Annotated in this window: 50 protein-coding genes and 1 pseudogene (1 of these 51 running past the window's edge); 26 read left to right on the top strand and 25 right to left on the bottom strand. The window is 67.4% G+C overall.

The window, feature by feature from the left end:
• A protein-coding gene (locus tag BM060_RS26025; RefSeq protein ID WP_074984507.1) for an ABC transporter substrate-binding protein crosses the window boundary here: on the top strand, positions 1–161 show its end. Its footprint begins 874 nt before the window's first position; 161 of the gene's 1035 nt are visible here — the last part of the coding sequence; its start codon lies beyond the left edge, outside the window; it ends in the stop codon at positions 159–161.
• 766 nt (positions 162–927) lie between these two features.
• On the opposite strand, the gene BM060_RS26020 is transcribed toward BM060_RS26025, so the two are convergent.
• The 12 genes from BM060_RS26020 to BM060_RS25965 form a co-directional block, all read right to left on the bottom strand.
• Positions 928–1869 (bottom strand): choline ABC transporter substrate-binding protein, encoded by a 942-nt coding sequence (locus BM060_RS26020; RefSeq protein WP_069865355.1) that lies wholly within the window; start codon positions 1867–1869, stop codon positions 928–930.
• A 63-nt stretch (positions 1870–1932) separates the two neighbouring features.
• Complete coding sequence (locus tag BM060_RS26015; protein WP_043273825.1) at positions 1933–2394, bottom strand: thioesterase family protein; 462 nt, start codon at positions 2392–2394, stop codon at positions 1933–1935.
• A gap of 28 nt (positions 2395–2422) precedes the next feature.
• Positions 2423–3376 carry a PDR/VanB family oxidoreductase gene (locus tag BM060_RS26010; protein ID WP_074984505.1) on the bottom strand — a complete coding sequence of 318 codons (954 nt, stop codon included), beginning with the start codon at positions 3374–3376 and terminating at the stop codon, positions 2423–2425.
• A gap of 79 nt (positions 3377–3455) precedes the next feature.
• A complete protein-coding gene (locus tag BM060_RS26005; protein WP_074984503.1) occupies positions 3456–4391 on the bottom strand; it encodes a 3-hydroxyacyl-CoA dehydrogenase NAD-binding domain-containing protein in 936 nt (311 codons plus the stop codon).
• Positions 4391–5140 (bottom strand): SDR family NAD(P)-dependent oxidoreductase, encoded by a 750-nt coding sequence (locus BM060_RS26000; protein ID WP_074984501.1) that lies wholly within the window; start codon positions 5138–5140, stop codon positions 4391–4393. The genes BM060_RS26005 and BM060_RS26000 overlap by 1 nt, the downstream gene beginning before the upstream one ends.
• 5 nt (positions 5141–5145) lie before the next feature.
• Positions 5146–6567: an aminobutyraldehyde dehydrogenase gene (locus tag BM060_RS25995; protein ID WP_074984499.1), complete on the bottom strand. Its 1422-nt coding sequence runs from the start codon at positions 6565–6567 to the stop codon at positions 5146–5148.
• Between the two features lie 14 nt (positions 6568–6581).
• A complete protein-coding gene (gene kce / locus BM060_RS25990) occupies positions 6582–7511 on the bottom strand; it encodes a 3,5-dioxohexanoate:acetyl-CoA acetone transferase (RefSeq protein WP_074984497.1) in 930 nt (309 codons plus the stop codon).
• An 8-nt stretch (positions 7512–7519) separates the two neighbouring features.
• Positions 7520–8275 carry an SDR family NAD(P)-dependent oxidoreductase gene (locus tag BM060_RS25985; RefSeq protein ID WP_074984494.1) on the bottom strand — a complete coding sequence of 252 codons (756 nt, stop codon included), beginning with the start codon at positions 8273–8275 and terminating at the stop codon, positions 7520–7522.
• Positions 8272–9414: an aromatic ring-hydroxylating oxygenase subunit alpha gene (locus tag BM060_RS25980; protein WP_074984491.1), complete on the bottom strand. Its 1143-nt coding sequence runs from the start codon at positions 9412–9414 to the stop codon at positions 8272–8274. Before BM060_RS25980 ends, BM060_RS25985 begins: the two co-directional genes overlap by 4 nt.
• A 237-nt stretch (positions 9415–9651) precedes the next feature.
• A complete protein-coding gene (locus BM060_RS25975; RefSeq protein ID WP_074984488.1) occupies positions 9652–10662 on the bottom strand; it encodes a GlxA family transcriptional regulator in 1011 nt (336 codons plus the stop codon).
• A 143-nt stretch (positions 10663–10805) separates the two neighbouring features.
• Entirely contained in the window at positions 10806–11564 is a 759-nt protein-coding gene (locus tag BM060_RS25970; RefSeq protein ID WP_174672456.1) for an SDR family NAD(P)-dependent oxidoreductase, read from the bottom strand.
• A gap of 10 nt (positions 11565–11574) precedes the next feature.
• Positions 11575–12342, bottom strand: a complete 768-nt coding sequence (locus BM060_RS25965) for an SDR family NAD(P)-dependent oxidoreductase (RefSeq protein ID WP_074984485.1) — start codon at positions 12340–12342, stop codon at positions 11575–11577.
• 198 nt (positions 12343–12540) lie between these two features.
• On the opposite strand from BM060_RS25965, the gene BM060_RS25960 reads away from it, so the two are divergent.
• Positions 12541–13479 (top strand): LysR substrate-binding domain-containing protein, encoded by a 939-nt coding sequence (locus BM060_RS25960; protein ID WP_074984482.1) that lies wholly within the window; start codon positions 12541–12543, stop codon positions 13477–13479.
• A gap of 84 nt (positions 13480–13563) precedes the next feature.
• On the opposite strand, the gene BM060_RS25955 is transcribed toward BM060_RS25960, so the two are convergent.
• The 6 genes from BM060_RS25955 to BM060_RS25930 all read right to left on the bottom strand — a co-directional run bounded on the left by BM060_RS25955 (position 13564) and on the right by BM060_RS25930 (position 21645).
• On the bottom strand, positions 13564–14913 hold the full coding sequence (locus BM060_RS25955; protein WP_074984480.1) for an MmgE/PrpD family protein: 1350 nt from the start codon (positions 14911–14913) through the stop codon (positions 13564–13566).
• 68 nt (positions 14914–14981) lie between these two features.
• Positions 14982–15953, bottom strand: a complete 972-nt coding sequence (gene proX, locus BM060_RS25950; RefSeq protein WP_370686648.1) for a glycine betaine/L-proline ABC transporter substrate-binding protein ProX — start codon at positions 15951–15953, stop codon at positions 14982–14984.
• Positions 15954–16077: 124 nt separating this feature from the next.
• Complete coding sequence (gene proW / locus BM060_RS25945; RefSeq protein WP_069865375.1) at positions 16078–17025, bottom strand: glycine betaine/L-proline ABC transporter permease ProW; 948 nt, start codon at positions 17023–17025, stop codon at positions 16078–16080.
• A 53-nt stretch (positions 17026–17078) separates the two neighbouring features.
• Entirely contained in the window at positions 17079–18245 is a 1167-nt protein-coding gene (locus BM060_RS25940) for a quaternary amine ABC transporter ATP-binding protein (protein ID WP_074984474.1), read from the bottom strand.
• Positions 18246–19427: 1182 nt separating this feature from the next.
• A complete protein-coding gene (locus BM060_RS25935; RefSeq protein WP_245323034.1) occupies positions 19428–20309 on the bottom strand; it encodes a DMT family transporter in 882 nt (293 codons plus the stop codon).
• A 124-nt stretch (positions 20310–20433) separates the two neighbouring features.
• Positions 20434–21645, bottom strand: coding sequence for an aromatic ring-hydroxylating oxygenase subunit alpha (locus BM060_RS25930; RefSeq protein ID WP_074984469.1), 1212 nt, complete (start codon positions 21643–21645; stop codon positions 20434–20436).
• 242 nt (positions 21646–21887) lie between these two features.
• On the opposite strand from BM060_RS25930, the gene BM060_RS25925 reads away from it, so the two are divergent.
• The gene (locus BM060_RS25925; RefSeq protein ID WP_074984467.1) at positions 21888–22838 is read left to right on the top strand and encodes a LysR substrate-binding domain-containing protein; all 951 of its coding nucleotides are present in this window, start codon (positions 21888–21890) and stop codon (positions 22836–22838) included.
• Between the two features lie 14 nt (positions 22839–22852).
• Here BM060_RS25925 and souR read toward each other — a convergent pair whose 3' ends face one another.
• Positions 22853–23881, bottom strand: a complete 1029-nt coding sequence (gene souR / locus BM060_RS25920; protein ID WP_245323035.1) for a GlxA family transcriptional regulator — start codon at positions 23879–23881, stop codon at positions 22853–22855.
• A gap of 709 nt (positions 23882–24590) precedes the next feature.
• Between souR and BM060_RS25915 the strand changes: the two genes are divergently transcribed.
• From BM060_RS25915 to BM060_RS25880, 8 genes are all read left to right on the top strand, one after another.
• Positions 24591–25910 carry an NAD(P)/FAD-dependent oxidoreductase gene (locus BM060_RS25915; protein WP_074984461.1) on the top strand — a complete coding sequence of 440 codons (1320 nt, stop codon included), beginning with the start codon at positions 24591–24593 and terminating at the stop codon, positions 25908–25910.
• A gap of 165 nt (positions 25911–26075) precedes the next feature.
• Positions 26076–27404: an MFS transporter gene (locus tag BM060_RS25910; RefSeq protein ID WP_074984458.1), complete on the top strand. Its 1329-nt coding sequence runs from the start codon at positions 26076–26078 to the stop codon at positions 27402–27404.
• 63 nt (positions 27405–27467) lie between these two features.
• Positions 27468–28379, top strand: coding sequence for a dihydrodipicolinate synthase family protein (locus BM060_RS25905; protein WP_074984456.1), 912 nt, complete (start codon positions 27468–27470; stop codon positions 28377–28379).
• Positions 28372–29862, top strand: coding sequence for an aldehyde dehydrogenase (locus tag BM060_RS25900; protein ID WP_074984453.1), 1491 nt, complete (start codon positions 28372–28374; stop codon positions 29860–29862). Before BM060_RS25905 ends, BM060_RS25900 begins: the two co-directional genes overlap by 8 nt.
• A 294-nt stretch (positions 29863–30156) precedes the next feature.
• Positions 30157–30921, top strand: coding sequence for an SDR family NAD(P)-dependent oxidoreductase (locus tag BM060_RS25895; RefSeq protein WP_074984451.1), 765 nt, complete (start codon positions 30157–30159; stop codon positions 30919–30921).
• A gap of 99 nt (positions 30922–31020) precedes the next feature.
• Positions 31021–32253 (top strand): ethanolamine utilization protein EutH, encoded by a 1233-nt coding sequence (gene eutH, locus BM060_RS25890; RefSeq protein ID WP_009620098.1) that lies wholly within the window; start codon positions 31021–31023, stop codon positions 32251–32253.
• A 105-nt stretch (positions 32254–32358) separates the two neighbouring features.
• A complete protein-coding gene (locus BM060_RS25885; RefSeq protein WP_074984448.1) occupies positions 32359–33165 on the top strand; it encodes a helix-turn-helix transcriptional regulator in 807 nt (268 codons plus the stop codon).
• A gap of 650 nt (positions 33166–33815) precedes the next feature.
• On the top strand, positions 33816–35264 hold the full coding sequence (locus BM060_RS25880) for a PucR family transcriptional regulator (protein ID WP_074984446.1): 1449 nt from the start codon (positions 33816–33818) through the stop codon (positions 35262–35264).
• Between the two features lie 57 nt (positions 35265–35321).
• Here the strand turns inward: BM060_RS25880 and BM060_RS25875 are convergent, their stop codons facing one another.
• From BM060_RS25875 to BM060_RS25860, 4 genes are read right to left on the bottom strand one after another with little or no spacing between them, the layout of a single operon-like run.
• On the bottom strand, positions 35322–36833 hold the full coding sequence (locus BM060_RS25875) for a CoA-acylating methylmalonate-semialdehyde dehydrogenase (protein WP_074984443.1): 1512 nt from the start codon (positions 36831–36833) through the stop codon (positions 35322–35324).
• Between the two features lie 56 nt (positions 36834–36889).
• The gene (locus BM060_RS25870) at positions 36890–37240 is read right to left on the bottom strand and encodes a cupin domain-containing protein (protein ID WP_074984441.1); all 351 of its coding nucleotides are present in this window, start codon (positions 37238–37240) and stop codon (positions 36890–36892) included.
• Between the two features lie 12 nt (positions 37241–37252).
• On the bottom strand, positions 37253–38635 hold the full coding sequence (locus tag BM060_RS25865; protein WP_074984438.1) for an NAD(P)/FAD-dependent oxidoreductase: 1383 nt from the start codon (positions 38633–38635) through the stop codon (positions 37253–37255).
• A gap of 35 nt (positions 38636–38670) precedes the next feature.
• Positions 38671–40065 carry an amino acid permease gene (locus BM060_RS25860; RefSeq protein ID WP_074984435.1) on the bottom strand — a complete coding sequence of 465 codons (1395 nt, stop codon included), beginning with the start codon at positions 40063–40065 and terminating at the stop codon, positions 38671–38673.
• A gap of 765 nt (positions 40066–40830) precedes the next feature.
• On the opposite strand from BM060_RS25860, the gene BM060_RS25855 reads away from it, so the two are divergent.
• The 3 genes from BM060_RS25855 to BM060_RS25845 are packed head-to-tail and all read left to right on the top strand — an operon-like array spanning position 40831 to position 43687.
• The gene (locus tag BM060_RS25855; protein ID WP_074984433.1) at positions 40831–41658 is read left to right on the top strand and encodes an HTD2 family dehydratase; all 828 of its coding nucleotides are present in this window, start codon (positions 40831–40833) and stop codon (positions 41656–41658) included.
• A gap of 45 nt (positions 41659–41703) precedes the next feature.
• Entirely contained in the window at positions 41704–42867 is a 1164-nt protein-coding gene (locus BM060_RS25850) for an acyl-CoA dehydrogenase family protein (protein ID WP_074984430.1), read from the top strand.
• A 10-nt stretch (positions 42868–42877) separates the two neighbouring features.
• Positions 42878–43687, top strand: coding sequence for an HpcH/HpaI aldolase/citrate lyase family protein (locus BM060_RS25845; RefSeq protein WP_074984428.1), 810 nt, complete (start codon positions 42878–42880; stop codon positions 43685–43687).
• Positions 43688–43920: 233 nt separating this feature from the next.
• Here the strand turns inward: BM060_RS25845 and BM060_RS25840 are convergent, their stop codons facing one another.
• Positions 43921–45159, bottom strand: a complete 1239-nt coding sequence (locus BM060_RS25840; RefSeq protein WP_074984426.1) for an OprD family porin — start codon at positions 45157–45159, stop codon at positions 43921–43923.
• Between the two features lie 271 nt (positions 45160–45430).
• On the opposite strand from BM060_RS25840, the gene BM060_RS25835 reads away from it, so the two are divergent.
• From BM060_RS25835 to BM060_RS25780, 12 genes are all read left to right on the top strand, one after another.
• On the top strand, positions 45431–46627 hold the full coding sequence (locus BM060_RS25835) for an acetyl-CoA C-acetyltransferase (protein ID WP_074984424.1): 1197 nt from the start codon (positions 45431–45433) through the stop codon (positions 46625–46627).
• Positions 46628–46635: 8 nt separating this feature from the next.
• Positions 46636–47505, top strand: a complete 870-nt coding sequence (locus tag BM060_RS25830; protein ID WP_074984422.1) for an alpha/beta fold hydrolase — start codon at positions 46636–46638, stop codon at positions 47503–47505.
• Positions 47506–47550: 45 nt separating this feature from the next.
• Positions 47551–48441, top strand: a complete 891-nt coding sequence (locus tag BM060_RS25825; protein WP_074984419.1) for an MBL fold metallo-hydrolase — start codon at positions 47551–47553, stop codon at positions 48439–48441.
• A gap of 127 nt (positions 48442–48568) precedes the next feature.
• The gene (locus BM060_RS25820) at positions 48569–49471 is read left to right on the top strand and encodes a LysR family transcriptional regulator (protein WP_074984416.1); all 903 of its coding nucleotides are present in this window, start codon (positions 48569–48571) and stop codon (positions 49469–49471) included.
• A gap of 124 nt (positions 49472–49595) precedes the next feature.
• Positions 49596–50648 carry a cyclase family protein gene (locus tag BM060_RS25815; protein ID WP_074984413.1) on the top strand — a complete coding sequence of 351 codons (1053 nt, stop codon included), beginning with the start codon at positions 49596–49598 and terminating at the stop codon, positions 50646–50648.
• A 12-nt stretch (positions 50649–50660) separates the two neighbouring features.
• Entirely contained in the window at positions 50661–51362 is a 702-nt protein-coding gene (locus tag BM060_RS25810) for an SDR family oxidoreductase (protein ID WP_074984411.1), read from the top strand.
• A 184-nt stretch (positions 51363–51546) separates the two neighbouring features.
• A complete protein-coding gene (locus tag BM060_RS25805) occupies positions 51547–52236 on the top strand; it encodes a 3-oxoacid CoA-transferase subunit A (RefSeq protein WP_074984409.1) in 690 nt (229 codons plus the stop codon).
• Between the two features lie 2 nt (positions 52237–52238).
• Complete coding sequence (locus BM060_RS25800) at positions 52239–52943, top strand: 3-oxoacid CoA-transferase subunit B (protein ID WP_074984407.1); 705 nt, start codon at positions 52239–52241, stop codon at positions 52941–52943.
• Positions 52944–52953: 10 nt separating this feature from the next.
• Positions 52954–53841, top strand: coding sequence for an acyl-CoA thioesterase (locus BM060_RS25795; RefSeq protein ID WP_074984404.1), 888 nt, complete (start codon positions 52954–52956; stop codon positions 53839–53841).
• A 171-nt stretch (positions 53842–54012) separates the two neighbouring features.
• A complete protein-coding gene (locus BM060_RS25790) occupies positions 54013–55353 on the top strand; it encodes an MFS transporter (protein WP_074984401.1) in 1341 nt (446 codons plus the stop codon).
• Positions 55354–55369: 16 nt separating this feature from the next.
• Positions 55370–55648 carry a muconolactone Delta-isomerase gene (catC, locus tag BM060_RS25785; protein ID WP_074984398.1) on the top strand — a complete coding sequence of 93 codons (279 nt, stop codon included), beginning with the start codon at positions 55370–55372 and terminating at the stop codon, positions 55646–55648.
• Between the two features lie 66 nt (positions 55649–55714).
• Positions 55715–56983, top strand: coding sequence for an acetyl-CoA hydrolase/transferase family protein (locus BM060_RS25780; RefSeq protein WP_074984395.1), 1269 nt, complete (start codon positions 55715–55717; stop codon positions 56981–56983).
• Between the two features lie 27 nt (positions 56984–57010).
• Here BM060_RS25780 and BM060_RS25775 read toward each other — a convergent pair.
• A pseudogene (locus BM060_RS25775) lies at positions 57011–57359 on the bottom strand (IS4 family transposase); the annotation flags it as partial.

Below are 57359 nucleotides of genomic sequence, written 5' to 3'. Positions count from 1 at the left end.
CGGTGAACCTCGAGGCTGCGGCGCAGATAGAGCCTGCGCAGAGCCGGGACCTTCCCAGCGCGCCGGATAACCTGGGCAAGCAGTTGGCGATGGATGCGGCGTTCTGGGCGGATCATGGGGAGCAGCTGCAGCAGCGGTTCAATGCCTGGGCGGCGCGCTGATCGTTTGGTGTGTTGGTTTGGCGGGGGTGTTTACATCCTGGCCTTGGCTCCCTCTCCCCAGCCCTCTCCCTGAAGGGAGAGGGGGCCGTCCTGAGCGACGTGTCGGTCAGGCGCCATCCTCCCACCCCTAACCTCACCCCGTCATTCCCGCGAAGGCGGGAACCCAGAGACGTCTTGTTTGGGTGTAGCGCGCCGCACCGAGTGTTCGGAGATTTTTTGTTTCGCCCCCTCGGGCGAGTCCCTTTTGTCAAACGGTGGAAGGCCACCCCCGCAAAAAGGAACCAAAAAGGCTTGCCCCGCATACGGGCCCGATGAAGCCGGGCTACCCTCACGAATTCCCCCGCCACGGAGGCCCGAACTAGGCGTCCCCCCCCGAGCGTACGTCCCTGTAGCCCGCGAGGCTCTCGCGACATCCATGTCGCATGACCTCCTGAGCGCCGGTTTCGCTCGGCCTTCTGAAGGGGCGTTTCGGTGCGCTCGGAGGCTTCTCTGGAAGTCCCAAGAGCCAAAGCCAGAGCTGAGCCGCTTTTGCTCTTCGTAGGAGCGAGCTTGCTCGCGAACCCCGCAGCCACTGGGTTATTCCCCTTCGGGCCAGCGCAAGCGCTGTTCGCGATGGAGCCGCGTCCCGCGTTCGCGGGAATGACGGGGTGGGGTTAGGCGCTTCAGGATGACGCAGGATTCGCCCCCCCACTCAGGACAGCCCCCTCTCCCGCTTGCGGGAGAGGGTTGGGGAGAGGGCGCTCTTCGGGCACAACACCACTTCCCCCTACAAACTCCCCCTGACCGCCTCCAACCCCGGCCTCCCATCGACGGTCGCCACATCCTTCAACCACGGCTCCAGCACCTGCGGGTTCTTCTTCAGCCAGGCTTTCGCCGCGTCCTCGGGTTCCATCTTGTCGTCCAGAATGGAGCCCATGATGGTGTTCTCCATGTCCAGCGTGAAGCTGAGGTTCTTCAGCAACTGCCCCACGTTCGGGCATTCGTCCACGTAGCCCTTGCGGGTGCTGGTGTAGACGGTGGCGTCGCCGAAGTCCGGGCCGAAGAAGGCGTCGCCGCCGGTGAGGAAGCGGATCCTGAAGCGGGTGTTCATCGGGTGCGGTTCCCAGCCCAGGAAGAGGATCGCGTTCTTCCTGCGGATGGCCCGGTCGACCTGGGACAGCATGCCCGACTCGCTGGACGCCACCACGTTGAAGCCGGCGTCCTTCAAGCCGAAGGCGTTCTGCTCGATGGCCTTGAGCACGGCATTGTTGCCGCCGTCGCCCGGCTCCAGGCCGTAGATCTTGCCGTTGAGCTCGTCCTTGAATTTCGGGATGTCCGCGAAGTCCTTCAGCCCGCGGTTCCAGAGCTCCTCCGGTACCGCCAGGGTGTACTTGGCGTGCTTGAGGTTGACGCGGACGATGTCGATCCTGCCGGCGTCGCGGTAGGGCTTGAGGTCCGGCTCCATGGTCGGGATCCAGGTGCCGAGGAACACGTCCATGTTCTTGCCTTCGGCCAGCGCCTTGTAGGTCAGCGGCACCCCCAGCAGGGTCACCTTGGTCTTGTAGCCCAGGCCCTTGAGCAGGGTGTTGGCGATGGCGGTGGTGGACTGGATGTCGGTCCAGCCGGGGTCGGACATCCTGACCAGTTGGCACTGCGCGGGCTCGGCGGCCTGCGCCGCGACGGGGAGAACGGCCAGGGCGCCCAGGAACAGCAGGGATGCAGCTTTCATCGGGAGAATCCTCAAGGCAAGGTTTTGTTTTTGTGGGTTGCGCCTGCGCAGGGCAGGCCCGCCTCAGCGGCGTATGCCGATGGTCTTCCCGCAATAGCCGGGGTGCCGGGCCCCCTGGAACTGCCGGAAAAGCTCGGAAATCCGCGAATCCACCGCCCCGGCGAAGGCGCTGGACCTGCCGGTTCGGCTGTCGATGTTCATCAGCATCTGCTCGCTGACGGCCAGGGGCTCGGCCGCGCCCTCGCGGTAGAGGTTGTGCACGATGTGCAGGCGCTTGAGGTCGCGGTCGATGAACGACGTGCGCACTTCCAGCGCCTCGTGCAGCTTCGCCTGGGCCAGGTAGTTGATGTGCGCTTCGAGGGTGAACAGAGTGTGCCCGGTGTCGGCCCGGCCCGCCGCGTCCAGGCCGATGCGCGCCATCAGCGCATCGGTGGCGTAGCTGAAGATGAGGAAGTAGAAAGCGTCGCGCAGGTGCTCGTTGTAGTCGATCCATTCGCGCAGCACGGGCGTTCGATAGGTCAGCATGGCGTGTCCTGCTCTGGGGGGAGTTGGCTTACAGGTCCAGTTCCAGCGTCGCGGAAAGCGCGCGGGACACGCAGACCATCAGGGTACGGTTGGCCTTGCGCTCCGCCTCGCTCAGCACGCTGTCGCGGTGGTCGGGGATGCCGGCCAGCACCCGGGTCTCGCAGGCGCCGCAGGTGCCCTCGCGGCAGGAGTTCTCGACGCAGACGCCGTTGGCCTCCAGCACCTGCAGGATGCTCTGCTCGGCCGGCACCTCCAGGCACTTGCCGCTGCGCGCGAGCTTGAGGGTGAAGGGCACGTCGGCCCCGGCCTTCTCCACCTGCCGCGGCGAGAACCATTCGAAGTGCACCTGCTCGACGGGGAAGGCCCTGGCCGCCGCCTCCACCGCCAGCATCAAGGGCGTGGGGCCGCAGGTGTAGAGGTGCGCCCGCGCCGGCAGGCGGGCCAGGTTGCCGGCGATGTCGAACAGCCCGCCGGCCTCTTCGTCGGCATGCAGGGTCACGCGGCTGCCGTAGGCCGCGAGCTGGTCGAGGAAGGCCGCGCGCTCGCGGCTGCGCACCAGGTAGAACAGCCGCCAGGGGCGCCGGTTCGCCTCGCACCAGTGGATCATCGAGAGAATCGGCGTGATGCCGATGCCGCCGGCGAAGAAGACGAACTCGGCGGCGTCCTCGAACAGCGGGAAGTGGTTGCGCGGCGGCGTGACGCTGAGCAGGTCGCCGACGCGCAACTGCTGGTGGATGTAGCGCGAACCGCCGCGGCTGGCCGGCGCCAGGCCGACGCCGACGCGGTAGGCGTCGCGCTGCCGGGCATCGCCGCATAGCGAATACTGGCGCACCAGGCCGCCGGGCAGGTGCAGTTCGATGTGCGCGCCGGGGGTGAAGGCCGGCAGCTCGCCGCCGGCGGGATCGCGCAGCTCGATGACCAGCGCGTCCCGGGCGGCGCTGGCGATCTCCGCCACCCGCAGTGTCAGACGTTGGACCGACATGATGACCTCTGCTCCTGGATCGGGGACTACGGCCGGCGGAGCGCTTGCGCCCCGCCAACCTGCGAACGACTTCGACGGCTTACTTGCGCCGCAGGTTCGCGGTGGTCTTGAGCATCGCAGTGATCAGCTCGTCGCGGGCCCGGGAAAGCTCCGCCTGGGTGCCGTCGGCGGACTCGGCGGCCACGCCCTGGACCAGCAGCGCCGCGGTCTCGGCATCCAGCCGCGGGTCGCCCAGGTCGTCCCACCAGCGGTGGAAGCTCTCGGCGTACTTCTGGCAGAAGGACTCCAGGCCGCCGGGCCCGCCGCCCAGGTGGAACAGCAGCGTCGGCCCCATGGCCGCCCAGCGCAGGCCGGGCCCGGCCCACATGGCGGTGTCGACGTCCTCGACGCTGGCCGCGCCGATCTTCACCAGGTGGATGGCCTCGCGCCAGAGCGCGGCCTGCAGGCGGTTGGCGACGTGGCCGGGGACTTCGCGATGGACGCGGATGGTCACCTTGCCGACCTGCTCGTAGAAGCGCTCCGCGCCCTCCACCGCATCCTGCGCGGTGCGCTGGTTGCCCATGACCTCCACCAGCGGGATCAGGTGCGGCGGGTTGAACGGGTGGCCGAGGACGAAGCGCGACGGGTCCCGCCAGCCGGCCTGCATCTCGCTCAGCGGCAGGCCCGAGGCGGACGACGCGACGATGGCGCCGGCCTTCAGCAGCGGTTCGATTTCGGCATAGAGCGCATGCTTGATCCGGATGCGCTCGGGCACGCTTTCCTGGATGAAGTCGGCGTGCTTCACCGCGTCGGCCGCGTTGCGGTGGAAGCTCAGCTCGCCCGGCGCGCCCTCCTTCACCAGCCCCAGTTCCACCAGGGTGGGCCAGGCGTTCTTCACGTACTCGCGCACCTCGTCCTCCATCCCCTCGGCAGGGTCGAAGACCGCCACGTCACGGCCGGAGGCCAGGAACAACGCCGCCCAGCTGGCACCGATGACACCGGCGCCCAATACCGCCACATTCTGGAATTCACGCATCAGAAGAACCTCGGTTGGAGTGGAGAGGCGGCGGTCAGGCCGCCGTCGATGACATAGCACTGGCCGGTGACGAAACCGGCCTGTTCACTGGCGAGCCAGGCCACCAGTTCAGCGACGTCCCGAGGCCGGCCGAAGCGCCCGGCGGGGTGCCGGGCCAGGGCGTCGGCCTTGGCTTTCCCGGGGTCGCGGGCCTGGGCGAAACCGTCCTCGGCCATGGCCGTCATGATCCAGCCCGGGCACACCGCGTTACAGCGCACGCGCGGGCCGTGGTCGATGGCGATGGAGCGCGTCAGGCCATGCACGAAGGCCTTGGAGGCGTTGTACAGGGCCATGGACGGATCGGCGTTCAACCCGGAAATCGAACCGAGGTTGACGATGCTGCCGCCCCGCTCCGCCATGACCGGCAGCACGGCGCGGCAGAGGTTGAAGGTGCCCTTGGCGTTGATGCCCATGACCTGCTCCCAGTCCTCGTCGGTGGTCGCGTCGAGGGTCTTCTCCACCTGCACGCCGGCGTTGTTGACCAGCACGGTGGGCGCGCCGAAGTGTTCGAGGGTTCGCTTCACCACGCGACCGGCATCGGCGCTGCGCGAGACGTCGGCCTGTACCCACAGCACCGCTTCGTCCAGGTCGGCCGGGCGCTCTCCCCGACCGCAGGTCGCGACCTGCGCGCCCTGGGCGAGGAACCGGTCGACGATGGCCTGGCCGATGCCGCGCCCGCCGCCCGTCACTATCACGATGTCCTTGTCCATGGCCTTCACCCGTGCGCGAACATGACGTGGCGGACGGCGGTGTAGGCTTCGAGGGCGAACACCGACATGTCGCAGCCGTGCCCCGAACCCTTCATGGCCGCCCAGGGCATTTCCGGCGTGGCCACGCCGTGGGTGTTCACCCAGGTGAAGCCGTAGCGCAGGCGGCTGCTGGCGGCCATGGCCCGCGCGCTGTCCCGCGTCCACACCGAGGAGGCCAGGCCGTAGCGGCCGGCGTTGGCGATGGCTATGGGGTCGTCCCCGGCGCCGAAGCGCGACACCGTGACGACCGGCCCGAAGATTTCAGAGGTGGCGATCTCCGCATCGTTGTCGACGTTGGCCACCACCGTGGGGCGGTAGAAGAAGCCGGGACGCTCCTCGGCGAAGCCGCCGGCCACCACTTCGGCCCGCCCGCGGGCGCGCTCGACGAAGCCGGCCACGCGCTGGCGGTGCGCCTGGCTGATCAGCGGGCCCATCTCGGTGCCCGCCTCGCGCGGGCCGCCGGTGCGTATCGAACCCACCGCGTCGGCCAGTGCGGCGACGACCCGCTCGTAGACCGCGTCGGCCACCAGCAGGCGGCAGGGTTGCGCGCAATCCTGGCCGGCGTTGAAGAACGCGGTGCCGCGCAGGGTGGCGACCAGCTTGTCGACGTCGGCATCGGCGTAGACGATCACCGGCGCCTTGCCACCCAGTTCCAGATGCACCTGGCGCAGTTGCTGCGCCGCCGCGCGCATGGCCGCGGCGCCCGTGGCGGGCGATCCGGTAATGCTGACGCCTTCCATCCCAGCAGCATTGATAAGACGATCACCGATGCTCGCTCCTCTGCCATTGATCACGTTGACCACGCCCTTGGGCACCACGTCCTGCAGCAGCTCGGCCAGGCGCAGGGTCGACAGCGGCGTCAGCTCCGAGGGCTTGAGCACCACCGTGCAGCCGGCCGCCAGCGGCGCGGCCAGCTTCCAGGCGGCCATCATCAGCGGGTAGTTCCAGGGCGCGATGGCCGCCACCGGGCCCAGCGGGTCGCGGCGGATCAGGCTGGTGTGTTCCGCCACGTATTCACCGGCGGCGACGCCCGCCAGGGTGCGCGCCGCACCGGCGAAGAAGCGGAAGCTGTCGAGGGTCAGCGGCATCTCGTCGTCCAGCGCCGACGGCCAGGGCTTGCCGACGTTGGCGCTTTCCAGCGCGGCCAGCTCCGGCGCGTGGGCCTCGATGACGTCGGCGATGTCCAGCAACAGGGCGGAACGTTCGGCGGGCGTGCTGCGGCCGTAACGGTGGAAGGCTTCCTCCGCCGCGCGGGCGGCGGCGTCCACCTGTTGCGGGCTGGCCTCGTGGACCTGGGCGATGCGCTCGCCGCTGGCGGGGTCGATCACCGCCAGGGCCTCGCCCTCGCCCGCCACCAGTTCGCCGTCGATCAGCATTCGGGTCTGCATGAGCTTCTCCCCTCTCAGAACTCGACCTTGTCGCCGCCCTTGAGCCCCAGGCGCGCGCGGGCCTCGGCCGGCGTGGCGACCTTGAGGCCGAGGCTTTCGACGATCGAACGGATCTTGCGCACCTGCTCGGCGTTGCTTCTGGCCTTCTCGCCCGGCGCGATGTAGAGGCTGTCTTCCAGGCCGACGCGCAGGTTGCCGCCCAGCAGCGCGGCCTGGGTGGCGAAGTGCATCTGGTTCTTGCCGGCGGCCAGCACCGACCACTCGTAGTCCTTGCCGAACAGCTTCTGGGCGATGCTGTGCATGTGCATCAGGTTGTCCAGGTCGGCGCCGACGCCGCCCAGCACGCCGAACACCATCTGTACGAAGAACGGCGGCTTGATCCAGCCCTGGTCGATGACCCAGGCCAGGTTGTAGAGGTGGCCCAGGTCGTAGCACTCGAACTCGAAGCGCGTGCCATGGCCCTCGCCCAGCTCCTTCACGATGTACTCGATGTCGGCGAAGGTGTTGCGGAAGATGAAGTCGCGGGTGCTGTCGAGGAAGGCCGGCTCCCAGTCGTGTTTCCAGCTCGGGTATCTGGCCTTCATCGGGAAGATGCCGAAGTTCATCGAGCCGACGTTCAGCGAGGCCATTTCCGGGCTCAGGCTCACCGCGGCGCGCAGGCGCTCCTCGCGGCTCATGCCCAGGCCGCCGCCGGTGGAGACGTTGAGCACGGCGTCGCTGGCGCCCTTGATCTGCCCCATGAAGTCGCGGAACAGCTCGGGGCGCGGGTCGGGCTTGCCGGTCTCGGGGTGGCGGGCATGCAGGTGGATGATCGAGGCGCCCGCCTCGGCCGCCTCGATGGACGAGCGGGCGATCTCGTCCGGGGTGATCGGCAGGTATTCGGACATGGTCGGCGTGTGCACGCCGCCGGTGGTGGCGCAGGTGATGATGACGGACTTGGGCATGGTCGCTCTCACAGTTTCATTTGTTGGACTTGGGCGGTCAGCCCGCCATCGAGCACCCACAGCTGCCCGGAGGCGTAGCGGGCTTCGTCGCCGGCGAGCCAGTTCACCAGGTTGGCGACGTCCTCCGGGGTGCCGTAGCGGCGCAGTGGGTGCACGTCGCGCACGGCCGCTTCCAGGCTCTGGATGTCGCCGTGGTCGCGGAAGAAGCTGCGCAGCATCGGCGTGTCCACGTAGCCGGGGCAGACGGCGTTGACGCGGATGCCCTCGGGGCCGTGGTCGCAGGCCATGGCGCGGGTCAGCGCATGCACCGCGCCCTTGGTGGCGCAGTAGGCGGCCAGCCCCGGGTCGGCGATGAAGCCGTCGTAGGAGCCGAAGTTGACGATGCTCGCCGCGCCGCTGTCGCGCAGCAGCGGCAGGGCGAATTTCGAGACCAGGAAGGTGCCGGTGACGTTCACCGCGAAGATGCGGTTCCAGTCTTCCAGGCTGGTCTGCTCGATGGTCTTCTCGATCTCGATGCCGGCGGCGTTGACCAGGACGTCGAGCTTGCCGGCCCGCGCCTGCACCGTCGCCATGGCCTGGCGCACGCTCTCCTCCGAGCGGACGTCGAGCGGGACGAAGGTCGTGCCCGGCGCGGCCGCGGACTCCTTCAGGTCGGCGGCGAACACCGTGGCGCCTTCCCTGACGAAGCGCGCGCAGATGGCGCGGCCGATCCCGCCCAGGCCGCCGGTGACGAAGGCGACCTTCCCTTGCAGCGCGCCGCTCATGCCTCGACTCCCTGTTCATACGCGCCCAGCACCAGGCCATGGAAGTGGTGCAGCGCGTGCTCGGACTTGCCCGAGCCGTTGGGGTCGGTGACGATGCGCCCCTGCTCGAAGGCCGGCGTGCGCATGCCGCGCTGGACGTTCTCCACCAGGGCGATGTCCTCCACCTGCAGCACTTCGTCGAGGTAGCGGATGGCTTCCTTCTCCATCTCGTTCGCCTCGGGCGTTTCGAGGAAGAAGTCGTAGGTCTCGTAGGTCAGGTCGGGGCCGGCCGGGATGATGTGCAGCACGATCATCGAGCTGCGCCCCGGGTAGCGCATCAGGCAGGTGTTGGGCCACAGCCACCACACCGCGTGGGTGCGCACCTTGGCCTGGGAGGTGTCGTAGGCGCTGTTCTGGCCCTGGCCGGCCTCGGCCATGTGGCTGGAATAGATGCCATGGGTGCGCACCTTGTAGGTGCTCATGTCCACCAGGGTGCAGAAGTCCTTGTGCGCCGTCGGGCAGTGGTAGCACTCCAGGAAGTTGTCGACGACGTTCTTCCAGTTGGACTTGATGGCGTAGGTCAGGCGGTGGCCGAAGGTCAGGTTGGCGATGTCCGGCGCCCAGTGCAGGATCTCCTCCTGCAACTCGCCGGACTGCTCGCGCAGCGACCGCGCGGCGGGGTCTAGGTTGACGAAGATGAAGCCGCAGAACTCCTCGACCTGCACGGGGCTCAGGTGGATCTCGCCCTTGTCGAACTCCTTCAGGCCACCGACGTGGGGCGCGCCGCTGAGCTGGCCGTCCAGGCCGTAGCACCAGGAGTGGTAGGGGCAGATGATGCGGTTGACCTTGCCCTCGCCGCTGAGCACCGGGTGCGCGCGGTGCTTGCAGACGTTGTAGAAGGCCCGCAGCTTGCCGTCGTGGTCGCGCACCACGGCGATGGGGTTGCCAGCGATTTCCGCAGTGGTGTAGGTGCCCGGCTCGCGGACCTTCTCCACGTGGCAGACCCATTGCCAGGACTTGGCGATGATCTGCTGCTGGTCCAGGCGGAACCATTGCGGGTCGACGTAGGCGTCCGCGCGCAGCGACTGGGAGATCAGCGGGTCCGGGTGGTAGCCCCGGGCGATGTTCTGGAGTTGTACTTTGGAGATGACTTCAGACATATCAGCGGCCTTCCGGTACAGGAATTTCCTGGGTTTGTGTTCTTGTCTCGGAGCCGATAGTGGTCGTCGCGGGGCGGGCAAAATGTGCAGGATTCGCCGCGTTTTTTTCGTTTTTGGCCATGGTCGCTTTTGGATATGAGCGTCCCGTTTGCGACCGCCCTGGGGCGGGCGCGCAGGCTCCCGCCGCCCGCGCGGGGCGGGTTGCAGGGTGTCAGCAGCGGCTTTGGGGGAAAGGCGTCAGGGCGTGACCTGGTGCATCGGCCAGGCCCGGAACTCGAAGGGAATGCGGCCGTCGAGACGGTCGCGGCGCGGCGTCAGGCCGAAGCGCTCGCGGTAGATGCGGCTGAAGTGCGACTGGTTGGCGAAGCCCGAGGCCACGGCGATCTCCATCAGCGACATGTCGGTCTGGGTCACCAGGCAACGCGCGCGGTCCAGGCGGATGTCGCGGTAGTACAACGCCGGGCTCTTCTGCACGATCTGATTGAACAGGCGGTCGAGCTGGCGCTGGGAGATGCCGATGCGCTCGCAGATGTCCGGGATCGGCACGGCCTCCTCCAGGTTCTGCTCCATGATGCGGATGGCCTGCTTGACCAGGTCCGGCACGGTGTTGCCCAGCGGCTGCGGCGTCTCCGGGTTCTGCTGCGTGCCCAGGGGGCGCAGACGCTCATGGAACAGGTAGCGCGCGGTCTCGTTGGCCAGGGTGTCGCCGTGCAGCGAACGGATGACGTGCAGCGCGCAGTCGGTGGACGCGGCGCCGCCGCAGCAGGTGATGCGCTTGCCGTCCATCACCAGCATGTCTTCGCAGATATCCACCTCCGGGTACAGTTCCTTCAGCGAATCGATGTGCTCGTAGTGCCCGGTGGCGCGCTTGCCGTTGAGCAGCCCGGCCTCGGCCAGCAGGTAGACGCCGGTGTCCAGCGCGCCGAGCACCACCCCTTCCCTCGCCCACAGTCGCAGCGCCGCGCTCAGCGCCGGGCTGTGCAGCGTCTCCGGGTTCCAGCTGGAAGACAGCATCACCAGGTCGGGCACGCCCTGCACCTCGGCCAGCGCCCGGGTGTCGGTGCTCATGGCATTGCTCGCCACCACCGGCCCGCCGTTCATCGACACCACTTCCCAGTGGAAATGGGTATGGCCGCTCAGGTAGTTGGCGGCGCGGAACGGGTCGATGAAGGCCGTGGTGGCCGCCAGGTTGTAGTGCGGGAACACCAGGACGAGGATCGAGAACGGCGCGGCGGCTTCGGCGGGCATGGGGGTCTCCGTGGCGGCCCGGAGGGCGGGACTGCCGGGGAGAAATAGCACAGATCGCCGGGGCCCGCGCGGTCGAAACGCCCTTGCACGACGCCATGAAAAAAGCCCACCGCCAAGGTGGGCTTCCCGGCGCCGCTCGCGCCTCAGAAAGGCAGCGGCAGCTTGGCCGTGCGGCCGCCGTCCACGACTATCACCTGGCCGGTGATGAAGGCCGCCGCGTCGCTGGCCAGGAACACGGCGACGCCGCCGATGTCCCCGGGCTCGCCGGTGCGGCCCACCGGGTGCAGCTTCAGCAGGCCGGCGCGGGCCAGCTCGGGTTGTGGCTGGGCGTCGATGTAGGCGTCGCTCAGTTCCGAGTTGATCCACCCCGGGGCGATGGCGTTGCAACGGATGCCGTCGCGCCCCAGGTCGACGGCCATGGCCCGGGTGAAGCCATGCACGCCGGCCTTGGAGCCGCAGTAGGCGGCGTGCCAGGGGTTGGCGCCGATGCCCTCGATGGAGCCGATGTTGACGATGCTGCCGCCACCGCGCCGGCGCATCTGCGGCAGCAGCGCCTTGACCAGGAACACCGGGGCGCGCAGGTTGACGGCCATCATGCGATCCCAATCGTCCTCGTGCATGTCGTCGAGGGATTTCTCGAACATGAAGCCGGCATTGTTGACCAGGATGTCGGCGCCGCCGAAATGCGCCTCGACGGCGCGGGCGATGGCATAGGGCGCCTCGCGCTCGCCCAGGTCGGCCTCACACCATGCCACCCGGGGGTTGGCGCTCAGGTCTTCATCCAGCGGCTGGCGCTGGGCGACCAGCACGCGGGCGCCGGCCTCCAGCAGCTTGTCGGTGATCCCGCGGCCGATGCCGCGCCCGCCGCCGGTCACGACGGCTACCTTGTCATTGAGCAGCATGCTGGCCTCCTCAGCCCGAAACCGGTTTGGCGCCGGTGACTTCGAGCGTTTCCGCGGCAATGTAGCGCGCCTGGTCGGAGGCCAGGAAGGCGATCACGTCGGCGATGTCCTCCGGCTCGGCGATGCGGCCCAGCGGCACGGTCCTGTTCAGTTCCTCGATGGCCTTTTGCGGGTCCAGCCCACGGCGTTCGAAGCCGCTGCGGATCATCGGCGTGTTGATCTCGTGCGGGCACACGGCATTGACGCGGATGCCGAAGGGCGCGGCGTCCCGGCCCAGGTTCTTGGTCAGCGCGGCCACCGCGCCCTTGCTGGTGCAGTAGGCGACGTGCCCGGGGCCGGGGTAGACGCCCCAGACCGACGAGGTGTTGACGATGGCCCCGCCGCCGCGGCGCTTCATGTGCGGTATCGCCGCGCGGCAGAGGAAGAACACGGCGTTCAGGTTGACGTCCATCGCCGTGAACCACATGTCGTCGGTGGTTTCCTCGACGGTGCCGCGGGGAATGATGCCGGCATTGTTGAGCAGGATGTCGACGCCGCCGAAGCGCTCGACCGCCCGGGCGATGATCGCCTCGCAGTATTCCTTCTCGCGCAGGTTGCCGGCCAGGCACTCGGCCTCGGCGCCCAGGGCGCGCGCCTCGTCGACCATGGCCTGGCAGCCCTCGGCGTTGATGTCCGAGATCATCAGCCGGGCCCCTTCGGCGGCGAACAGCCGTACCAGCGCCTGGCCCACGCCGCCGGCGCCACCGGTAATCACGACAATCCTGTTTTCGAATCGCATGGCCTTGCACCTCAGTGGGATGTGTGAGGCCGATGATCGACAGGCCGGGGGCCGGCGACAAACGACTTCTTCGCTGCATTCGATTAACTTTTGGTTAATCGAAACGCTTGGGCATTGGAGAAAATCTATAAAGCACTGCCCTGCACGCTTGAGTTTTGCTTAACTGCCCAGGCGTCTTTCCATAGCGGGTGAGCCCCCATGAGCAACCTCCGGCATTCGCTGCCGCCACTGAATGCGCTACGGACTTTCGAGGCCGCCGCCCGCCACGGCAGTTTCAAGATGGCGGCGGAGGAACTCTACGTGACCCAGGCGGCGGTCAGCCGCCAGATCCAGGTGCTGGAGGACTTCTACGGGCTCAAGCTGTTCCTGCGCGGCAACCGCAAGGTCGAGCTGACCGACGACGGGCATGCGTTGTACCTGGCCGCGTCGTCGGCCCTGCACCACATCGCCAATGCCTCCAGCGACCTGTTGCGGCGCAACGGCCAGGATCATCTCGCCCTGATCACCACCACGGCCTTCGCCCAGCTGTGGCTGATGCCGTGGCTGAAGCAGCTGCGCGCGCAATATCCCGAACTGCAGCTGCACCTGATCAGCACCGAAGGCAACCCCGACTACCAGGAGAACTTCACGGCGGCGGTGACTCTGGGACTGGAGGAGCATCCGCGCTACGTGGCCGAGTACCTGTTTTCCGAGGAGGTGTTCCCGGTCTGCACCCCGGGCTTTCTCGAACAGCATCCCCAGGTCGCGACATTGCCCGGGCTACTGGACGCCACCCTGCTCAACCTCAGCGCGAGCCACTGGAAGGCCAGGCTGTGGGCGCCCATCGACTGGGCGTTCTGGCTGCGGCAGTTCGGCCTGGACGTTTCCGGAAGCCGGGAGGCCATGAACTTCAGCCACTTCTCCATGCTCATGGACGCGGTGCACCAGGAGGTCGGCGTCGGCCTGGCCTGGCGCCACCTGGTCCAGCCGCAGCTGGACAGCGGCAGGCTGGTGCGCCCCCTTCAGGAAACCTACTTCGCCGACGACAGGAAGCATTACTTCGTCTGCCGCCGCGACCTGGCCGGCTCGACGGGCATCCGCATGCTCCGCGAGTGGCTGCTGGCGCAGACCCAGGCGCTGAGAAACCCGGCCCCGTAGCAGGGCGCCGCCTGGCGCTGGGCAAGGCGGCGACCGCTGCGGCGAAGGCCATCGCTACAGACGATGGCCTCCCGGCCGCGGGGCTCAGGCGCCCTGCCCGGCCGCCTCGAACAGCAGCCCGAACAAACCTTCGCAATCGGCGCTGGTAGGCAGCGCCGCGATCGCCCCGGCGATCTCCTGCCGGAGGGCCTCGTCCAGGGTGATGCCGGCCAGCAGGTCGAACTTGGCGCGGAACTCTTCGCGGCTCATGGCGCTGGCGGGGTCGCCCTTGGCCGCGGTCACCGGGCTGGTGAACACCTGGCCGTCCTTGAGCGACACCGAGACCCGCGAAAGGATCTCGTTGGGGAAGCGCGCGGAAAGCTCGTCGCTTTCGACGATGTCGACGCGCTGGCTGACCGCCAGGATGTCCGAGGCGTGCACCGCATCCCCGGTCACCTCCAGCGGCCCCACCTGGCCACGCACGGCCAGGGCCGCCAGCGGGAAGGCCAGGGCGTACTGCGCCTCGTCGGCGTTGGCCGGCGTGTGCCCCTGCAGGCGCATGGATTCGTGGAAGGTCTGCACCTTGATGCGCTCGATGTTCTCGCCGCGGATCTGCGGGTGCTCGGCCATCAGCGCGGTCAGCGCGGTCAGCGCCGGCTGGGCCCAGCGGCACACCGGCCAGGGCTTGAAGTACTGGGCGTCGATCTCCCAGCGCTGGCCCAGGTCGCGCCAGTGGCCGGCGACCTCGTCGAACTCGACCGTCTCGGCCGGGGCCCCGGTGACGCCGGCCTCGGCCAGCAGCAGCGCGTTGAGGCCGGCGAAAGCGCCGGCGCCGTGGGCGTCCCGCAGCATGGAGGGGTGGTCCACCAGGCGCATCATCGGGCAGCGCGGGCCGAAGTATTCGGCAATGCCCAGGGCATGGCGCAACTGCTGTTCGTCGAAGCCCAGCAGGCGCGCGCCGCCACACACCACGCCGATGCCGGAGAACGCGCCCGAGGCGTGGTATTGCGGCGCCGTGGCCATGAGCGCGGCGCCGGCGCGCAGGGCGGTTTCGTAGCCGATGGTCAGGGCGCTGAGCAGTTCCGCGCCGCTGATGCTCCGGCCCTGCTGGCGGCAGGCATCCACCAGGGCCAGCAACGCCGGCACCACGGTGGCGCCGGCGTGGCCCTTGGAGGTGAAGTGGCCTTCGTGGGCATCCAGGCTGTCGACGCAGAAGCCGCCGGCCCAGGCCGCGCCCAGCGGGTGCACCGCGCGGCCGTCGAACAGCAGGCGGCTGGAAAGCACGCCCGCCGGGTAGTGGTTCAAGGCATACCGGCGCAGCGCCTGGCTGGTGGCGTTGTCGCGGGCGCCGGCGGCGACGCCGAGGATGTCCAGCAGGCAGGTCTGCATGAGTTCGCGGGTGTGCGCGGGCGCCTGCTCGAAGCGGAATTCACGGACGAACGAATAAAGCGACATGTGGAGGCTCCACAGACGGGGATCGGGAATCGGAGGAGCGGGTGCCCGGCGGCGGGCACCCGCTGGCGTCACTGCTTGGCCTGGCTGGCGACCGCGCGCGAGGCCTGCAGCCAGCCGTCCCACTGCTGGCGGTGGGCGGCGATCCATTCCTGGGCGTGGCGGCGGACGTCGGCCGGCTTGTTCTCGCCCTTCTGCATGCGCAGGTTCTGCTGGCTTTCGTCGTCGGCGCTGATCTGCAGCTGCGAAAGGAACTTGAGCGCGACCGGGTTCTTGTCGGCGAAGTCCTTGTTCAGCAGCGCCTCGACCTTGTCGATGGCGAAGCCCAGGTTCTTGCCCTGGTAGGTGGTGTTCACGTCGTTGTTGCCGTCGGGCAGGTCGGTCTTGGGCACCTCCAGCCAGACCACGTCGCGGCCTTCCACCAGCACGCCGGCGATCCACTGCGGCACCCAGGTGAAGTAGAGGATCGGCTGGCCCTGCTTGTAGCGGGCGATGGTGTCGGCCATCAGGGCGAAGTAGGAGCCCTGGTTGACGTTGACGCTCTTCTCCAGGTCATAGGCCTTCATGTGGTGGGAGATCACCAGCTCGCAGCCCCAGCCCGGGTTGCAGCCGGTCAGGTTGGCCTTGCCGTCGCCGTCGGTGTCGAACAGCTTGGCGATCTCGGGTTTCTTCAGGTCGGTGATGTAGCGGATGTGGTACTGCTCGGCGGTCTTCTTGTCGATCAGGTAGCCCTGCAGCACGCCGGGGATCACGTCGCCGGCCTTGACCAGCGTGTGCGGCCCGTCGACCTTCTGGTAGAAGGCGTCGTGCAGCTTGTCCCAGAAGTGCACGGTGAAGTCCGCGTCGCCGTAGGACAGCGCCACCATCATCGCCGCGTATTCGGTTTCCTTCGGCTCCTGCACGTCGTAGCCCAGCTCGCGCAGGCCGGCCATGGCCAGCTCGCCGCGGAAGCGCTCCTCGGCGATCGGCGGGAAGATCGGCGTGACCTTCACCCCCTCCCCCGGCTTGTCCGCCGAGGCGGCCATCCCGTACAGCGACACCATGCTCAGGGTGATGGCCGCGGCACAGTGCACAAGCTTGTTCTTGAACGTCTCGAAATGCATCGCTGTATACCTCTTGTTCTTTTCGTTGGGTCGGCAGAATGAATGCAAAGCAGTGGTGGCTCGTTCAGGCCGCCTTGTGCGGCGCCGGCTGGCTGCCGAACAGGCGCAGCAGCAGGCCCACCGGGCCGCTGTGGTACCAGCGGCGGCTCGGGTCGGAACGGGTGCGCTCGCCCATGGCCTGGGTCAGGCGGTCGAGGAAGATCGCCAGCAGCACCAGGCCGACGCCGCCGACCGTGGCCAGGCCCATGTCCAGGCGGCCGATGCCGCGCAGGACCATCTGGCCGAGCCCGCCGACGGAGATCATCGAGGCGATCACCACCATCGACAGCGACAGCATCAGCGTCTGGTTCACCCCGGCCATGATGGTCGGCGTGGCCAGCGGCAGCTGGACGCGCATCAGCATCTGCCGCGGCGTGCAGCCGAAGGCGCGGGCCGCCTCGATCTTGTCCTCGGGCACCTGGCGGATGCCCAGGTTGGTCAGGCGCACCAGCGGCGGCACGGCGAACACGATGGTGACCAGCACGCCCGGCACGTTGCCGATGCCGAACAGCATCACCACCGGCACCAGGTAGACGAACGCCGGCAGCGTCTGCATGGCGTCGAGCAGCGGCCGCACGATGCGCTCGATGCGGTCGCTGCGGGCGGAGAGGATGCCCAGCGGGATGCCGATCACGGCGCAGAAGAGCACGGAGGTCAGCACCAGCGAAAGCGTGGTCATCGACTCGGACCACACGCCGATCAGCCCCAGCAAGGTCAGGGTGACGGCGCACAGCGCGCCCATGCGCGGCCCGGCGAGCTGCCAGCCGAACAGCGCCGCCAGCACGATGGCGATCGTCGGCGGAACGCTCTGCAGCACGTACTCGAAACCGTTGAGTACGTGGTCGATGGGCCAGCGAATGGCGTGGAAGACATCGCGGAAATTGCGTACCAGGAAATTCAGGCTGGTTTCGACCCAATCGCCCAGCGGAATGACCGCGTTCTGGAAGGGATCGAGGAAACTGGACTCGGACATGCTCGCTACCTGCTTCTAGGAATGACGAGGACGGCTGTTGCGCAAGGCTGCGCTCAGTGCCGGCTGAGGGTCTGCAACAGCTGGTTCTTGGAGATGGTGCCGTGCAGCGCGCCGCTGCGATCCAGAACCGGCACCGGGTACGGCAGCTCGGCGACGATGTCGAGCACGTCGTGCAACGGCGTGTCGATGTAGACCGGGTGCCGCTCGTGCAGGGTGTAGTGCCCCGCGCCCGCCTCGCCGGCGGCGCCGGCTTCGGCGCCCATGACGCCCATCAGCTGGTTGCGCTCGTTGACCAGGTAGCTGTACGGCACGCCGGCGTTGGGTTGCGGCCCCTTGCCGTTGAGGCGGCAGAGCACCGCCTGGTCGAGTTCGGCGACGTCGCCGGCCTTGAGTACCCGCGAGCTGTCGAAGCCCTTGAAGAAGGTCCGCACGTAGTCGTTGGCGGGCTGGTTCAGCAGCTCCTGGGGGGTGCCGATCTGCACCACGCGGCCGCCTTCCATGATCGCGATGCGATGGCCGATGCGGATGGCTTCCTCGATGTCGTGGGAGATGAAGATGATGGTGCGTTGCTGCTCGGCCTGCAGGCGCATCAGCTCGCCCTGCATCTCGTTGCGGATCAGCGGGTCGAGCGCCGAGAAGGCTTCGTCCATGAGCAGGATGGTGGGGTCGTTGGCCAGCGCCCGGGCCAGGCCGACGCGCTGCTGCATACCGCCGGAGAGCTGGTGGGGGTAGCTGTGCTCGTGGCCTTCCAGGCCCACCTGACGCAGCGCCTCGCGGGCCCGGCTGTGGCGTTCCTGCTCCCCTACCCCGGCGATCTCCAGGCCGAAGGCGGTGTTCTCCAGCACGCTCATGTGCGGCATCAGGGCGAAGGACTGGAACACCATGCCCATTTCCTTGCGCCGCACGTCGAGCAGGGCCTTGTCCGACAGCCCGGTGATCTCGCGGCCGTTGAGGTGGATGCTGCCGGAGGTGGGCTCGATCAGCCGGTTGAACAGGCGCACCATGGTGGACTTGCCGGAACCGGACAGGCCCATGATGACGAAGATTTCGCCACGCTTGACCGAGAAGCTGGCATCGAACACCCCGACGACATGCCCGGACTTGCGGAATATCTCGTTCTTGTCAGCGCCCTTGCGCAGCATCTCCATCGCTTCGTTCGGGCGCGGCCCGAAGACCTTGAAGATGTTGCGTACCGAAAGGATATCGTCGGTCTGACTCATACGTTCCTCACCTTATGCTTATTCTTGTGGCCAAGGTCTTGCTGCCGGGGACCTCGACGGCCTCGTAGCACCGGTACCGCTGGAAGAATCACGGCCGCCACTGGCGAGGCGGCCCTTCCGTTCTGCAGAAGCTCCTGCAAGGCTTTACAGCGGCCGTCGAAGGCGACGGCGGCGTGTCTTCAAATTAGGGTTCCGCCTGTCGAGCGTCCAACGACATTTGTTCGCTCAAAACCATAACTTGATGTTATTGATCCGGGTCCGTGCCCTGTGCCACGGGGGCCTGGGGCGTTATGCGTCCTACATGGTTGAGCGGCTTGGTGGTTAGGCAGCATCCTGCAACCCCGTCATTCCTGCGAATGCGGGAACCCAGTGGCTTCTTGTTTGGGCGTGTTTGCGCCGCTTCGGCGTGTTCGGATGTTTTTTGTTTCGCCCCCTCGGGCGAGTCCCTTTTGTCAAACGCCACAAAAGGAACCAAAAAGGCTTGCCCCGACATACGGGCCCGATGGAGCCGGGCTACCCTCGCGAATTCCCCCGCCACGGAGGCCCGCCCCGAGGGTACGTCCCTGTAGCCCGCGGGGCTCTCGCGACATCCATGTCGCATGACCTCCTGAGCGCCGGTTTCGCTCGGCCTTCTGAAGGGGCGTTCCGGAGTGCGCGGATGTTTCTCTGGAAGTCCAAACGCCAGAGCAAGAGCGGGCGTGCTTTTGCTTTTCGTAGGAGCGAGCTTGCTCGCGAACCCCGCAGCCACTGGGTTCCCGCGTCCGCGGGAATGACGAGGGGGGTAAGGAGTATCAGGATGACTCTGGACTTCCCGGCCACTCCGAACGGCCCCCTCTCCCTCCGGGAGAGGGCTGGGGTGAGGGCGCTCTTGAACCCAGCACCTACGCCACCGGCAAACCCCGTTCGCGAGCAAGCTCGCTCCTACAGTCATGATGACATCGGCGCACTGGCCGACGAGGTGGAAGGATGGCGCCAGACTCCAGCGCCACTCAGGACAGCTCCCTCTCCCGCTTGCGGGAGAGGGTTGGGGAGAGGGCGCTCTCAAGCCCTGGTGCATGGCCCCCAGGCAAGCTCGGTCGTAGGAGCGGACTCCGTCCGCGATCGGATTCACCGGCCACGCCGGACACCCCCGGCGGCACGGCCAACGGCGTATGACCGCGAACGGTTATACGCCCTACGTTCCTAAGTCACGGGCGCCAGCGGCGTTTCCGCGGGGTCCGGGCGGGCCAGGGCGACGGCGGCCAGCAGCACCATGCAGCCGCCGACGAGCATCGACAGGGTCAGCCGCTCGCCCATCAGCAGTACGGCGATCGCCACCGCCACCAGGGGCTCGACGGTGGACAGCGTGGCCGCCGCCGAAGGACCGATCGCCGGCGCCCCGGCAAGGAACGCGGCGACAGGTATCAGCGTGGCGAAGACCGCCAGCCCCAGGGTTGCCAGCCACGCCTGGCCACCCACCGGGAAGGCGGCGTGCTGGAACAGCGCGGCGACGGCGAAGGTGGCGGCGCAGCCCAGCAGGACGATGGCCGCCGAGGCCAGCGGGTGCTCATGGCGAACGCGGTGTGTGCCGTAGATGACCGCCGCTCCGTAGGCCATCGCCGCGAACAGTGCCCACAGCGCGCCGATGGAAGCGCCGGCCAGGCTCAGCCCCGTAGCCAGCGCCACCCCGCCCAGCGCCAGCAACAGGCTGAACAGCTTCGGCAGGCTGGTGCGTTCCCCCAGCCAGACGATGGAAACCAGGGTGACGAAGGCCGGAAAGCTGTAGACGAGGATGATTGCCAGGCTCACCGAGCTGGCCCGGCTGGCGCTGTAGTAGCCCAGCGCCGCCAGGCCGTAGCCCACGCCCAGCAACAGGTTCTGCCGGACCAGGCGCAGGCTCGGCAAGCCGATGCGCTGCCGGTACAGCAGCGCCAGCAGCACCGCGGCGGCGATGGAGAAGCGCGCCAGCAGCAGGCCGATCGGGTTGGCGCCGCCGGCATAGGCGAAGCTGGCGAACAACGGCTGCAGGCCATAGCAGAACGCGGCCAGCAGAACGAGAAGAAAGCCTCGGGAATGAGCGCTCATTCCGGGAAGAAAACGCGGGGTCCGCATGACCTGCTCCCTGGGTATCAGATCGACCGGGCATTCGAAAAAGCCCCGCTTCACCAGAAGGTGAAGCGGGGCCTGTCCGCAGCGAACGGGAAAGGAATCAGTCGGCCAAACGACTGGTCATCTCGGTGCAGTACCAGTCCACGAACTGGCAGACGCCGTTCTCGGCGATCGAGGAGTACGGGCCGGGCTCGTAGGCCGGCGAGTTCACCCCCGCCTGCGCACCCTCGACCAGGCGCCGGTCCTGGTCGTTGGTGGCGATCCACACGCGGGTCAGGCGTTCCATGTCGTAGTCGATGCCTTCCTGGGCATCCTTGGGCACCAGCCACTTGGTAGTCACCAGGGTCTCGTTGGGGCCCTGGGGCAGCACACGGAAGCTCAGGGCGTGGTCGCCGAGGAAATGGTTCCAGGTGGAGGGGTAGTTGAAGTACAGCAGCGCGCCGATGTTCGGCTCGCCGCTCTTGTCCAGGCGCCGCGCCACCGCCGGCTTGCCGTCCATGGTGTAGCTCACGGCGCCGGCCGAGAGCGGGATGCGCGTCATGCGGAACTGCCCCGCCTCATCCATCACCAGGCGGCTGGGCAGGCCGGCGGCCTCGCAGCGGTCCCAGTGGGCGCTCAGCTCGGGGTCTTCCTCACCGCCCACGCCGGCCACGGAAAGGTTCTCGACGAAGGAATTGAGCAGCTCCGGGTGGGTGCCGTCGCAGTGGTAGCACTCGCGATTGTTCTCGAACACCAGCTTCCAGTTGCCGCGCTCGACCAGGTTGGATTCGAAGGCGACCTTGCAGTCTTCCAGGTTGTGCGGCCCGATGAAGGGCGAGACCGCGTCGCGGAAGCGCGAGAAGTCCGGCGCGGTCTCGGCGACGCACACGTAGATGTAGGTGTTCACCACCTCGCAGTGCGCCAGCTTCAGGCCGTAGTCGGCCGGGTTGAATTCCGGGCCCATGTTGCCGGCGAACAGCAGCTTGCCGTCCAGGTCGAACACCCATTTGTGGTAGGGACAGACCAGCTTGGCCACCTTGCCGCTGTTTTCCGTGCACACCTTGGAGCCGCGGTGCCGGCAGGCGTTGTGGAACGCCCGGACCTGGCCGTCGCCGCCGCGCACCACGGCGATGGGATAGTCGCCGATCTGCAGCGTCAGGTACTGGCCCGGCTTCTCCAGCTCGAAGGTGTGGCCGGCGAAGATCCACTCCTTGTGCCAGAGCTGCTCCAGGTCCTGGCGGTACACCCCGGGGTCGCTATAGACGGCGCGGGGCAGCGCGTGGCGGGCCTTGCGTTGGCGAATCAGGTCGAGCACAGCGGCTTTCTTATCCATTGTTGTATGCACTCCAGAGCAGGCGCGGTTTGGATCGGTGCATGCGTGGATCGGCTGGCGACGGCGTCCGGCGCTGGCGCAGGGGCCCTGCGGCGCGGAGGCTTTCTGTCGTCGGGCGCTTCGGCTAACCTCCATTCACGGAGCCTGCCAGCCCGCCGCGATCACAGCATTTGCGGCAGTCTAGGACCGGGGCCGACGCGAAAGAACCGACATTTTCTCCAAGGTCTTGATTACCTGAAGTTATGGTCAAACACACCGAACCCGATCAGACGCTGATCAAGATGCCGTCGCTGCGCGCGGTGAAGTCCTTCGTGGCCGCGGCCAAGTACCAGAACTTCACCCGGGCGGCCGAGGCGCTGTGCGTCACCCAGGCGGCGATCAGCCGGCAGATCCGCGAGCTGGAAACCTACCTGGGCGCCGACCTGTTCAAGCGCGTGGGCCGCGCGGTGGAGCTGACCCCGGCCGGCTCGATCTTCTTCGACGCCGTGCAGCTGTCCTTCGTCAACATCTCCCAGGCGGCCGAACGCATCCGCCACAACAGCACGTCCAAGTCGATCGTCACCCTCTGCTGCTCGCCGGCCTTCTCGGCGCTCTGGCTCGCCCATCGCCTGCCGGGCTTCTTCGAGGCCAACCCGGACGTGGAGCTGAACCTGATCACCACGCAGAACTTCCTCTCCATGGAGCCGGGGACGCGGCCCGACATCTTCGTCACCAAGATGGCGAAGATCCGCGAGGGCTACCGCAGCTACCCGCTGGTCCACGACGTCATCTACCCGGTGTGCAGCCCGTCCTACCTCGCCCAGCACCCGGAGATCGCCAGCCTGGAAGGCCTGTGCCAAGGCGTGCTGCTCAACCTCAGCCCCTACGGCCGCTCGCAGGTGGCCGAGCACGTCGACTGGAGCGTGTGGATGGCCTTCCAGAACATCGACCTGGACAACGGCCCAGGCAAGCGCCCGCACTTCTTCAACGCCAACGACTACAACCTGCTGGTGCAGATGGTCTTGAGCCACCAGGGCGTGGCGCTGGGCTGGAACCACCTGGTGGGGCACCTGGTGGCCAACGGCTCACTGGTGCGCCCCGTGGAGCAGGAAGTGGTGCTGCACGACAGCCAGCACTACCTGACCTTCAACGAGGACAAGGAAGACGACGACGCCTGCCGCCGCCTGCGCGACTGGCTCATGGCGCAGTTCTGAGCGGCGCCGCCCGGCTACTTCGTCCTGGCCGAGCGCACGCAGCCGTGGCGGATTTCCTTCGACGGCGGGTAGCCAAAGAACGAGGTGTAGCACTTGCTGAAGTGGCTCGGCGAAACGAAGCCGCAGGCCAGCGCCGCCTCCACCAGGGACAGGTCCGAGTGCTGCAGCAGGCGGCGGCTCTCGGTGATGCGCAGCTCCAGGTAGTAGCGCACCGGCGAAGTGCCCAACTGTTCCTGGAACAGGCGTTCGAGCTGGCGCTTGGAGCGGCCCACGCACTGTGACAGCTGGTCGGTGCTCAGCGGCTCCTCGATGTTCGCGCTCATCAGGTTGAGCACGTCGCGCAGCGGTTGCGACATCTTCTCGTGCAGCGCCGGGCGGGTCCGCCGGTAGCGGGACTCCTCGAAGGCCAGGATGTCCACCACGCCGTCGACCAGCTCGCGGCCATACAGGCGGTTGATCCATTCCAGCACCATGTTGAAGGCGCCGGCCGGGCTCCCCGCGGTCAGGCGGTTGCCATCGACGATGTAGCTCTCGGCGGTCACCACGCTGTTCCTCGCCACCTCGGCGAGGGCGGCGCGGTTTTCCGGGTGCACCGCGCATTTGTGGCAGTCCAGCAGCCCCGCCTTGCCGAGGAACCAGGCGCCGTTCCACAGGCCGGCCAGGTCCACGCCCCGGTCGTCGGCGAGCTGCAGCAGGCGGTTGAGCGAGGGCAGCTCGCGCAGCGGCGTGCGCAGGCCGCCGCAGACCACCAGCAGGTCCAGGTCCAGGTGGCGGCTCTCCAGGGCGGCGGAGGGGCAGATGACCAGGCCCAGGTCGCTGGTCACCGGCTCGCCGTCCAGGCTGAAGGTGTGCGTCGAGAAGGCGCCCTCGCGGATCAGGTTGGCGGTGACCAGCGTATCCAGCGCCTGAGTGAAGGCCGGCAGTGAAAAGTGCTCCAGCAGGACGAAGCCCACGCGCCGCTGACGCTGCGGGTCGGCCTTCTTCTCGGCCATGAAGCGGAGATTCTTGCCTTGCATGGCTTCGCTGAATTGTCGTCTTTCCACCGATGGCAGCCTCTATGAGTTCTTGTGGGCAGTTGCGGCGTTCATCAGCCTCGCGGCGGACCTGGCAGGGCGGCGCGGCGAGGGCTGTTCTGTATACCGTCCGTAGGCAAATGTTATACAGGCGCTCTGCCTCCGACCACTCCCCCACGCAGCCCTCGGGCCTGCGCAAACCCTCGACCCCAGTCATGGCCGGCCCGCAAGCGGCCTCGGCGCTCGCCCATCCCCCTCGCGTCATAGCTGGCTGCAACCCTCGCCCCGGTAGTGGAAAAACCTGTGCCGGCGCAGAAAGCCCAGTGATTTCCAACTGGGAAATGCCCGGCCGACAGAGGCGCCAGGGGCCCTCGCCGGCGCCTCTTCGGCGCCCGAAACCCGCTGTATGCGTATGAATTGATCCCAGAAAATGTAATTAGACACCCCGTCGGCGCGCTCCCTATAGTCATTCCACGAACGGCAGGGATCGCCGGCGATGGGCAAGAGGTCCTGCCCGCGCCCCGCACGAGCGGATGATCGACACCACCCAACGACACGACCCGCAAGCCACTGCGGACCTCTTCAAAGCGCACTTCGAAGCGTCGCGCAGACGCCGGCACCGAGGTCGCAGCGGAACATTGAAACTCGGGTAATCCCCCGACTCCGGTTTTCTCGCGTGAGTGAGTCACTCCACGCAACGGATAGCTATTGGCTGAAATAAATAGAACAGGCCCCTGAAATGACGAAGATCACCCATTTACCTGCCGATGACAAAAGCTGTGGCTGGTACCACCTGAGCAAGGCCAGACAACCCAGGCCCACGCATACCGGCCGGACTTCGGCACCTTGGGTGATCGTCGGAGCGGGCTTCACCGGGCTGGCCGCGGCGCGCCAGCTGGCGCTGCATTTCCCCCATGAGGAAATCGTCCTGGTCGAGGCCCAGGAAGTGGGCTTCGGCACCTCCGGGCGCAATGCCGGCTTCGCCATCGACCTGCCCCACGACATCGGCGCCGACGACTACATCGGCGACATCGACATCGCCAGGACCAGCCTCAAGCTCAACCTGATGGGCCAGGACCTGCTGCGCAACCAGGTGGAGCGGCACGGCATCGATTGCCAGATGAAGGCCTGCGGCAAATACCAGGCGGCCATCGAGGACCGCGGCATCGCCGTGCTGGAAGCCTATCGCCGCGGCCTGGACCGGCTCGGCCAGGCCTACGAGATGATCGAGGCCGACGCGCTGCCCGGGCACATCGGCACGCATTTCTACCGCAAGGCGCTGTTCACCCCCGGCACCGTGCTCATCCAGCCCTCCGCCCTGGTCAAGGGCCTGGCGGACAGCCTGCCGGCGAACGTCAGCCTCTACGAAAACACCCCCATCACCGAGGTGGAGTACGGCGACAAGGTCGTCCTCCGGCATGCCCGCGGCAGCTTCATCGCCGACCGCCTGGTGCTCACCAACAATGCCTTCGGCATGAGCTTCGGCTTCCTGCGCGGCAAGATGCTGCCGATCTTCACCTACGCCAGCCTCACCCGCCCGCTGACCGCCGAGGAACAGGCGCGCCTCGGCGGCAAGCCCTACTGGGGCGTCATCCCGGCGGACCCGTTCGGCACCACCGTGCGCCGCACGCCCGACAACCGCCTGCTGATCCGCAACAGCTTCAGCTTCAACCCGGACGGGCGCAGCAACGCCAAGTACCTGGAGCGCTTCGTCAACCGCCACCAGGCCTCCTTCACCAGCCGTTTCCCGATGCTGCCCGAGGTCGGTTTCGAATACACCTGGGGCGGCGCGCTGGCCCTGTCGCGCAACCATTCGGGCTACTTCGGGCAACTGGCCGCCAACGTCTATGGCGCGCTGTGCTGCAACGGCCTGGGCGTTACCCGTGGCACGGTCACCGGCAAGCTCCTGGCCGACTGGCTGGCCGGCGAGCGCAGCGAGCTCATCGACTTCCTGCTGAACTCGCCGGGCCCCAACGGCAACCCGCCGCAGCCGTTCCTCTCCGCGGGAGTCAACCTGAACCTGAAATGGGGGCAATACCGCGCCGGCAAGGAAAGCTGAGCCCCCACCGGTCATTTGCCAGGGAACCTCCGGCCGAGATTGGCCGCACGACACGATTCCCGGCGTGCAGACCTGAAGCCGCAGCGATGCGCATCCGCCGGCCGAAGCGCCTTCGGCTGCCGGTCGCGGGCTGCGGCTTCCGGGAAACCTGAAACGAGGAAAACAATGACAATTACGACTCCATCCATCGAAGACGTGCCCATCAACCGCTTTCACCAGCTGCTGACGATCCGCTCCGGCGGCGGCTCCTTCGTCGACGGCTACGTACTCAGCATCATCGGCGTATCCATGGTGCAGATGACCGCCGCCCTGGGCCTGAGCACCCTCTGGCAGGGCATGATCGCCGCGGCGGCGCTGATCGGCATTTTCTTCGGCGGCTTCATCGGCGGCTGGCTGACCGACCACTTCGGGCGCAAGCGCATCTTCTTCGTCGGCCCGGTGCTGTTCATCCTCAGTTCGCTGGCGCAGTACTGGGTGGAGTCGGCCCCGGCGCTGTTCCTGCTGCGCCTGCTCATCGGCATCGGCGTGGGCATCGAATACCCCGTCGCCACCTCCCTGCTGGTGGAGTTCCTGCCGAAGAAGCACCGCGGCCCGCGCCTGGCGACCCTGACCATCCTCTGGTTCGCCGGCGCCGCGCTGGCCTACATGGTCGGCAACGCCCTGCTCAGGCACGGCGGCGACGACGCCTGGCGCCTGGTGCTGGCCAGCGCCTCGGTGATAGGCGCGGCCCTGTTCCTGGTCCGCCTGGGCACCCCCGAATCGCCGCGCTGGCTGCTGGGCAAGGGCCGTGCAGCCGAGGCCGAGCAGGTCATCAAGAGCGTCTACGGGCCGCGCTTCTCGCTGCAGAACCTGCCCGAGCAGCCCAGGCAGAAGAAGCTCTCGATGTGGAACCTGCTGCACTCCGGCTACGGCAAACGCATGCTATTCGTCAGCATCTTCTGGACCTGCTCGGTGATCCCGGTGTTCGCCGTCTACGCCTTCGCGCCCAAGGTGCTGCTGGCGCTGAACCTCCAGGGTGACTGGGCCGCCTTCGGCTCGGAAACCATCACCCTGCTGTTCGTGGTGGGCTGCATCATCGCCACCCGCCTGATCAACGTCATCGGCCGGCGCAGCATGCTGATCTACAGCTTCCTCTGGTCCGGCCTGGCGCTGCTCGGCCTCGGCGCCTTCCACGCTTCCTCCGAAGCCGTGATCCTCGCGCTGTTCGGCGCCTACGCCCTGTTCATCGGCGGCGCCCAGGTGCTGCAGCTGGTCTACCCGAACGAGCTGTTCCCCACCGAGATCCGCGCCTGCGCGGTCGGCGTGGGCACCTCGCTGTCGCGGGTCGGCGCCGCGGTCGGCACCTACCTCGTCCCCCTGTCCCTGGACAGCCTGGGCATCGCCCAGACCATGTACGCCGCGGCCATCGTCACCCTGGTCGGCCTGCTGTTCGCCTGGGCGCTGGCCCCGGAAACCCGCTCGCTCAACCTGCAGCAGGCGGCCTCGCTCACCTGATCAAGGGCCGCCGCGCCAATGGGCGCGGCGGCCGACCACCACGACCCCACTGGAGAACGCATCATGCAATTCGAAGGCATCTACACCCCCGCCATCACGCCCCTGGCGGCCGACGGCCAGATCGACCATCCGGCCTTCGCCGAAGTGCTGGAATACCTGATCGCCTCGAAGGTCCACGGCATCATCATCGGCGGCTCCACCGGCGAGTACTACGCCCACACCGCCCAGGAGCGCTTCGACCTGGCGGCCAAGGCCAGGGACGTGATCAACGGCCGCCTGCCGCTGATCGTCGGCACCGGCGCCATCCGCACCGAGGACTCGGTGGCCTACGCCAAGGCGGCGAAAGAGATCAAGGCCGACGCCCTGCTGGTCGGCTCGCCGCCCTATGCCCTGCCCACCCAGCAGGAGATCGCCGACCACGTGCTGGCCGTCGACGCCGCCGCCGACCTGCCGATCATGCTGTACAACTACCCGGCGCGCATGGGCGTGGACATGGGCGAGGAATTCTTCGCCGCCGTCGCCGGCTGCCGGAACATCGTCGCCATCAAGGAAAGCTCCGGCTCCACCGGCCAGCTGCACCGCCTGGCCTGCAAGCACCCGCGCATCGCGCTGTCCTGCGGCTGGGACGACCAGGCCCTGGAATTCTTCGCCTGGGGCGCGCGCAGCTGGGTCTGCGCCGGCTCCAACTTCATCCCCGGCGAGCACGTCGCCCTGTACCAGGCCTGCGTGGTCGAGAACGACTTCGCCAAGGGCCGCCGCATCATGGCGGCGATGATGCCGCTGATGGACTTCCTGGAAGGCGGCAAGTTCGTCCAGTCGATCAAGTACGGCTGCGAGCTGGCCGGCCTGCGCAGCGGCGGCGTGCGCGCCCCGCTCAAGGGCCTGACCGAGGCCGAGAAGGCCGAACTGAAAGAGATCGTCGCCGTACTCAAGCGCGAAGTCGCGCAGATCACCGAGGGCACCCACAATGGCTGAATTGCTGAGCAAGGCGGAATACGCCGCCATCGCCGCCGAACTGCGCTTCCCCACCCAGGCCTTCATCGACGGCAGCTTCCGTAACGCCGTCTCCGGCCGCACCTTCGCCAGCAGCAACCCGGCCACCGGCGAGCGGCTGGCCGACATCGCCGCCTGCGACGCCGAGGACGTCAACCTGGCCGTGGCCAGCGCCCGCCTGGCCTTCGAGGACGGCCGCTGGAGCAAGCGCTCCCCCGGCGAGCGCAAGGCGGTCATGCAGCGCTTCGCCCAACTGCTCGAAGACCACGCCCACGAACTGGCGGTGATGGAAAGCCTGGACAGCGGCAAGCCGGTGCGCGAATGCCAGAACATCGACGTGCCGGAGACCATCCACACCCTGCGCTGGCACGCCGAGCTGATCGACAAGATCTACGACAGCACGGCGCCGGTCGGCTCCGGCGCCGTGACCATGGTGGTGCGCGAGCCCATCGGCGTGGTCGGCCTGGTGCTGCCGTGGAACTTCCCGCTGCTGATGCTGGCCTGGAAGATCGGCCCGTCGCTGGCCGCCGGCTGCTCCATCGTGGTCAAGCCGGCCCGGGAAACCACCCTCACCGCCCTGCGCGTCGCCGAGCTGGCGCACCAGGCCGGCATCCCCGCCGGGGTGTTCAACGTGGTGCCCGGCGGCGGCCGCGAGGCCGGCGAGCCCATCGGCCGCCATCCGGACGTGGCCATGGTCAGCTTCACCGGCTCCACCGAGACCGGCCGGCTGTTCCTCAAGTACGCCGCCGAGTCCAACCTCAAGCGCGTGGTGCTGGAGTGCGGCGGGAAGAACCCGGCGGTGGTGATGAACGACGTGGAAGACCTCGACCAGGTCGCCCAGCACGTGGTCAACGGCGCCTTCTGGAACATGGGCGAGAACTGCTCGGCGTCCTCGCGCCTGATCGTCCACGCCGACATCAAGGACGCCCTGCTCGAACGCATCGGCGTGCACATGCGCGACTGGAAGATGGGCGACCCGCTGGACCCGGAAAACCGCCTCGGCGCCCTGGTCAGCAAGGCCCACTTCGAGAAGGTCCGTTCGTACATCGAGCAGGCCCGCAGCGAGCGACTGGACTTCGTCTATGGCGGCCAGACCCAGGGCGACATCTTCGTCGAGCCCACCGTGGTCGACGACGTCGAGCCGCAGAGCCGGCTGTTCCGCGAGGAAATCTTCGGCCCGGTGCTGTCGGTCACGCCCTTCACCGACATCGACGGCGCCATCGACCTGGCCAACGACACCGTCTACGGCCTGGCCGCCTCGGCCTACACTGGCAGCCTGCGCAACGCTCTGCGCCTGGCCCGGGAAATCCGCGCGGGCATCGTCACCGTCAACTGCTTCGGCGAAGGCGACGCCTCGACGCCCTTCGGCGGCTACAAGGAGTCCGGCTTCGGCGGGCGCGACAAGTCGATCTGGGCCCACGACCAGTACACCGAGCTGAAGACCATCTGGATCGACGCCTCGTGATACCTGCTGCAAAACCCTGATCCAACCCGCAGTACCGCCCCCAGCGCCGCCCGGCGCTGGGGGCGTTTTCCATCCAGGGCGGCGAACGGGGCGATGTGCTTCGCCGGGTTGCCGGATTCGGCGCCACCACCCTCCCCCCGCGGCACTTTCCACCCATCGGAAAAATGACTTTTATTTCTTGTAAAACAAAGAGATAGGCCAGCGTATATCCGCCGACATATGGACACCCACAAGGCCCGTCCCTAGCGTGGAGCCCCACGGCAATCCCACACCAACAACAAGCAGGAGATACCCATGGGACGACTGAACGGCAAAGTGGCGCTGATCACCGGCGGCGCGGGCGGCTGCGGCCTGGCCGCTTCCGAACTCTTCGCCCGCGAAGGCGCCAAGGTCGCCTTGCTCGACCTTCCGCACAGCGACGGCAAGGCCGTGGCCGAGCGGATCAACGCCGCCGGCGGCACGGCCCTCTTCGTGCCCACCGACGTCTCCGTCGCCGAGCAGGTCGAGCGCGCGGTAGCGCAGGTAGAGGAACGCTTCGGCGCCGTCACCGTGCTGATGAACCACGCCGGCACCATCCACGTCGGGCCCTTCCTGGAAACCCGCGAGAGCGACTGGGACCGGCTGATGAACATCAACGTGAAGAGCATGTTCCTGGTGACCCGCGCCGTGCTGCCGAAGATGATCGAGGCCGGCGGCGGCAGCATCATCTGCACCTCGTCCATCTCCGGCGTGGTCGGCACCCCCATGGAGGTCCTGTACTGCACTACCAAGGGCGCCTGCCACATGTTCGCCCGGGCGATCTCGGTGGAATATCGCGACCGCAACATCCGCAGCAACGCCATCTGCCCCGGCTTCATCGGCACCGCCCATGGCCGCCGCGAGCTGGACCTGCTGCGCGAATTCGGCACCGAGGTTTCCGACGAGGCGCTGCGCGCCATGCAGGGCCGCCTGTGCGACCCACGCGAGGTGGCCTCGGCGGCGCTGTTCCTGGCCAGCGACGACGCCAGCTTCGTCAACGGCGCCCACCTGTTCGTCGACAACGCCTACACCGCGGCCTGACCGGCCCGAGCCGCGCGCCCAGACCAACAACAACGCCCGGCTCGCAAAACACTTAGCTCTGCCAATAGACAAGAAACCTACAAGAGACAGAGGCAGCTAATGGAAAACATCGGCACGTACGTCATCTACCTCATCATGGCCTGCGCCGTGGTCGGCGCCATCGCCTCCATCCTCGACGCCGAGTCGGAGCTGGGCAAGGAGTTCAACGCCGGCCTGCACAGCATCGGCCCGATCTTCATCCCGGTCGCCGGCATCATGGCGGCGATCCCCTTCATCTCCAGCTTCATCAGCCACTACGTGGGCCCGCTGTTCACCGCGCTGGGCGCCGACCCGGGCATCGCCGGGGCGATCTTCATCGCCTCGGACCTGGGCGGCTACCAGCTGGCGCAGGCCCTGGCCCACGACCCGGAAGGCTGGATCCTCGGGCTGATCACCGGCTTCCAGTCCGGTTCGACCATCATCTTCGTCATCCCCGTGGGCCTGGCCATGCTCGCCAAGGCCGACCACAAGTACATGGCCCTGGGCATCATGGCCGGGCTGCTGAGCATTCCCATCAGCATCGTCTTCATCGCCATGGGCATGCAGCTGCTGGGCCTGGGCGTGCGCCCGGACATCGCCACCAGCGGCGCCGCCACCCTGCAACTGCACTTCGACCTGCCGATGCTGCTGCGCAACCTGCTGCCGCAGATTCTCTTCTGCATCGCCCTGGCCGCCGCGCTGCGCTACGTGCCGGGGCTGATGGTGCGGCTGTTCCTCAAGCTGGGCAGCATCATGTACGCGGCGGTCACGCTGATCCTGGTGGCGTCCATCGTCGAGTACTTCACCGGCTTCTTCACCGCCAACTTCGGCAGCTGGGGCTTCGCCCCCATCATCGCCGACAAGCAGGACCAGTTCCGCGCGCTGGAAATCTCCGGCTACGTGGGCATCATGCTCTGCGGCGCCTTCCCGATGGTCTACCTGATCAAGCGCTTCCTCTCCCGCCCCATCGAGCGCGTGGCCTCGCACCTGGGCCTGTCGCCGGTGGGCGCGGCGGGCATCCTCGCGGCGTCGGCCAACATCCTCGCCATGTTCCGCCTGGTGGCGGACATGCCGCCCAAGGACAAGGTGCTGGTCATCGCCTTCGCGGTGAGCGCGGCCTTCACCTTCGGCGACCACCTGGCCTACTCCGCCAACTTCCAGCCGAGCTTGATCCTGCCGCTGATCATTGGAAAACTCGGCGGTGGCCTGATCGGCATGCTCCTGGCCTACTGGCTGGCGGTGCCCAAGGCGCAGCAGCTGGGCAGCCAGGAAGCACCGCAGGACGCACTGCGCGCCTCGACCGGACTGTCCTGACGCACCCGCGCAGGGGCGCCCCGCGGCGCCCCTGCCAGGCCCAGGCACCCGCCGGCCCCGCGCCGGCGCGGCAACACCGGCTCAAGACAGGCGACGCAGCCCTCCATGAACAGCCAAGACGCGAAGAAGCTGGCGGACCTGATGGCCGCCGTCGGCACCGACAAGCTGGGGCACGCCATCGGCTCGCTGCTGGACGGCAGGGTCGGCTTCGACATGAGCTGCGGATACCTGTTCCGCTTCGACCGCAACGCGGAACTGCTGCACGACGGCTACAACGGCCAGGTGTCGGCGAAGACCCTGGAGGCCTATTCCCGCGGCGGCTATCTGCTCGATCCCTTCTACGTGGCCAGCATGAACCGCCACCCGGCCGGCCTGTGGCGCATGAGCGACCTGGCGCCGGACAGCTTCTTCTCCTCCGGCTTCGCCATCTCCCGCGACCTGCACCCCTGCGTGTCGTCCACCCACGGCACCCAGGTCGAGGAGATCGGCTACATCATCCACCTGCAGCCGCGCACGGCCATCGTCTTCTCGCTGATGAAGGCCGAGGACCACGGCCCCTTCGCACCAAAGGAAGTCCAGCACCTGGAAACCCTGGCGCCAGTGATAGCCGCGGCCTGGGAACTGCATTGGCGCACCGCCCCGAAGCCCGCCGAAGCCACCACGGAAGCGCCCGAAAGCGAACTGGAGAGCGCCTTCGTCGACATCCTCCAGGGCCAGTTGACCGACGCCCAGCGCTACATCGCCAAGCTCATCCTGCAAGGCCACAGCAACGCCTCCATCGCCCACCTGCTGGGCATCTCCGAAGGCACCGTGAAGGTCCACAAGCACAACATCTACCAGCGCCTGGAGATCTCCAGCAACTCCGACCTGTTCCGGTTGTTCATTGGCTATATCGCGCAGTCGGCGAGGTAGGGGCGTTTAGCTGTTCAAGCCCGGACACAAGAGCGACTGCCTTGCAGGCTGCTCGCTCCTACGAAAAGCTGTGCCAGCCCGTACTGTAGGAGCGGACTCCGTCCGCGATTGGGCTCACCGACCAGGCCGGACACCCCGTGTGACATAGCCAGCGGCGGATAACCGCGAACGGTTATCCGCCCTACAAACTCTCCGGCTGACGCTGGGTTATACGCCCACGCCGAACGGCCCCCTCTCCCTCCGGGAGAGGGCTGGGGTAAGGGCAACGGACGTCGCCCACACTCCGCAGCCAAACCTGTGCTCCGCTCCCCCTCCCTAACCCTCCCCCGCAAGCGGGAGAGGGGACCGTTCGGCGCAGTGCGGAATCACGAAGCTCCCTGCCTCCACCGTCCACTCCTACGTCTCTGGGTTCCCGCGCTCGCGGGAATGACGGAGGTATCAGGACTGCGCCCGAGTTTGACGCCGCTCAGGACGGCCCCCTCTCCCGCTTGCGGGAGAGGGCTGGGGAGAGGGTGCTCTTCTGCGAACCTCCGCTCCAACCTCAACCCCGTCATACCCACGCTCACAAGAATGACAAGAGAGAGCTAGGCGCCCCCGGATAACTCCGGATAATGAACGGCATCCCGCCCGCGTCGAAACAAGAGGCCCCAATGCTCACCGTGCAAGACCTGATCGAGATCGAGCTGCTGAAACTGCAGGCGGTCGCCGGCCTCGCCGGCACCGGCAGGATGATCACCTGGGCCCATGCCGTCGACCTGCCGGACCCGTGGCGCTGGGTCTCCCCGGGCGACCTGGTCATGACCACTGGCGTTGGCCTGCCCGAAGCCGCGCAGGACCAGGTCGCTTGGCTGGAGCAACTGGTACAGAGCAACGCCAGCGCACTGGTGGTCGCGCCCCGTGACGACGCCCCGGCGCTGTCGGACGAGCTGCTGGCGGCGGCCGATCGCCTGTTGTTCCCCGTTCTCCGCGGCAGCTTCGAGCTCGAGTTCGTCAAGCTGTCCCACCATGTGATCGAAAGCGTGCTGCAGGCCCAGCGCGAGCGCTTCAATGCCAGCGAGCGGCTGTTCCAGACCTACGCCGAAGCCCTGCGCAAGGAGCCCGACATGGCCGGCCGCCTTTCGATCCTGGCCGCCACGCTGGACATGTACCTGGCGATCGAGGACGCGGTCAGCGGCGTCGACATCGTCGAAACCCGCTCGACCCGGAAACCATCCCCGGAGCGGCTGGAACGGATACCCATCGCCGGGCGGGCGCGGGCCAACCTGGTCATGGCCCGCAAGGGCGAAAGAATGCTGGACGACCCCCTCCTGGTACGTTCGCTGGTCGGCCTGCTCGGCGTCGAGCTGGAACGCCTGATGATCCACCGCGACCAGCAGCGCGAAGAGGGCTCGGCGCTGCTGCGCAGCCTGCTGGAGGGCGAGACGGAGTTCAGCCTCGCCCGCCCCCTCCTGGAACAGCGCGGCCTGCTCGGCAGCCTGGTGTGCCTTGCGATCAAGCCGGGTGGCAACGGGCCCTGGAGGCCGGACGAACTGCACCAGGCGCCCGCCCTGCACCAGGCGAGCCCCCTGCTGCTGAACGACAAGGGCCTGCTGCTGGCGGTCAGCCGCGACGACATCGACCTATTCGATGCCCTGCGCAGCAATCTCGGCGAGGGCACCGTGATCGGCGTGAGCGGGCCGATCGCAGCGGCGACGGGCTTTCGCGAAAGCGTCAGGCAGGCGCGCCTGGCCCTGGCCCAGGCGCAGGAAGTGGAGGCCAGCGTGCTGCGCTATGGCGAGGCGGAGACCGGCCTGATCATGGCGCCGAAGTCCCTCGCCGAAGCCCGGGCGCTGGTGGGGCGCTACCTGGGCCCGCTGATCGAGCACGACCGCACCCAGGGCGCCGCGCTGCTGCCCACGCTACTGGCCTTCCTGGAAAACGACGGGAACTGGAAAGCCACCGCCTTCGACCTGGGCATCCACCGCCAGACCCTGGTCTACCGGCTGAAGTTCGTGGAGCAGCTGACGGGCCTCAAGCCCACCTCCACCAATGGCATCGCGCGCTTCTGGATCGCGCTCCAGGCCGCGAAGAACACCGAGCTGTTCGATCGGACACCTTGAATGCAAACGGCCCCGCACCTGGGGTGCGGGGCCGTCGGAGCCCAGTCGCCGCCAGCCTCAGTCGCTGGTCGGCATCGCGAACTCGGCCCCCTTGGCGATGGCCTGCGGCCAGCGCTGCATGATGCTCTTCTGCCTGGTATAGAAGCGCACACCCTCCTCGCCATAGGCATGCATGTCGCCGAACAGGCTCTTCTTCCAGCCGCCGAAGCCGTGCCAGGCCATCGGCACCGGGATCGGCACGTTGATGCCGACCATGCCCACCTGGATGCGCCGGCCGAACTCGCGGGCGATGTGGCCATCGCGGGTGTAGAGGCTCACGCCGTTGCCGAACTCGTGGTCATTGATGAGCTGCACCGCCTCGGCGAAGTCCTTGACGCGCAGGCACGCCAGCACCGGGCCGAAGATTTCTTCCCGGTAGATGCGCATGTCGCGGGTGACGTCATCGAACAGCGTGCCGCCCAGCCAGAAGCCATCGCCACAGCCCTCGCCCGCCGCCTCGCCGTCGAAGCCGCGGCCGTCCACCAGCAGCGTCGCCCCTTCCCGGACGCCCTGCTCGATGTAGCCGGTGATGCGCTCGAGCGCGGCGCGGGTGACGATCGGCCCCATCTCGGCCGCCAGGTTGCTGCCCTCGAGCACCTTGAGCGCGCGGGTACGTTCGATCAGCTTCGGCATGACCTTCTCGGCGGTTTCGTCGCCGACGAAGACCGCCACGCTGATGGCCATGCAGCGCTCGCCGGCCGAGCCGTAGGCCGCGCCGATCAGCGCATCCACCACCTGGTCGATGTCGGCATCGGGCATGACCACCAGGTGGTTCTTCGCTCCGCCCAGGGCCTGGACGCGCTTGCCGTGGCGCGCGCCGGTCTCGTAGATGTGGTTGGCGATGGGTGTGGAGCCGACGAACGAGATGGCCTGCACGTCGGGATGTTCGAGCAGCGCGTCGACCGCCCCCTTGTCGCCCTGCACCACGTTGAACACGCCGTCGGGCAGGCCGGCCCGCTTGAGCAGCTCGGCGAGGAACAGGCTCGGGCTGGGGTCGATCGGGCTGGGCTTGAGCACGAAGGTATTGCCGGTGGCCAGGGCCACGGGGAACATCCACATCGGCACCATCACCGGGAAGTTGAACGGCGTGATGCCCGCCACCACGCCCAGCGGCTGGCGCAGCGTCCAGTTGTCGATGTTGCTGCTGACCTGGTCGGTGAAGTCGGTCTTCAGCAGTTGCGGCGCGCCGCAGGCGAATTCGACGATCTCGATGCCGCGGGTGACTTCGCCCTGGGCGTCGGTGAACACCTTGCCGTGCTCGGCGGTGATCAGCCGGGCCAGTTCGTCGCGGTGCTCGTTGAGCAGGGCCAGGAAGCGGTTCAGCACTCGCGAGCGGCGCAGCGGCGAGAGATTGCTCCAGGCCGGGAAGGCGGCCTTGGCGCAGGCCACGGCCGCGTCCACGTCGGCGTGGCTGGCCAGTTGCACCTGGCCGGTGGCGACGCCGGTGGCCGGGTTGTAGACCGGCAGTTGCTGGCCGCTGGTGGCCGCCACCCGGGCGCCGGAGATCCAATTCATGATGGTTTGGGTCATTGTCTTTCTCACATCAAGGGATAACAGCGGTAGCGCTCAGCCACCACCTTGAAGAATCAGTAGATCGCGTACACCTTGCGCACGGTCTCCAGCACGTCCCAGCGCCCTGTCCAGCCCGGAGGCAGGATGATCAGATCGCCACCGGTCACTTCCACCACCTCACCGCTACTGCTATCTGTGAGCAGCGCTTTACCGGAGATGATGTAGGTGAACTCGGTGTCGGGGCGCTCGACCACCGGCCAGCCACCGGGCTGGCATTCCCAGACGCCGAGGTTGCCGGTCGCCTCGGGCGCCAGCTGCTGGATGGCGATCTGCGGGTCGCCCTTGTCCGCCCCGGCGCGCTGGCCGGCGGGGCTCAGGGGCAGGGACTGGATGGCGGCGGACTTGATGATCGTGAAAGTGCTCACGGCGTACTCCTGTTAATGCGCACCTGTCAGCTTCTCGAGCAACATCGCGGTGCGGGATGGACGATGGGTGATGCGCTCTTCGATGTCGCTCAGCGAGGCCGCGGCGAGCCCGCTGTTGACACCCAGCCAGCGCAGCGGCTCGGGCTCCCAGGACGGGGAGCGGTGGTTGACCAGGGGCAAGGCGTTGATCGCCTCGTCGCGGCCCTGGATCAGGTTGCGCAGGATGCGCCCCGCCAGGTTGCTGGTGGCGACGCCATCGCCCACGTAGTTGCCGGCCCAGGCGATGCGTTTCTTCCGGTCGATGCTCACCGTCGGGCACCAGTCGCGGGCCACGCCCAGCGCGCCGCCCCAGCGGTGGGTGATGCGCGCATCGGCCAGGTCAGGGAAAAACTCCAGCAGCGTCTCGTGGATCTTCGCGTGGATGCCGTCCACCAGGTCGGCCTCCTCGGTGATCCGGGAGCCCAGGCGATACGGCGCGCCGCGGCCGCCGAAAACCAGCCGCCCCTCGGCCGTGACCTGTCCGTAGACGCGAAGGTGGCGCATGTCGTTGAAGGCCAGGCGGTGGTCGAGCCCCAGCCTGCGCCTCAGCTCGGCGGGCAGCGGCTCCGTCGCCAGCACCAGCGAATACAGCGGGATGACGAAGCGCGAGTGCCCGGGTTGCTGCGAGGTGAACGCCTCGGTGGCGCGCACCGTGAACTTCGTGCGCACCGAACCACGCCCGGTGCGCACCACGCCCTCGGCAAACTCGGTGACGGCGGAATGCTCGTGGATGGTCGCGCCCATCGTCTCCACCAGCCGCGCCAGGCCACGCACCAGCTTGCCGGGGTGGATCAGCGCGCAATGCTCGGTGTAGAGCCCGCCCAGCGTGCCTTCGGCGCCGACCCTGGCGCCGGCCTGGGCGCCATCGAGCAGTTGCCACTGCTCCAGCAGCCCGAAGCGCGCCGAGCCTTCCACCGCCGCCCGCGCACGGGCCAGCTGCGGCGCGCTGCGGGCCAGGGAGAGGAAGCCCTGCTTGGCGTAGTCGGCGTCGACGCCTTCCAGCGCCAGCACCCGGCCGATCTCGTCCACCGTGTCGTTCATGGCCGCCTGCAGCTTCAGCGCGGCATCGTGGGAATACATCTCGGCCACGCGGGACAGCGAGATCGGGAAAATCGCCGAGGCCCAGCCGCCGTTGCGCCCGGAGGCGCCGAAACCGACTTCGCGCTTCTCCAGCAGCACCACACGCAGGGAGGGGTCGCTCTTGAGCAGGTAGTAGGCCGTCCACAGGCCGGTGTACCCCGCGCCGACGATGACGACATCGGCGTCCGTGGTGCCCTCCAGCGCAGCGCGGACCGGGCCTTGTTCGAACCAGAGCGGCTTGTTGGGTAACTGGGTCAGATCGAATTTTGCGGTCATGGGGTTGGCTTCCAATTGACGGCCATGGGTGGGGGCTACGAAGCGCTGCGTGCGGGTAGCACGACGGCTTGCCGGCGGCAGCGGGACAGCCGCACCAGCGCGTAGGAGGCAGCGATCGCGGCGATGGCGATCAGGCACTGCAGCAGGCTGATCTGCATCGAGGGGTCGAAGGCCATGCTCACCAGCACCGCCACGATCGACGCGGTCACCAGCAGCGGCAGCCAGGGATGGCCCCACATCGCGAACTTCAGGCTGCCCTCCTCCACCCATTTGCGGCGCAGCTTGAGCTGCGACAGGCAGATCATCAGGTAGACGAACAGGAAGACGGTGCCGGAGGAGTTGATCAGGAACTGGAACACGGTATCGGGCCAGAGCGCCGCGATGACCACGCAGCCATAGCCCACCAGGGTCGAGGCGATGACGCCGCGCACCGGCACGCCCTTGCGGCTCACCCCGGCGATCCAGCGTGGCGCCTCGTCGTTGGAGGCCAGCACGTACAGCAGGCGGGACGAGGTGTAGAGCCCGGCATTGAGCACCGACAGCACCGCCACCAGGATCACCGCGGTCAGCATGTGGCCGGTGCCGGGAATGCCGATGTGCTCCAGGGTGGCCACGAACGGCGACTTGCCGGCCTTGATCTCGGTCCACGGCTGCGCGACCACGATGAAGAAGGTCGCCAGGACGAAGAACACCAGGATGCGCAGCATCACGGTATTGACGGCCTTGCGGATGTTGCGCGAAGGGTCCTCGGACTCCGCCGCGGCGAGGGTGGCGACTTCCACGCCGGTCATGGAGAAGATGACCACCACCACGCCGGTGAACAGCGACGTCACGCCGTGGGGCAGGAACCCGCCATGCTCGGTGAGGTTGCCGAAGCTGGCGGTGGAGCCCGGCCACAGCCGGAAGGCGTAGGCCCCGGCGACGACCAGGAACACGACGATGGCCGCGACCTTGACGCCGGCGAACCAGTACTCGGCCTCGCCGAAGGAGTGCACCGACATCAGGTTCAGCAGCGTCATGCCCACCATCAGCCCCAGGGCGATGGCCCATACCGGGATGTCCGGGAACCAGCCGTTGATGATCTGGCCGCCGACCACGGCCTCGAAGCCCACCACGATCACCCAGAAGTACCAGTACAGCCAGCCGGTCATGTACCCGGCCGGACGGCCGAAGGCCAGCCTCGCGTAATCGACGAAGGAACCCTTGGCGGGATGCGCGGCGGCCATCTCGCCGAGCATGCGCATCACCAGCGCGACGATCAGCCCGGTGATGGCATAGGTGATGAAAGCGCCGGGCCCGGTCGAGGCGATGACCGCGCTGGAGCCCACGAAAAGCCCGGCGCCGATGACGCCGCCCAGGGCCAGCATGCTGATGTGCCGCGTCTTGAGCGCACGCTTCAGGCGCGGGTCGTGTTCTGTCTGAATAGGCACTGGTCGTCTCCTTTTATTATTGGTAATCAACGCTGCCTTTTCAGAAGGTTAGGGACCTCCGGCGGGGCTGAACATCGACAAAATCCAAGGGACGGGCAGTTGCGCTAGACAAATGTATGAAGGGGGTCGCGAGGGATGGAGAGGTTGGCCCAACCCTCCGCAGATGCCGATCGCATCGGCGCCATCGGCATCTGCGGAGGCGGCGCCTACACCATCAACGCAGCCATCACCGACCATCGAATGCGCCACGTCATCGACTATCTGCCAGGCTCGGTGGAGACAGGCAGATCGCCTCTTCGTAGGGTCGAGGGGGACACCTGGTTCTTGCTCGTGAATGAGCAGCGCAGTGAAGTGTGTTCGCGAGCAAGCTCGCTCCTACGAGAAGCCGTGCCCACCCGTATGGCAGGAGCGGACCTTGTCCGCGATGGCCGGAGGCTCCGGCGCGATTCGCGGATGAGCGCTGCCCCACACCAAGCCCCTTGTAGGAGCGCGCCCTGCGCGCGAATCGCGGGCAGGGCCCGCTCCTACACCGCTTGCGGGAGAGGGAGTGGGGTTGCCCGAAGTACAGCTACCGCCGGTGTACGCCGTTCGCGCAGGGCGCGCTCATACAAACGTTGTGCGCACAGGCGTATCGAAGGCATCGACCTGAAGCTCCGCCACCCTGTATTAGCCTGAGCTTGAATCGGACTTCCGCAAAAGCGAATTCCTTCCCGTCCGCACGCGCCCACATCATGCCGGCCATCATCCTCAAAGCGGACACAAGGCATGACCGACTTCGATCCTTCGGCATGGCTGGGGCGTACCCAGGAAGTGCACGACCAGCTCAGCCGCAACCTCGTGCAGCGCATCGCGGCGACCTTCAGCCTCCAGGCGCCGGCCCATGGCGAGGAGCTACCGTGGCTCTGGCACTGGTGCTTTTTCAATGAGCAGGTAGCGGGTAGCCGCCTGGGGCCGGACGGCCATCCCGCGCTAGGCACCTTCATGCCGCCGGCCCTCGGGCGCAACCGCATGTGGGCCGGCGGCCGCCTGGAATTCCTCGAACCGCTGCGGATCGGCGCCGAAGCCTGGCGCAAGACGCGTATCGAGCGCATAGAGGAGAAGGCCGGGCGCACCGGTTCGCTGCTGTTCGTCACCCTCGCCCACGAGTACTGGCAGGACCAGCGCCTGTGCCTGCGCGAAGAGCAGGACATCGTCTACCGTGAGCCCTCGCCGCCCAAGCTCGGCGCAGGCGAGCCCTCACCCCAGGCGGGTTGGGAAGAGCGCATCGCGCCTGACCCCACCCTGCTCTTCCGCTACTCAGCTGTGACCTTCAACGCCCACCGCATCCATTACGACTGGCCCTACGTCACCGGCGCCGAGGGCTACCCCGGCCTGGTGGTGCACGGCCCACTGACTGCAACCCTGAGCCTCGCTGCCTTCGCCCGCGCCAACCCGCTGGCACGCCTGCGCCGCTTCAGCTTCCGTGGCGTGCGGCCGTTGATCGCCCCCGAGCCGTTCCAGGTGGGTGGACACCACACCGAACCCGGCGTAGCCGAGCTGTGGGCCGCCAATTCCACCGGCGTGTGCCAGCGCGCCGAAGTCCTGTTCGATTGACACTGCCCCGCGTCCATCCCGCTGACGCAGCCCAAAGGAAGACCGATGAACCACCACGACAATGAACAACTCAACGCCATCCGTGAAGGCGTGCGCGCCCTCTGTGCGGAGTTCCCCGCCGAGTACTGGCGCAAGATCGATGAAGTGAAAGGCTTCCCCGAAGCCTTCGTCAAAGCCATGACCGAGGCCGGCTGGCTGTCGGCGATGATCCCCGAGGAATACGGCGGCTCCGGCCTGGGCCTGGCCGAGGCCTCGGTGATACTCGAAGAAGTGAACCACTGCGGCGGCAACTCCGGGACCATCCACGGGCAGATGTACAACATGTTCACCCTGCTGCGGAATGGCAGCGAGGAGCAGAAGCGCTACTACCTGCCGAAGCTGGCCAGCGGCGAACTGCGCCTGCAGTCCATGGGCGTCACCGAGCCGACCACCGGCACCGACACCACCAAGATCAAGACCACCGCCGTGCGCCAGGGCGACAAGTACGTGGTCAACGGCCAGAAGGTGTGGATCTCCCGCGTGCAGCATTCCGACCTGATGATCCTGCTGGCGCGCACCACGCCGTTGGCCGAGGTGAAGAAGAAGGCCGACGGCATGTCGATCTTCCTGGTCGACCTGCGCGAGGCCATCGGCAACGGCCTGACCGTGCAGCCGATCGCCAACCTGGTCAACCACGAGACCAACGAGTTGTTCTTCGACAATCTGGAAATCCCCGTCAGCAGCCTGATCGGCGAGGAGGGCAAGGGCTTCCGCTACATCCTCGACGGGCTCAACGCCGAGCGCACGCTGATCGCCGCCGAATGCATCGGCGACGGCCGCTGGTTCATCGAGAAGGCCAGCCAGTACGCCCGCGACCGCGTGGTGTTCGGCCGCCCGATCGGGCAGAACCAGGGCGTGCAGTTCCCCATCGCCGAGGCGCACATCGAGGTGGAGGCGGCCGATCTGATGCGCTGGAAGGCCTGCGCGGAATACGACGCCGGGCGCAACGCCGGGGCCGCGGCGAACATGGCCAAGTACCTGGCGGCCAAGGCCAGTTGGGAGGCGGCCAATGCCTGCCTGCAGACCCACGGCGGCTTCGGTTTCGCCAATGAATACGACGTGGAGCGCAAGTTCCGCGAGACGCGCCTGTACCAGGTGGCGCCGATCTCCACCAACCTGATCCTGTCCTACGTGGCCGAGCACCTGCTCGAACTGCCGCGCTCGTTCTGACGGAGGCCACATGCAACTGGACAAGCTGCGCAGCGCGCTGTTCGTGCCGGGAGATCGCCCGGAGCGCTTCGCCAAGGCCCTGGCCAGCGGCGCCGATGCCGTGATCGTCGACCTGGAGGATGCCGTGCAGGCGTCCGCCAAGGCCCAGGCGCGCGAACATCTGCGCGCTTTCCTCGACGCCAGCCCCGACGCCGGCGTCTGGGTGCGGGTGAACATGGCCGGGCACCGGGAACACGATGCGGACCTCGACCTGTGCCGTCATCGTGGCGTGGTCGGCCTGCTGCTTCCCAAGGCGGAAAGCGTCGAGCAGGTGGTCAATGCCGCCACGGTCGGCAAGCCGGTACTGCCCATCGTCGAGAGCGCCACGGGCCTGCAGGCATTGCCGGAAATGGCACGGGTCGCCGGCGTGCAGCGCCTGACCTTCGGCGGTCTCGACCTGTGCCTGGACCTGGGCATCAGCGCCGGCACCGCGGTCGCAACGCGTCTGCTCGACCAGGTGCGCTACGCACTGTTGCTGCACACCCGCCTGGCCGGCCTCGCCGCGCCGCTGGACACCGTGTTCCCCGAGATCGCCGACCTCGAGGGCCTTGCCCGCTTCGCCCGCGAAGCCCGAGATGCCGGGTTCGCCGGCATGCTGTGCATCCATCCGCGCCAGGTGATCGGCGTGCACCAGGCGCTGGCGCCGACCCGCGAGCAACTGGACTGGGCACGGAAGATCGTCAGCGCTACCCGGGGCAATGGCGCCTTCCAGCTGGACGGGCAGATGGTCGATGCGCCGGTGATCGAACGCGCCCGGCGCCTGCTCGCGCTGCACGACTGACAGCACCGACCTCGCTTGCGCCGGCCCTCGTGGCCGGCTTTTTTTTGCGCCGCCGCCACGCTACGGAATTCAGGCAGCGCAAACGCGAACGCCCGGTCCATCGTGGAGACCGAGCGTGCGTTTACCTCAGGGTCGGGATTCCGGTATCGGCAAGGGGTGGCTCGCCGTCCGGGCGCACCGGGCAAGCCCGGTGGATCGGGTGACCGCCTTCTTGTGGAAGGCGGCCCCGCGACTCATTTCAGCGACAGCGTGTAAGAGAGGATCAGGCGATTCTCGTCCAGCTCGCCGGCGCCATCGGAGCGCACTGTCGCATTGCGCCAGCGCACGCCGAAGTTCTTCAGCGGGCCACTCTGCATCACATAGGTGATGTCCAGGTTGCGCTCCCATTCCTTGCCGGCCTTGCCGCCGATCTCATAGCCGTCGCCACGGATGTAGCGGTTGATCATGGTCAGGCCGGGGATGCCGAAGGCGCTGAAGTCCAGGTCATGGCGCACCTGCCAGGAGGTTTCCTGCGCGCGGGTGAAATCGAGGATCTGCACCACGTTGGCACCGTAGGTGTCGGCATCCTGCAGGTACGGGAAGGGACTGTCGCCGCTGTTGTCCTGGTAGCCGACGCGGAAGGTCTGCGCGCCGAAGTTGGCCGAGAGCATCGCGGTGGTCAGGCCGTTGTCGATGTCGCCGCCACGGGCAGCGCCGTTCTCCGAGGAATCGAAGTAGCCCAGGTTGGCGCTCAGTACCCAGTCGCCCACCTTGCGGCTGCCCTGGAAGCCCAGGTAGTTCTGCTCGTAGACATCCTGCAGCTCGGCACGCCAGTACGCGAGGTTGACCGTTGGCGAGAAGGCATAGGTAGCGCCGAAGTAGTCGAAGTGATCACCACCGACGTTGTAGTTGCCGGCGATGATCTCGTCGTGGTTGCCACTGGAGTTGCGGAAGTTGACCTTGTCGAAACGGCCCAGGTCCAGGGTCAGGTTGTCGATGTCGCTGGAGGTCAGCGTGGCGCCGTTGTAGATCGGCGGCAGCAGGCGCGCATCGCTGGAGAGCAGCACCGGCGTCTTGGGGGTGAAGCCGCCGACCTTCAGCTCGGTCTTGGCGATCTTCATCTTCGCCACGCCCGAGAGGTCGCTGTAGCTGCCAGGGCCGGAATCACCGAAGCGGTTGGGCAACAGGCCGGTGCCGGCGCGGGCGTCGGAGGAATCGAGCTTCAGGCCCAGCGCGCTGTACAGCTCCAGCCCCACGCCGACGGTGCCTTCGGTGTAGCCCGACTTGGCGCTGAACATGAAGCCCTGGGCCCACTCCTCGCGCTTGGATTGCGGCGCGTTGTCCTGGCGGAAGTCGCGGTTGAAGTAGATGTTGCGCAGGCTGAGGTTGACGCTGCTGTCCTTGATGAAATCGGCATGGGCCAGCGCCGGGAGCGCCAGGGCCGGCGGCAGCGCGAGCAGGCCGCAGAGCCGGGCCAGAGAAGGATTCTGCATGGAGGTATCCGTGTTGGTTGTTGTTGTTTTCTTGAAGCGGTGCAAAGGGCCCGGAAGGAGCGCCGGGTGCGCTGAAGGATGCAAACGCGGGAACGGATAGGGGTATTGGGTTTTGCTTAAGGAGCCGTTTCGCCCAGGCAAAGATCGCGGCCGAACCCCCGCGGGCGCTGCGGGTTAAGCAACGGCGAAGGCAGGCTTTCACGATGCGAAATTGCCCAGGCCATCCCACCTTGCCCATGCTGCCCGGCATTTCCCGCACAAGGTCGAGTCCATGAACGACGCACTGATCGTTTCGCCATTGCGCACCCCCATCGGCAAGTTCGGCGGCGCCCTCGCCCCGCTGACCGCCGACCAGCTCGCCGCCGGCATCATCCAGGCCCTGCTGCAGCGCCTGGACATTCCCCCGGCGACGCTGGACGAGGTGATCGTCTCGCAGTCCTATGCCTCCAGCGAGGCGCCCTGCATGGGCCGCTATGCCGCGCTGGCCGCCGGCCTGCCGCTGGAAGTGCCCGGCTATACCCTCGACCGCCGCTGCGGCTCCGGCCTGCAGGCGCTGGCCGACGCGGCGATGCACGTGCAGACCGGCCACGCCCAGGCGGTGCTGGTGGTGGGCGTGGAGAGCATGAGCAACATCGAGTACTACAGCACCGACATGCGCTGGGGCGCCCGCGCCGGCAGCGTGAAGTTCCACGACCGCCTGGAGCGTGGCCGCGAGCGCTCGCAGCCGCACGAGCGCTTCGGCTACATCTCCGGCATGCCCGAGACGGCCGAAAACCTGGCCCGCGACTACGGCATCAGCCGCGAGGAAGCCGACCGCTTCGCCGTGCGCAGCCACCGCAATGCCGCCGCCGCGTGGCGTGACGGACGCTTCGCCGAAGAAGTGATAGCGGTCGACGTACCCGGAAGGCGTGGCAGTCGAACCACCGTATCGATGGACGAAGGCATCCGCGAGGACGCCAGCCTGGAAAGCATGGCCGGCCTGCGCGTGCTGCTGCCTGACGGCGTGTGCACGGCGGGCAACTCCAGCCAGCAGAATGATGCTGCGGCGGCCTGCCTGGTGGTCTCCCCGGACTACGCCCGACGCCACAACCTCAAGCCGCTGGCGCGCCTGGTGGACTGGGCGGCGGCCGGCTGCGACCCCGCGCGCATGGGCATCGGCCCGGTGCCGGCGGTGGAGAAGCTGCTGCAACGCACCCGGCGCACGCTGGCCGAGATGGACCTGATCGAGGTCAACGAAGCCTTCGCCGCCCAGGCGCTGGCCGTGCTCAAGGCCTGGGGCCTGGAGCATGACGAACGGGTCAACGTCAACGGTTCGGGCATCTCCCTGGGCCACCCGATCGGCGCCACCGGCGTACGCATCATGACCACCCTGCTCCACGAGATGCAGCGCCGCGGCGCACGCTACGGACTGGAAACCCTGTGCATCGGCGGCGGCCAGGGCATGGCCGCGCTGTTCGAGCGGGTGTGAGGGCCGCCATGAACTGGATCGAAGTCAACCAGGCCGCCCTGCGCTACCAGTTGCTGCCGGCCGAACGCCCCGACACGCCGGTGCTGGTACTCATCCACGAGATGGGCGGCAGCCTGGAAAGCTGGGACGACCTCTGCGCCACCCTGGCCGGCGAACTCACGCTGCTGCGCTACGACACCCGCTGCGCCGGGCTGTCGGAAAAATTTCCCGGCGAGTTGGCCATCGACGATCACGTGGCCGACCTGGCAGCCCTGCTCGACGCGCTGCGGATCGATACCCCCGTCGCGCTGATGGGCGTCGCTGTCGGCGCAGCCATCGCCATCCGTTTCGCCGCCCGCTATCCCGGGCGCTGCCAGCAACTGATCGGCCTGGCGCCGGCCTGCGGGGTCGCCGCTTCGGCTCGCGATGCCACCCGCCAGCACGCTGCCGCGCTGCGTGAAGAAGGCCTGGGTGAACTGGTGCCGGCGCTGCTGGAAAAAACCTGGCCTGTCCCGCTGCGCACCGATGCCGGGCGCTTCGACGCCTTTCGCCTGCGCTGGCGTGCCGCCGATCCCCAGGGCTTCGCCGCGACCTTCGCCATGCTTGCCGGCCTGGAACTGGAAAGCGACCTGCCCCGCCTTCCGCAACGCACCCTGCTGGTGGCCGGCGAATACGACGCCCTACGGCCCCCGGCGGAAATCGACCGCCTGGCCCGATTCGCTGCACAGATCGAGCCTTTGCAGGTAGCCTCCGGGCATTTCATGCCGCTGCAGAGCCCCCGGCTGGTCGCCACGCTGGTGCGCGGTTATGTATGCGCCGGGTTGTCCGGCTCGACGCTCTACCGGGCGTTCATCGAGCACCCGCAGCACCGCGTCGGCGCCAGTGGCCATGCCGCCTGAAGCACACCGTGATAGCAGAACAACGACAATGAGGAACCACGCCCCATGATGCAGTCGCGCAAGATCGGTGACATCAAGGTCACCCGCATACTCGAATACGCAGGCCCCACCCACGACCCGGCGTTCCTCTTCCCACAGATGGACAGCCAGGTGCTGGAAGAACACCGCGAGCTGATGGCGCCGAACCACTGGATTCCGCACATGAACAAGCTGATCGTCACCATCCAGTTCTGGATCGTGCACGTGGGCAGCGAGATCGTGGTGATCGATACCGGCGTCGGCAACTTCAAGCCGCGCCCGGGCATCGCGCGGATGAACATGCTCAACGGCCTGGTGCGCGAATGGATGATTGCCGCCGGCGCGCCACCGGAGAAAGTGACCCACGTCGTCATCACCCACCTGCACGCCGACCACGTGGGCTGGAACACCACCTGGAAGGACGGGCGCTGGGAACCGACCTTCCCCAACGCCACCTACCACTTCCCCAAGGACGACTTCGACTTCTGCCACCAGGGCAAGAACAAGGAAGGCGGCGTCATCGACGTGTTCGGCGAATCCTTCTTCGACAGCGTGATGCCCATCGTCGATGCCGGCCTTGCGCGGATGATGGTGCCCGGCGAGGAAATCGCCGACTGCCTGCAGGTGCAGGCAGCGCCCGGCCACAGCCCCGGCCAGGTGATCTTCAAGGTACGCTCCGGCAACGAGGAAGGCATCTTCTGCGGCGACATCCTGCACAGCCCGGTGCAGATCGTCCGTCCGGATATCAGTTCCGGCTACTGCATCTGGGAAGACACCGCCCGGCAGACGCGCCTGGCCTTCCTCAACGAGGCCGCCGACTCCGGCGCGCTGATCCTGCCGGTGCACTTCGGCGAGCCCCATTGCGGCTTCATCCGCCGCCAGGGCGAGGGCTTCCGCTTCGAGGCGGCCCACTGGTGAGCCCGTTGCCTGCGCCGCCCCATGCGGCGCGGGCCGTACATGGCGGCGCCGGAGCGACGAACACCGTCTATGCAGGCCATTCACCAGCCAGTACCGTGGCATACCACTTGGCAAGAAGTACCTGACCATGGCGATGCATTTCGATATCACGGATTTCCGGCTGTTCATCAACATCGCGGAAACCAGCAGCCTCACCCGCGGCGCGGAGCGTTCCTTCCTCTCCGTGCCGGCCACCAGCAACCGCATCAAGAATCTCGAGGACAACCTCGGCATGCGTCTGCTGGAGCGTTCGCCCCAGGGCGTGACCCTGACCAACGCGGGCAAGACCTACCTGCAGCATGCGCGCATCATCCTTTCCCAGCTGGAGATGCTCACCGGCGACCTGCAGCAGTACGCCGAAGGCCTCAAGGGCCAGTTGCGCCTGCTGGCCAACACCACGGCCATTACCGAATACCTGCCGCCGGTGGTGGGCGAATACCTCAAGACCCACCCCGACGTGCACATCGATATGCGCGAGCGCCTGAGCGACGACATCGTGCGCTGCATCCGCGATGGCAGCGCGGACCTGGGCATCGTCTCCGGCAGCGTGGTCACCGACGGCCTGCAGAGCGTGCCGCTGGTGAGCAGCCGGTTGATGGTCATCGCCCCCGAAGGCCACCCGATCCTCGAAGGTGGCGAAGTGCATTTCAAGCAGGCCCTGCAATACGCCTTCGTCTCCCTGCTCGAAGGCAGCGCCATCCACGTCTTCCTCAGCCGCGCGGCGGCGGCGCTGCACATCCCCTTGACCATCCGCGTGCAGGTCGCCAGCTCCGATGCCATCTTCCGCATGGTCGAGGCCGGCGCCGGCATCGCCATCGTGCCCCAGGCCGGCTTCGAGCGGCTCAAGGGCAGCCAGAGAATCGGCTCGTGCAAGCTGCTCGACCCCTGGGCGGTGCGCACCTTCCAGCTCTGCGCCCAGGATTTCGACGGCCTCTCGGCCTTCGCCCGCGACTTCGCCGACAGCCTGATCGACTGCTACCGCGCGGCTTAACCCCAGGTTAAGCCCCCCTTTCGAAGAGGCCAATTGTCCACCCCAAACGAGTCTGGGAGCCTTGTTGCACAAGGACGCGCCACGTTCCAGGGCGCTCCGCAACCAACAATGACAAGGACCACCCATGGCCGAAAAACGCTGGAAGAAACGCCCCGAGGGCTCCAACTGGGGCGACTTCGGCCCCGACGACCAGAGGGGCCGGCTGAACCTGCTGACGCCGCAGAAGGTGCTGCAGGGCATCGCCGAAGTGCGCGAGGGGCTAGCCTTCTGCCTCAGCCTGCCGCTGGACTACCCGGGCGGCAACGCGATGAACGTCAACCGCCTGCCGCCGATCCTGCGCCCGCTGCTGCGCAAGGGCGGGGTCAACATGAATTACCAGTACCAGTGGATCCAGGAAGGCCGCCCCGACGTGCTCAGCGACGACCTGGCGATCCTCCACCTGCAGTACTCCACGCAATGGGACGCGCTCTCCCACGTCGGCGCGCTGTTCGACGCCGATGACGACGGTGTGCCCGAACCGCTGTACTACAACGGCTTCAGCGCCGGCGGCGACGTCGAAGGCCCCAGCAACCTCCAGGACTGCGGCATCGCCGGGCCGATCAAACCCCACAGCACCTCCTGCGCCCACGCGCTGGGCATCGAGCGCATGGCCGAGACCTGCGTGCAGGGCCGCGGCGTGCTGATCGACCTGCACCACCACTTCGGCCTCGAACGCACGCACATCGGCTACGACGAGCTGATGCGGGTGATGGACGCCGACAAGGTGGAAGTCGAGGCCGGCGACATCGTCTGCCTGCATACCGGTTACGCCGAAGCCCTACTGGGGATGAACCGCAACCCCGACCCAGCGGAACTGGATCGGCTGGCCGCCGTGCTCGACGGCCACGATTCGCGGCTGCTGAACTGGATCACCGACAGCAACCTGGTGGCCATCGCCGCCGACAACTACTCGGTGGAAGTCTTCCCCGCCGGCCATGCCGGTGATTGTTGCTCGGTGATGCCGCTGCACCACCACTGCCTGTTCAAGCTTGGGGTGCACCTGGGCGAGCTCTGGCACCTCACGCCGCTGGCCAACTGGCTGCGCGCCAACGGCCGCAACCGCTTCCTGCTTACCGCCCCGCCGCTGCGCCTGCCCGGCGCCGTGGGCGCCCCGCTCAACCCCATCGCCACAGTCTGACGGAGTTCCATCATGCCCAGAGAACGCGTGCTCATTACCGGAGGCGCCTCCGGTATCGGCGCGGCCATCGCCCAACGCTGCCGCGAGGACGGATTCGAACCGGTGATCATCGACCGAATCGGCGACGGCCTGATCGCCGACCTCACCGACCCCGCCGCCACTGCCTCCGCCCTGGAACAGGCCCTGGCCGCTGGCCCGATCACCCGCCTGGTGAACAACGTCGGCATGGTCTGCCCCAACCCCGCAGACGAGCAAAGCCTCGAAGAACTGCAGCGGGTCTGGGCGCTGAATGTGCGCTGCTCGCTGCAATGCATGCAGGCGCTGCTGCCGGGCATGAAGGACGCCGGCTTCGGGCGCATCCTCAACATGTCCTCGCGCGCCGCGCTGGGCAAGGAGCTGCGCAGCGCCTACGCGGCCACCAAGGCCGGTTTGCTGGGCATGACCCGCGTCTGGGCGCTGGAGCTGGGCCGGCATGGCATCACCGCCAATGCCATCGGCCCCGGCCCCATCCGTACCGAGCTGTTCGAGCGCGCCAATCCGCCGGATAGCCCCCGCACCCGGGCGATCATCGACAGCGTGCCGGTCAAGCGCCTGGGCGTGCCGGACGACATCGCCCAGGCGGCCTCGTTCTTCCTCGATGCGCGCGCCGGCTTCGTCACCGGCCAGGTGCTCTACGTGTGCGGTGGCATGACCGTCGGTGTAGCCGCCGTCTGACCTGCCTCACCCTGCTGGCCCGCCTCATCAGCAGGCCAGCAGCTTGTTAATCCGCGGTTAAACACCCCTTCCGCAGACTGAAATTGTGACCCCCAGGGCGCGCTGGCAAGCTGGTTTCCAGGCGCGATGAAGGCCGGAAAAGGCCGCATCCGCCTGCGATGAAAACGAAAAAGGACCCGCAGTCATGATCGACAAGCTTTGCCCCAGTGCCGCCCAGGCGCTGGCCGAGATTCCCGACGGCGCGATCATCGCCGTGGGCGGCTTCGGCGGCGCCGGGATGCCCGAGGACCTGATCGATGCGCTGATCGCCCAGGGCGCGCGCGACCTCACCCTGGTGAGCAACAACGCCGGCCAGGGCGATACCGGCCTGGCCGCCCTGCTCAAGGCCGGCCGCGTGCGCCGTATTCTCTGCTCCTACCCGCGCATGGTCGGTTCCCACGTGTTCGAGGAACTGTACCGTGCCGGCAGGATCGAGCTGGAGATCGTCCCCCAGGGCAACCTCGCCGAGCGCCTGCGCGCCGCCGGCTGCGGCATCGGCGGGTTCTTCACCCCCACCGGCTACGGCACCCTGCTCGCCGAAGGCAAGGAAACCCGCCTGATCGACGGCCGCCACTACGTGTTCGAAACCCCGATCCACGTCGACTACGCGCTGATCAACGCCGAGATCGGCGACCGCTGGGGCAACCTGGTGTACCGCAAGACCGCGCGCAACTTCAGCCCGGTGATGGCCATGGCCGCGCGCCACACCATCGCCTCGGTGGGCCGCATCTGCGCCCTGGGCGAGATCGACCCGGAGCAGGTGGTCACCCCAGGCATCTTCGTCAAACGCATCGTGCAGCGCACCCGCGCCATCGCCCACAGTCAGGCAGGTTGAGCATGGACAAACAGACCCGCAACGCCATGGCCGCCCGCGTGGCCCGCGACATCCCCGAAGGCGCATACGTCAACCTGGGCATCGGTTTGCCGACCCTGGTGGCCAACCACCTGCCGGCGGACAAGGACATCTTCCTGCACAGCGAGAACGGCGTGCTCGGCCGCTGGACCGGCGCCAGGCCGGGCGAGGAAGACTGGGACATGATCAACGCCGGCAAGGAGCCGATCTGCCTGGCGCCGGGCGCAGCGTTCTTCCACCACGCCGACTCCTTCGGCATGATGCGCGGCGGCCACCTGGACATCTGCGTGCTGGGCGCCTTCCAGGTCGCCGCCAACGGCGACCTGGCCAACTGGCACACCGGCTCGCCGGATGCGATCCCCGCCGTCGGCGGCGCCATGGACCTGGCCATCGGCGCCAAGCGCATCTTCGTGATGATGGAGCACCTGGCCAAGAACGGCGAATGCAAGTTGATCCAACGCTGCACCTACCCGCTCACCGGGATCGGCTGCGTCAGCCGCGTCTACACCGACCTCGCCACCCTGGATATAACCGCCAACGGCGTGCAGGTCATCGAGCTGGTGGGCGAGACCACGGCCCAGGCATTGCAGGAGGTCACGCCGATCCCGCTGGATTTCTCCACTCTCGCCAGCCACCCCGCGAGAGCCCTGAGCCCGAGCGCCGAACGCGCCCTGGGCAGTTCGGCCTGAGGACGGCAGCGTGGCCACCTTCGACCGTGCCCAGCCCTGGGACCAGGGCGACCTGACGGAACTGCTGAGCCTGGAAGACGGCCCGCAGGACACCTTCCGCAGCACCGTCAACGACAGCAACGCCAATGGCCGCGTCTACGCCGGGCAGCTACTCGGCCAGGCCCTCTGGGCCGCCGCGCAGACAACCCCGCAGCGCGTGCCCAGTACCCTGCAGGCCACCTTCCTGCAAGGTGCCCGTCCCGAGGGGGCTCTGGAATACAAGGTCGAGGCGTTGCAGGACGGCCGGCGCTTTTCCAGCCGGCACATCTATGGCGTGCAGGGCACCTCGCTGGTGCTCAGCGCCCATGCGACCTTCCAGAACCCTGGAGAAACGCTCGAACCTGTACCGCGCCTGGATCGCGAGGTCCCGCCAGCGGAGAGCCTGCCCGATCTGCGCGAACTGGCCGAACGCTACCCCGGCCAGGGCGAGGCGCTGCAGGTACGCTTCACCGGGCAACCGTTACTGGACATCCGCCCGGTGAACCCGGAGGCCTGCTTCGCCGGTTCACCGCCACGGAACGAGATCGCCTACTGGGTGCGCCTGCTGCAGCCGTTGACCGCCGAGGGCTGTCTGCACCACGCGGCGCTGGCGTACCTGTCCGACTGCTGGTTCAACGGCGCCCTGGCGCCACCGTTGGGCATGCACGAACTGTGGCAACACCACTATGTCGCCAACCTCAACCACACGCTCTGGTTCCACACGCCCGAACCGGCCTGCGACGACTGGCTGCTGTTCGTCAGCCAGGCCACCCGCAGCCTGGCCGGGCGCGGCCTGGCACTGGTGCACATCTACTGCCGCGACGGCCGCCTGATCGCCAGCATGGCCCAGGACCTGCTGATTTCGCCGAGGACCGACTGATCGCTTAGCACGGCCGAAAGGCAGGCTTTCGCAAAGGCAAATGGGCGCACGCAGCAATCTGCCGCATGCTCGTACCACGAACTGACGCCTCGGCGCGCCCCTGCCGGCTCCACCTGGCGATCTGCTCGCAACGACAGGCACTCCCCAACAATGAAGTCGTGGCTCCGAGCCATGAGCCGACACCCAATAACAATAAGGACGGTAATCACCATGTTCGACTGGTACAAATCCGGCTCCCGGCAGGAGCGCAAGACCTTCTGGGCCTGCTTCTCCGGCTGGGCGCTGGATACCTACGACGCCCAGATGTTCAGCTTCCTGCTGCCGGCGCTGATGGCGGTCTGGCAGATCTCCAAGGGCGAGGCCGGCGTCCTCGGTACCGCCGCGCTGCTCTCGGCCTCCTTCGGTGGCTGGATCGCCGGCATCCTCAGCGATCGCTACGGCCGCGTACGCATCCTCATCTTCACCATCTGCTGGTTCACCCTGTTCGGTTTCATCGCCGGCTTCACCCAGAGCTACGAGCAGATGCTGGTGATTCGCACCCTGCAAGGCCTGGGCTTCGGCGGCGAATGGGCAGTCGGCGCGGCACTGATGGCCGAGGTCATCCGCCCGGAACACCGCGGCAAGGCGCTGGGCTTCGTGCAGAGCGGGTTTGCCCTGGGCTGGGCGGCGGCAGCGGTGATCATGACCGCCCTGCTCGCCTGGCTGCCCCAGGAGATGGCCTGGCGCGCAGCCTTCTGGGTCGGCGTGATCCCGGCCGGCTTCGTGCTGTTCATACGCCGGCACGTCAAGGACCCGGAGATCTACAAGCAGGCCACCGCCAAGGTCGAAGAAAGGGCCTCGATGCTCTCCGCCTTCCGTCCCAACGTGATCCGCCTGACCCTGCTCGGCGCGGTACTGGTCACCGGCCTGCAGGCAGCGGCCTATACCATCATGGCCTGGCTGCCGACCCTGATGGTCTCGGTGCGCGGCCTCAAGCCCGGCCCGGTGATCTTCACCATGCTGATCATGTGCGCGGGCGCCTTCGCCGGCTTCGTGGTCACCGCCTGGCTGGCCGACCGCTACGGCCGCCGCCCGGCACTGCTGCTGTTCAGCGTGGGCGCATGGATCTTCACCGTGGTCTATATGCTGGTGCCGATGAGCACGACGCTGCTGATGGCCATGGCCTTCCCGGTGGGCGCTTTCGCCACCGGCATCTTCGCAGTGCTCGGCCCGTTCCTCAGCGAACTCTTCCCCACCCACGTGCGCACCACCTGCATGGGGTTCTCCTACAACCTGGGCAAGTCCCTGGGCGCGCTCTCCATCGCCGGCGTCGGCGTGCTCTCCGAGCAGATCGGCCTGGCCCAGTCCATCGGCACCTTCTGCCTGGTGGCCTATGCCCTCTCCGTCACCGCCGTGCTGCTGCTCCCGGAAACCCGCGGCGTACGCCTGCAGGATGTCGACGCCAAGGCCATGAACGACGACACCGGGCCGCAACCTTCGAGCGGTGCCCAGCTGTCCCAGAGCAAACCCTGAAAACCGAGGAATCACCATGCTGTACTGCGTAAGAATGGACGTGAACATTCCCCGCGACATCCCGGCCGAAGAAGTCGAGGCGATCAAGGCTGCCGAGAAGGCCCGCGCCATCGAAATCCAGCAATCGGGAAAATGGCCGCACCTGTGGCGGGTCGTCGGCCAGTACTCGAACATCAGCGTGTTCGATGTCGAGAGCAACGACGAGCTGCATGCGCTGCTTTCCAGCCTGCCGCTGTTTCCCTTCATGACCCTGCAGGTCACCCCTTTGGCCAGGCACCCTTCCTCCATCGCCTGACCTCGGCCGGCGGCCCGCCCGGGCCGCCGCGCCTTCCTCACACCACTTTCAGGATGCGGCCACGCCATGCCAATGCTGCTGCAAGCGGACGCGCTCGACCTCAGTGAGCTGATCCGCCCCGGCGATACCGTACTCTGGGGCCAGGCCAACGCCGAACCCCTGCCGCTGACCCAAGCCCTGATGGAGCAACGCGCACGCATCGGCCGCTTCCGCGTCATGCTCGGCATCGCCAGCAGCCGGACCTGCCGCCCCGAACATGCCGACGTGGTCGATTTCCTCGCCTACTGCGGCGCCGGCGCCAACCGCGAACTGGGCAACGCCGGGGTACTCGACATCCTGCCTTGCCACTATTCACAGCTGCCCGGTCTGATCGCCAGCGGAGCCCTGCGCATCGACGTGCTGATGCTGCAACTGGCGCCCGCCGACAGCCATGGCCGCTACAGCCTGGGCATCGCCCACGAGTACCTGCTGCCAGCGCTGGACCATGCGCGGGTGGTCATTGCCGAGGTGAACCGGCAGGCGCCGCGTACCTTCGGCGAACGCACCCTGGGCGATGCGGACCTCGACGCCATCCTGCACACCGACCGGCCGCCGCTGGAGAATCCCCCGGCGCGCATCCGCGAAGCGGACGCCCGTATCGCCGCGCATATCGCCGGGCTGATCGATGACGGCGCCACCCTGCAGATGGGCATCGGCGCCATCCCCGACGCCGTGCTCGGTGCCCTGCGCGGCCACCGTGACCTTGGCGTGCATTCGGGCAGCCTTGGCGATGGCGTCGCGCAGCTGATGCAGGCCGGCGTCATCACCAACGCCCGCAAAAATCGCGACCGTGGCGTCAGCATCGGTGGCGTGCTGCTGGGCAGCCGGGTGATCCACGACTTCGCCCATGACAACCCCGCCATCCAACTGCGCTCCACCACATACACCCACGACCCGGACGTGCTCGCCAGCCTGGACCGTTTCGTGGCGATCAACTCCGCGGTAGAAGTGGATCTGACCGGCCAGGTCAACTCGGAAATCGCCGCCGGCAGCTACGTCGGCGCGGTGGGCGGCGCGCTGGACTTCCTGCGCGGCGCCCAGCGCTCCAGAGGCGGACTGCCGATCATCGCCCTGCCCTCCACCGCCGGCGCCAACAGCCGCATCGTCGCCAGGCTCAATGGCCCCGCCACCATTCCACGCAGCGACGCAGGGCTGATCATCACTGAATACGGCGTCGCTGATCTACGCGGCAAATCCTTGCGACAGAGAGTGGAATGCCTGCTGGAAGTCACCCATCCGCAACACCGCGCGGCGCTGGAGGCGCAGCTGCGGGCAAAACCGGCAGATTTAGAGTAGAGAAAATAGATCCGTCCCGAATGGCACTTACTTAACCCTTTTCGGATGACCGTGTTTCTTGATCGCTGCCCGAGCAGATTGACGTGTGCAAGTCAGTAATGGGTAGGGCTTTGGCCTTCGCTTGAGGGCTCTGGGTTCAACTCGCCCGGAGCGATTGCCGACACGCTGTTGCGCGACCAGAACCAGCAGGCCGCGAAGAGTCGTACCTCCGTCAGGATCATCGTCGAATTGCCGCCACGCCAGCCATAGCTGGAGGCTGTGCTTGAAGCTCAATTCACGGGGTAGGCAGTCAGCCATCGAGGCCGATTGCGCCATGATCAGGCGAATCAGGTTGTGTGCCAGCAGGTAAATCCAGAGTTCCTTGATAGCCATCGCG

The sequence above is a fragment of the Pseudomonas citronellolis genome (assembly GCF_900112375.1).
Lineage (GTDB): Bacteria > Pseudomonadota > Gammaproteobacteria > Pseudomonadales > Pseudomonadaceae > Pseudomonas > Pseudomonas citronellolis.
This window is presented reverse-complemented; position numbering and strand designations above follow the sequence as displayed.

Coding starts and splice junctions, on each gene's coding strand:
- BM060_RS26020 (WP_069865355.1), bottom strand. CDS start 1,869: ATGAAAGCTGCATCCCTGCTGTTCCTGGGCGCCCTGGCCGTTCTCCCC.
- BM060_RS26015 (WP_043273825.1), bottom strand. CDS start 2,394: ATGCTGACCTATCGAACGCCCGTGCTGCGCGAATGGATCGACTACAAC.
- BM060_RS26010 (WP_074984505.1), bottom strand. CDS start 3,376: ATGTCGGTCCAACGTCTGACACTGCGGGTGGCGGAGATCGCCAGCGCC.
- BM060_RS26005 (WP_074984503.1), bottom strand. CDS start 4,391: ATGCGTGAATTCCAGAATGTGGCGGTATTGGGCGCCGGTGTCATCGGT.
- BM060_RS26000 (WP_074984501.1), bottom strand. CDS start 5,140: ATGGACAAGGACATCGTGATAGTGACGGGCGGCGGGCGCGGCATCGGC.
- BM060_RS25995 (WP_074984499.1), bottom strand. CDS start 6,567: ATGCAGACCCGAATGCTGATCGACGGCGAACTGGTGGCGGGCGAGGGC.
- kce (WP_074984497.1), bottom strand. CDS start 7,511: ATGCCCAAGTCCGTCATCATCACCTGCGCCACCACCGGCGGCGTGCAC.
- BM060_RS25985 (WP_074984494.1), bottom strand. CDS start 8,275: ATGAGCGGCGCGCTGCAAGGGAAGGTCGCCTTCGTCACCGGCGGCCTG.
- BM060_RS25980 (WP_074984491.1), bottom strand. CDS start 9,414: ATGTCTGAAGTCATCTCCAAAGTACAACTCCAGAACATCGCCCGGGGC.
- BM060_RS25975 (WP_074984488.1), bottom strand. CDS start 10,662: ATGCCCGCCGAAGCCGCCGCGCCGTTCTCGATCCTCGTCCTGGTGTTC.
- BM060_RS25970 (WP_174672456.1), bottom strand. CDS start 11,564: ATGCTGCTCAATGACAAGGTAGCCGTCGTGACCGGCGGCGGGCGCGGC.
- BM060_RS25965 (WP_074984485.1), bottom strand. CDS start 12,342: ATGCGATTCGAAAACAGGATTGTCGTGATTACCGGTGGCGCCGGCGGC.
- BM060_RS25960 (WP_074984482.1), top strand. CDS start 12,541: ATGAGCAACCTCCGGCATTCGCTGCCGCCACTGAATGCGCTACGGACT.
- BM060_RS25955 (WP_074984480.1), bottom strand. CDS start 14,913: ATGTCGCTTTATTCGTTCGTCCGTGAATTCCGCTTCGAGCAGGCGCCC.
- proX (WP_370686648.1), bottom strand. CDS start 15,953: ATGGTGTCGCTGTACGGGATGGCCGCCTCGGCGGACAAGCCGGGGGAG.
- proW (WP_069865375.1), bottom strand. CDS start 17,025: ATGTCCGAGTCCAGTTTCCTCGATCCCTTCCAGAACGCGGTCATTCCG.
- BM060_RS25940 (WP_074984474.1), bottom strand. CDS start 18,245: ATGAGTCAGACCGACGATATCCTTTCGGTACGCAACATCTTCAAGGTC.
- BM060_RS25935 (WP_245323034.1), bottom strand. CDS start 20,309: ATGAGCGCTCATTCCCGAGGCTTTCTTCTCGTTCTGCTGGCCGCGTTC.
- BM060_RS25930 (WP_074984469.1), bottom strand. CDS start 21,645: ATGGATAAGAAAGCCGCTGTGCTCGACCTGATTCGCCAACGCAAGGCC.
- BM060_RS25925 (WP_074984467.1), top strand. CDS start 21,888: ATGGTCAAACACACCGAACCCGATCAGACGCTGATCAAGATGCCGTCG.
- BM060_RS25915 (WP_074984461.1), top strand. CDS start 24,591: ATGACGAAGATCACCCATTTACCTGCCGATGACAAAAGCTGTGGCTGG.
- BM060_RS25910 (WP_074984458.1), top strand. CDS start 26,076: ATGACAATTACGACTCCATCCATCGAAGACGTGCCCATCAACCGCTTT.
- BM060_RS25905 (WP_074984456.1), top strand. CDS start 27,468: ATGCAATTCGAAGGCATCTACACCCCCGCCATCACGCCCCTGGCGGCC.
- BM060_RS25900 (WP_074984453.1), top strand. CDS start 28,372: ATGGCTGAATTGCTGAGCAAGGCGGAATACGCCGCCATCGCCGCCGAA.
- BM060_RS25895 (WP_074984451.1), top strand. CDS start 30,157: ATGGGACGACTGAACGGCAAAGTGGCGCTGATCACCGGCGGCGCGGGC.
- eutH (WP_009620098.1), top strand. CDS start 31,021: ATGGAAAACATCGGCACGTACGTCATCTACCTCATCATGGCCTGCGCC.
- BM060_RS25885 (WP_074984448.1), top strand. CDS start 32,359: ATGAACAGCCAAGACGCGAAGAAGCTGGCGGACCTGATGGCCGCCGTC.
- BM060_RS25880 (WP_074984446.1), top strand. CDS start 33,816: ATGCTCACCGTGCAAGACCTGATCGAGATCGAGCTGCTGAAACTGCAG.
- BM060_RS25875 (WP_074984443.1), bottom strand. CDS start 36,833: ATGACCCAAACCATCATGAATTGGATCTCCGGCGCCCGGGTGGCGGCC.
- BM060_RS25865 (WP_074984438.1), bottom strand. CDS start 38,635: ATGACCGCAAAATTCGATCTGACCCAGTTACCCAACAAGCCGCTCTGG.
- BM060_RS25855 (WP_074984433.1), top strand. CDS start 40,831: ATGACCGACTTCGATCCTTCGGCATGGCTGGGGCGTACCCAGGAAGTG.
- BM060_RS25850 (WP_074984430.1), top strand. CDS start 41,704: ATGAACCACCACGACAATGAACAACTCAACGCCATCCGTGAAGGCGTG.
- BM060_RS25845 (WP_074984428.1), top strand. CDS start 42,878: ATGCAACTGGACAAGCTGCGCAGCGCGCTGTTCGTGCCGGGAGATCGC.
- BM060_RS25840 (WP_074984426.1), bottom strand. CDS start 45,159: ATGCAGAATCCTTCTCTGGCCCGGCTCTGCGGCCTGCTCGCGCTGCCG.
- BM060_RS25835 (WP_074984424.1), top strand. CDS start 45,431: ATGAACGACGCACTGATCGTTTCGCCATTGCGCACCCCCATCGGCAAG.
- BM060_RS25830 (WP_074984422.1), top strand. CDS start 46,636: ATGAACTGGATCGAAGTCAACCAGGCCGCCCTGCGCTACCAGTTGCTG.
- BM060_RS25825 (WP_074984419.1), top strand. CDS start 47,551: ATGATGCAGTCGCGCAAGATCGGTGACATCAAGGTCACCCGCATACTC.
- BM060_RS25820 (WP_074984416.1), top strand. CDS start 48,569: ATGGCGATGCATTTCGATATCACGGATTTCCGGCTGTTCATCAACATC.
- BM060_RS25815 (WP_074984413.1), top strand. CDS start 49,596: ATGGCCGAAAAACGCTGGAAGAAACGCCCCGAGGGCTCCAACTGGGGC.
- BM060_RS25810 (WP_074984411.1), top strand. CDS start 50,661: ATGCCCAGAGAACGCGTGCTCATTACCGGAGGCGCCTCCGGTATCGGC.
- BM060_RS25805 (WP_074984409.1), top strand. CDS start 51,547: ATGATCGACAAGCTTTGCCCCAGTGCCGCCCAGGCGCTGGCCGAGATT.
- BM060_RS25800 (WP_074984407.1), top strand. CDS start 52,239: ATGGACAAACAGACCCGCAACGCCATGGCCGCCCGCGTGGCCCGCGAC.
- BM060_RS25790 (WP_074984401.1), top strand. CDS start 54,013: ATGAGCCGACACCCAATAACAATAAGGACGGTAATCACCATGTTCGAC.
- catC (WP_074984398.1), top strand. CDS start 55,370: ATGCTGTACTGCGTAAGAATGGACGTGAACATTCCCCGCGACATCCCG.
- BM060_RS25780 (WP_074984395.1), top strand. CDS start 55,715: ATGCCAATGCTGCTGCAAGCGGACGCGCTCGACCTCAGTGAGCTGATC.